The following is a 54,717-nucleotide window of genomic DNA, read 5'->3' on the forward strand; positions in this document are numbered from 1 at the left end:
GGCCTGCGCGATGTGATCGAAGGCGAGCTGCTCACGATCGGCCAGCATCTGGTCACCGGGGCCGATGCCAGCGTCACCCTGGTCTTTGCCGATGATTCGCGGCTGCAGCTGCGCGAAAACTCGCGGCTGCGCCTGGACCAGCTCAGCCGCTACGGGCACACCGGCATGGTCGACACCCGCGTGCGCCTGCAACAGGGCCGCACCAGCAACCGGGTAACGCCGGCAACTGGTCCGGCATCGCGCTACATCATCGATGCGCCAACGGCGACCAGCAGCGTACGCGGCACCGTGTTCCGGGTCAGCGCCGGCGGTGACGGGCGCAGCGCGGCCACCGAAGTGCTGCAGGGCAAGGTGCAGGTCGGCAACCCACGCGGCCAACGCCTGGTCACCCGCGGCCAGGCCACCCGCAGCACATCGCAGGACACGCGCCCGGGCGCACTGGAGCCGTTGCTGCCGGCGCCACTGCTGGACCCGGCGCAGCTGCGCCTGGACCCGCTGCCCGCGCAACTGGCGTGGACGGCGGTGGACGGTGCCGCGCACTACCGGGTGGACGTGGTCCGTGCCGACCAACCCGAGATCCTGCTGTTCGCGCAGGACACCACGGCCACTACCCTGACGGTGCCGGACCTGGCGCCCGGCACGCTGCGCGTACTGGTCCGCGCGGTCAGCGCCGACGATGTGGAAGGTCTCGACGCCGAACACGATTTCGAGGTGCGCGATCAACCGCCGCCCCCGTTGACGGTGCGCCCGGTCAACCAGGAAACCGTCAACAGCGCGCGGCCGCGGTTCCAGTGGAGCCAGGTCGACGGCGCCGCGACGAGCGTGCTGCAGATCGCGCGTGACGCCCAGTTCCTTGAGCCCGTGCTGGAGCAGCAGAGCACCAGCCCGCATGCACGCGCGGCCGCGGACCTGGCCCCGGGCGCGTACTTCTGGCGGGTTGCCTCACGCGATGGCAACGGCCACCGCGGTCGCTTCGGCCACCCGGTCGCGCTTACCCTCACCGATGCCCCCGTCGATCCCGCCCTGCAGCCACCGCAGGCTGCCAAGGGCCAGTTGACGCTGCGCTGGCAGGCCGGTGAAGCCGGTCAACGCTACCGCGTGCAGATCGACCGCAAAGGCGATTTCGCCAACCCGTTACTGGACCGCGAGGTCGACCAGCCGGAGGTATCGCTGAAGCGTCCCTGGCACGGCACCCTGCACGTGCGCGTGCAGTACATCGATGACGATGGCTATGCCGGCCCGTTCTCGCCGGCACAGCAGCTCACGCTGCCCTGCCGCACCTGCTACGGCGCTGGCGGCGGCGCACTGCTGCTGTGGCTGCTGCTGTGAAACCACTGGCACTGTCGTGGCCGCAGCGGCTGGCGCTGTCGGCACTGGTGGGCGGCCTGGCCGCCATCGCCAGCCACTGGCAGTGGTTCTGGCAGCAGGACGAGGCGGTTTACGATGCGTATGTCGGGGCGTGGGACTACCCGCCCGACCCGCGCCTGCTGATCGTGGCGATCGACGACAACAGTCTGCAACAGATCGGGCAGTGGCCCTGGCCGCGCTCGACCCACGCACGCCTGCTTGACCGCCTCACCGAGGCCGGCAGCGCGCGGGTCGTGCTGGACCTGATGCTGTCCGAACCGGACCGCCAGGATGCAGCGCAGGATGCGGAGCTGGCGGCGGCGATCCGTCGCAACGGCCGCGTGGTGCTGCCGGTGCTGGCCGCGCCGGCCAGTGGCCCGAACATGGCCGAGGAACTGCTGCCCATCCCGCTGATCGCCGCCAACGCGGCCACGCTCGGGCACAGCGATGTCGAAGTGGACGCCGACGGAGTGGCACGCGGCCTGTACCTCACCGCCGGGATCGGCTCACCGCACTGGCCCGCCCTCGGGCTGGCGCTGGCCGACGCGCGCGGCCCACTGCCCGGCCTGCGCGATCCGGACCCGGGACAGTCCTCGCCGTATCAGTGGCGACGCGATCACTACGTACGGGTGCGCTACGCAGGCCCACCCGAACGGTTTCCGCAGGTGTCCTACGTCGACCTGCTCAACGGCGACGTCGACCCGGCGCTGCTGCGCGGGCGGCTGGTCCTGGTTGGCATGACCGCCAGCGGCATCGCTCCGCGCCTGCTCACCCCGACCACGCGCGAGCGCTGGATGAGCGGCAGCGAGTACCAGGCCAACGTCGCCTCCATGCTGCTCACCGACAAGGTCATCACCCTGCCACCCACGCTGTGGCGGGACCTGCTCAGCGGCCTGCTGGTGGCGCTGTGCTGCCTGGGCCTGTCGCTGCCCCGGGCATCGGCCAGCGCGCTGCTGGCCTTGCCGTCCACCCTTCTGCTCAGCTTCGTATTGCTGCGCGCCGGCAACCTCTGGTTTGCCCCGGCTGCGGCGCTCACCGGCATGCTGGCCGTCATCTGCGCGTGGGTGTTGTGGCGGATCAGCGCGTGGCGCCGCCAGGCCAACAGCGATGCACTGACCGGGCTGGGCAACCGCCTGCGTTTCGAGCAGACCCTGCAGCAGGAACACGACGCCGGCCGCCGCAGTGGCCGCCCGCTGAGCCTGGTGCTGATCGACGTGGACCACTTCAAACACCATAACGATGTGTACGGCCACCAGGCCGGCGACAACGTGCTGCGCCTGATCGCCAGCGAGATCGGCGCGCACGCCCGGCGGCCGCGCGACATGGCCGCGCGCTTCGGCGGCGACGAGTTCGCGCTGATCCTACCCGACACCGCGGCCGACGGCGCGGTGCAGGTGATCGAGGACCTGCTGGCACGGGTACGCCTGCTGGAGGTACCCGGTGCAAACGGGCAACGCGTCCACATCACCCTGACCGTGGGCGTGTACACGCGGGTACCCGCCATCCGCAGCGAACCGCGGCACTTCTTCGAAGGCGCCGATGCGGCGCTGTACAAGGCCAAGGCCGCGGGTCGTGACGGCTACATGGCCGACGACGGCGACTGATTGCCACACCATACGCCTGCGAATGGTAAGATTCATCCCTCGTTCGCAACCTGGGTCGACCCGATGAAAGCCAGCGTGTTCCGCCACGGCATGAACCTGTGGCCGCCGTTCCTGTTCACCGGCATCCATGTCACCGAAGTCAGCCCCGACTACCGCCACGTGCAGGTCGAGCTGCGCATGCGCCCCTGGAACCGCAACTACGTGGGCACCCATTTCGGGGGTAGCCTGTTTGCGATGACCGATCCGTTCTGGATGCTCACCGTGATGCATAACCTGGGCCGCGACTATTACGTGTGGGACCGGGCCGGCGAAATCGAATTCCTCAAACCGGGTCGCGGCACCGTGCGTGCGGAATTCCATCTGGACGACGCGCTGCTGGACCAGCTGCGTGCCGCCACGGCCGGTGGCGAAAAGTACCTGCACTGGTTCAGCAACGACATTCGCGACGCACAGGGCGAGGTGGTCGCGCGGGTACGCAAGCAGGTGTACCTGCGGCTGAAGCCGGACGCGCGCAACGGCGGCGCCCGCAAGGGCTGAGCACGCGGCGTGCTTGCTATGCTCGGCGCCCCCAACGTCGGCCCCTGCATCATGCGTACCCTGCTTATCGCCCTGCCCCTGCTGTGCCTGCCGGTGCTTGCGCACGCACTGGACATACCGCCGGTGGATTATCCGACGCTGCCGGCCACCGCCGCGGATGCGAACGGTTTTGTGCCGCGCGGCTGGCGCATCGAACAGCGGCTGGACGGCGACCTCAACGCCGACCGGCGTGCCGACCTGGTGCTGGTGCTGCGCCAGCAGGATCCCCGCAACGTGCTTGAACACGACGGCATCGGCATCAGCCCGCTGGACAGCAACCCGCGCCTGCTCGCCATCGCCTGGGCGCGGCCGGATGGCAGCTATGCGCTGGCCGCGCAGAACCACCAGCTGATTCCGCGCCACGAGTACCCGAACCTGTCGGACGTGTTCGAGGACGGCGCGGGCGGCGTGTCGATCGTGCGCGGCACGCTGCAGGTGGGCCTGTACGCCTTCTCCAACGCCGGCAGCTGGGCCACCGGGTCCACCCGCTTCACCTTCCGCTGGCAGCACGACGCGTTCGCGCTGATCGGCTATGACAGTGACACGATGATGCGCAATTCGGGCCAGACCGGATCGGTGAGCATCAACTACTCCACCGCGAAGATACGCCGCGCAAGCGGCAGCATCGAAACGGACGGCGAACAGGTGGGCTGGGAGAAACTGGCCTCGACGCAGCGCTGGACGCTGGACAGCATCGGCGACGGCGCGGCGTTCAATCCGCTGCCGTAACTGCGCCGCTCAATGCGGGCGCCACGCCTGCGGCAGCGGTGCGCTGATCCACGCCGGCCCGCCGTCGCCCGCGCGACCGTAGCGCGGCACCTGCACCCGCTGCCCATCGGCGCTCAGCTGCGGCGGGCGCTGCGTGCTGCGCAGCGCCTGCGGCATCGCGGCCAGGCGGGCCAGCGCGTCGGTGTGGCCACGCGGCTGCCCATGCAGCCACAGCATCGCCCCCGCCAGCCGCAGCTGGGCGCCGGCATCCTGCATGCGAAGGGAATAGCCGTCGTATGCCGGCTCGCTGATGGCCAGCGTCATGCAACCGGCCGCGTTGGCCACGCAGGCCAATGACCAGATCGACGGCGCCGCGGGCAGCTGCACGGGGCGATCGTCGCGGATCTGCGCCTGCACCTCGGTGCTGCAGGTACGCGACATCTGCCAGGCATTGCGGGCCTGGGTCTTGCCTTCGTCGTGCAACCAGCCTTGCGCCTGCTCCAGCGCCGGCTGGTTGGCCATCGCCGCCCGCACGAACGCAAACTCGCCGCGCATCGGCAGGCACAGGTCCAGCTCGGCCACCGTGGGGGCGACAAGCGCCTGTCGGCACGTCGCCGGGACAGCGGTGCCCGTCGGCAGCTCGGCCAGGATCTCGGTGAACAGACCCGCGTTGCGCTCGGCCATCGCCGAACCCACCATCGCCACCAGCAGGCTGTCGCTGTGCGCCATCAGCATGCGCCCGGTGCGGATATCCTCGCAGGTGCCCTGCAATGCCTGGGCGCTGTTGCCGCGCACATGCGCCAGCGCGTGCCACGAGGTGCGCTCCATCAGTACCTGGAACGACGGGAAGGGCATCGCCACGTCGGGCACGAACAGCGAGCGGTAGTGATCGTCCTCGCCCAGCGCGGCAATGCGGGCGTGCAACCCGTCATGGCCGGCATGGGCCTGCGCCACCGCATCGGCGTCGGCACGTACCGCGGCCAGACAGGCGCTGACACTGCGCCGGCACCAGCCGGTGGCCGGCATGACCTTGGCAAACCGCGTGTCGCCCGCCACGGCATCGCCGGCCGGGTCCGCGCCGCTGGCCGGCCCCGGCGCCCAACGGCGCGCATCCTCGGCGGTCTGCGCCTGCACCTGCGCCGGTGTCATGCCGTCATGGTCCAGCAGCCAGATCGCCGGGAACGCATTGCGTTCGGGTGCCATCGTGGGCAACCCCGCCTCCATGGCCTGCAGCGCCCGGCGTTCCTCGGCCGGCACCGGCAGCAACCACGACACCAGCAGCACCAGCCCTACCAGCGCGCCCAACCCCAGCACGGTCACCCCCACCCACTTCAGTCCCTTCAACACAGCATTCCCTCCCTGCGCCGCTCCCTGCAGCGGCAGGCAGGGTAATCCGGGCGGCCGCACCGCTACAATGCGCCGATGTCGCCCGAAGCCCCCCAACTCGTTCCGCGCCCCTCCCTGCAGCGCCTGTTCCTGACCGGCCTGCTGACCCTGCTGCCGATCTGGCTGACCTGGGTGGTGGTCAAATTCGTGTTCGTGCTGTTGTCGGGCATTTCCAGCCCGGTGGTGGTGCCCCTGTCCGAGCAGATCGCCGCCTCGTTCCCGCATTACCTGGGCTGGGTCAAGGTCGAGTGGATGCAGAACGTGATCGGCCTGGCTGCCACCCTGCTGGTGATCCTCAGCGTGGGCGTGCTCAGCCGCCGGGTGATCGGCCAGCGCCTGCTGCGCTGGTTCGGCGCGGTCATCAAGCGCATTCCGCTGGCCAGCATCATCTACGACAGCGCCAAGAAGCTGCTGGACATGCTGCAGACCGAACCGGGCAGCACCCAGCGCGTGGTGCTGATCGACTTCCCGCACCGTGACATGAAGTCGGTGGGCCTGGTCACGCGGGTGATCCGCGAACAGGGCACCGACCGCGAGCTGGCCGCCGTGTACGTACCGACCACGCCCAACCCCACCTCCGGCTACCTGGAAATCGTGCCGGTGGAACTGCTGACCCCCACCGACTGGACCGTCGACCAGGCGATGAGCTTCATCATCTCCGGCGGTGCCGTCGCGCCGGAAAGCGTACCGTTCACCCGCGCCGGCGACCGCTGAGGTGAGCGCGCGGCCGCTGCAGGACCGCGCGGTGCTGTTGTTCATCGCGTTGTCGGCGTTCTTCTGCGCCAACGCGGTGCTGGCCGAACTGATCGGGGTGAAGATCTTCGCGCTCGAAGACACCCTCGGGGTGGCGCCGTTCAACTGGAACCTGTTCGGCCAGACCGGCTCGCTCAGCTTCACCGCCGGCACGTTGTTGTGGCCGGTGGTGTTCATCATGACCGACACCATCAACGAGTTCTTTGGCCGCCGCGGGGTGAAGTTCATCTCGTGGATGGCGGTGGTGTTGATCAGCTACGGCTTCCTGTTCGCCTTCGCCGCGATCTCGCTGGTGCCGGCCAGCTGGTGGGTCACCTCGATGAGCGCCCACGGCGTGCCCGATTACCAGGCCGCATTCGCCGCGGTGTTCGGCCAGGGCATGTGGACCATCGCCGGGTCGCTGGTGGCGTTCCTGGTCGGGCAGCTGATCGATGTCTCCATTTTCCATCGCATCCGCCGGGCCACCGGCGAACGCCACGTCTGGTTGCGCGCCACCGGCTCCACGGCGGTGTCGCAGCTGGTGGACAGCTTCGTGGTGATCTGGATCGCGTTCGTGCTGGGCCCGCAGCAGTGGCCCACCTCGCTGTTCCTGGCGGTCAGCAGCGTCAACTACGTCTACAAGATGGGCTTTGCCATCGCCCTGATTCCCTTGCTGTACCTGATGCGGCGCGCCATCACCCGCTACCTGGGGGCCGAGCGCGCCGCGCAGCTGCGGGCCGATGCCGCAGCTGACTGAGGCCCGTACCGCACGAAACTGACCAGGGGCCGGCGCTGGCCGTATGCGCACGGATCGGGCAAGCTCCCCGGTCTGTGTGTTTTACGGATACCGCCGATGCCCCATCCCGCCCGCGCCCTGGCGCTCGCCATCGCCGCCCTGCTGCTGTTCGGCAGCGCCGCACCGGCTGAAGCTGCCAAGAAGAAGGCCAACCGGCCGGCTGCCGCGCAGACCCGCGCTGCCGCCAAACCCAAGGCCAAGCCGCGCGCACGTCCGGCCGCCGCGCCCACGCGCCAGCCGCTGGTCCGCCAGCAGAGCAAAGCCGCCCAGCTCAACCGCATCTACGATGAATACTGGGATGCCTCGATGCGGCTCAACCCGCTGCAGGCCACCTTCCAGGGCGATGCCCGCCACAACGACCAGCTGCCCAACATCCTGTCGGCCGCCTACCGCCAGCAGTCGCATGATTTCACCGTGGAATGGCTGGGCAAGGTCGAAAAGATCGGCACCGATGGCCTGACCGGCCAGGACCTGCTCAGCTACGAAATCTTCGTGCGCGATGCGCGCATGTCGCTGGCCGCCGAGAAGTACCCCAGCTGGATGCTGCCGGTCAGCCAGTACTACAACCTGGGCAGCATCATGGCCATCCTGGGCTCCGGTTCGGGCGCGCAGCCGTTCAACACCGTGGCCGACTACGACAGCTGGTCCAAGCGCTCGCTGGGCATCGCACCGCTGTTTGACCAGGCCGTGGCCAACATGCGCGACGGCATGAAGGCCGGCGTGGTGCAGCCGCGCGACCTGATGGAAAAGGTGCTGCCGCAGCTGGACGCCGTGATCAAGCCGACCGCCGAGGAGAGCATCTTCTGGGCGCCGGTACGCAACATGCCCGAGGATTTCCCCGAGGCGGACAAGGCGCGCATCACCGCCGAATACAAGCGCATGATCGAGTACCGCATCATGCCGGCCTACCGCGCCCTGCGCGGTTTCATCGCCACCGAATACCTGCCGGCCACGCGCACCAGCGATGGCCTGGGCGCGCTGCCCAACGGCCAGGCCTGGTACACCCAGAACATCGTGCAGAGCACCGCCGCCACCCTGGACGCCAAGCAGATCCACGCCGTGGCCGAACAGCGCGTGGCCAGCCTGCAGGCGCAGATCACCGCGACCCTCAAGGACAACAAGATCCGCGGGTCGCAGCAGAAAGTGCTGCGCAACATGCGCACCGACCGCAGTTTCCAGTACGCCAACAGCGAGGCCTTGCTGACCCGCTACAAGCAGTTGCAGGCCCAGGTGGGCAGCCGCCTGCCGGCCCTGCTGGGCACCCTGCCGAAGGCGCCACTGGAGGTGCGTGCGGTGGAACCCGAACGCGCGGCCAGTGCGGCGGCGGTGGCCTACCAGCCGCCCCTGCCCGATGGCATGCGCCCGGGCATCCTGTACGTCAACACCGCCAACCTGCCTACCCGCCGCCGCTGGTCGGCGCCGATGCAGTTCCTGCACGAAGGTGTGCCCGGCCACCATGTGCAGCTGGGCCTGCAGCAGGAGCTGGACAAGCTGCCGCGCTTCCGCCGCCTCGGCGGTGATATCGCCTTCATCGAGGGCTGGGGCCTGTATGCCGAATCGCTGGGTGAGCAACTGGGCGTGTACCAGGACCCGTACGAGCGCATCGGCTACCTGCAGGCCGCGTTGACCCGCGCCGCCCGCATGGCCGCTGATACCGGCGTGCATGCGCACGGCTGGAGCAAGCGCCAGGCCGTGGACTATCTGGTCAAGACCGCCGACATGCCCACCGAAGATGCCACTGCCGAAGTCGAGCGTTTCATGGCCCTGCCCGGGCAGACCTTGCCCAATGGCCTGGGCGAACTGAAGATGGTGGAGCTGCGCGAGCGCGCCAAGGCCGCGCTGGGCCCGCGCTTCGACCTGCGCCGTTTCCATGAGGAAGTCCTGCGCGACGGCTCGATGCCGCTGGATATCCTGGACGCCAAGGTCACCCGCTGGATCGCAGCCGAGACGGCTGGCACAGCGGCGCCCGCCGCGACCCCCTGACCCATGCACGGAGCCGGCCATGCAGCCTCGTGATCGCCGGCGTTACCGCAGCAGGCTGATGGCGGGCGGTCTGGTCTGGCTGGGCCTGCTGACGGCGGGCGGCACGCCGGCAGCGCCGGTACTGTCGCCGCCCGACCCTGGCATCGACGCGCTGCTGCAGCGCTACGACGGCCAGGTGCCGGGCGCGGCGGTGCTGGTCCTGCACGATGGCCAGCCGGTGTTCCAGCGCGGCTACGGGCTGGCGGTGGTCGAAGACCACACGGCGGTGACCGCCCGGACCAACTTCCGCCTGGCCTCGGTCAGCAAGCAGTTCACCGCCGCGGCGATCCTGCTGCTGGCCGAAGACGGCGCGCTGCGCCTGGATGACCCGCTCAAACGCTGGCTCCCGTCGCTGCCGGCCGCCGCCGACGCGATCACCCTGCGCCACCTGCTCAGCCATACCGGTGGCCTGCTCGACTACGAAGACCTGATGCCCGCCGCGGCCACCGCGCAGGTGCACGACATCGACGTGCTGCACCTGCTGGAGGCCCAGGACCGCACCCTGTTCGCCCCGGGCAGCCAGTACCGGTACAGCAACAGCGGTTACGCGCTGCTGGCGCTGGTGGTGGCCAAGGCATCGGGCCAGGATTTCGCCACGTTCCTGCGCGCACGGATCTTCCAGCCGCTGGGCATGCGCGACACCGTGGCCCACCAGGATGGCGTGGACGACGTGGCCCGGCGCGCCTATGGCTACAGCGCGCTCGACGGGCGCTGGCAGCGCACCGACCAGAGCCCGACCAGCGCGGTGCTGGGCGACGGCGGCATCTATTCCTCGCTCGACGACCTGGCCCGGTGGGACGCGGCGCTGTACGACCAGCGCCTGCTCACGACCGCCTCCCTGCGCCAGGCCTTCGCCCCGGCCACGCGCACCAACGAGCCGGACGTGCCGTTCTACGGCTTCGGCTGGCGGCTCAATGGCGACGCGCAATGGCACAGCGGGGAAAGCATCGGCTTCCGCAACGTGATCCTGCGTTATCCCCGCCAGCACCTGACGGTGATCATCCTGACCAACCGCGACGGCCCCGAACCCTATCCGCTGGCGCTGCAGATCGCCCAGCGCTGGCTGGACACCCTGCAATGACGCCTCCAACCGACACCCCGCTGCTCGGCATCCACCACGTGGCCGTGATCGGCGCGGACTACGCCCGTTCCAAGGCCTTCTACACCCAGGTACTGGGCTTGCGGGTACTGGACGAAAACTACCGCGCCGAACGCGATTCATGGAAGCTGGACCTGGCCCTGCCCGACGGCAGCCAGCTCGAACTGTTCTCCTTCCCCGGCGCCCCGCCCCGGCCCAGCCGCCCCGAGGCCCAGGGCCTGCGCCACCTGGCCTTCCGGGTAGCGGCCCTGGAACCGATGATCGCGCGCCTGGCCGCCGCCGGCGTGGTGTGCGAACCGATCCGCACCGATGAGTACACCGGCCGCCGCTTCACCTTCTTCGCCGATCCGGACGACCTGCCGCTGGAGCTGTACGAAATCGGCTGACCCCCGTTGCCCATACCCCGGCGAATGGGTATACAGTCGGCCTGTACCGGCACTGCGCCGGCCTTCACCGACATCCCTGGGAGGGGAACATGCGCAAGACTTTCAAGACCCTGTTGCTGGCGCTGCCGCTGATGCTGGCCGCGATGTCGGCCAGCGCCGCCGACGGTGCGGTTGGCCGCTGGAAGACCATCGACGACAAGACCGGCAAGGTGAAGTCGATCGTGGAGATCACCCAGGCCGCCAACGGCGCGCTGACCGGCAAGGTCGTGGACATCCTGCATTCGGACAAGGGTCCCAACCCGGTCTGCGACGGCTGCGAAGGCGCCAACAAGAACAAGCCGGTCAAGGGCATGACCATCCTGTGGAACCTGAAGGCCGACGGCGCCAACGCCTGGTCCGGCGGCACCATCCTGGACCCGGCCAACGGCAAGACCTACAAGTCCAAGGTCAAGCTCCAGACCGGCGGCGCCAAGCTCGACGTCTCCGGCTGCATCGCCTTCATCTGCCGCTCCCAGACATGGGTGCGGGAGTAATTTTTCGGCGTTGGTTTAGCTAGTCATTGCTGCGGTGTGGTCGAGGCGGGTTCAACCCCACCGGGACACGCCGTGAACCCATCCCTGGGGGCTCGTCCACGGCATCCATGCCGTGGACGGTCCCGGTGGGGTTGAACCCGCCTCGCCCTCCAGGCATGTGCATCGCCGGTTGGGAGGAAGAAGAAGGCCGAAGCGGCTGCGCCGCTTCGGCCTTTTGCATTTCTACTCTCCCCCACACCCCGAACCAAACCGCTCTGGCTCCGGCTTCGGTACGCAGAAGCGCAGCCCATTTCGGTTCGATTCGATCCGTTTCGGCCCGGCCCGCTCCGCTCAGCTTCGGCCCCACCCGCCTTTCCCATGCACACCAGCCAACTGTGGAAGGGCTGGGGTGGGTGAGGTTGCGGGGCCCTCCACCGCATGGATGCGGTGGCGGAGCTTACACGGACGTACTTGCAGCGTGCCCCGCAGCCTCACCCACCCCAGCCCTCCCCCAGCAGACCGGTCAACAGGCTTCGGCTGCGGCTGTGGCTCCGGCTCTGGCCCTGGCTCCAGCTTCGAAAAAAAAGCCCGCCGCAGGCGCCCACCCCCTCCATGCGATAATCCCCGGTCCCCAAGGCAACAACGCAGACCATGACCCGCACCGCTCTAGTCACCACCGCACTGCCCTACGCCAACGGCCCCCTGCACCTGGGCCACCTGGTCGGCTACATCCAGGCGGACATCTGGGTGCGTGCGCGTCGAATGAGCGGCGGCAAAACCTGGTTCGTCTGCGCCGATGACACCCATGGCACCCCGATCATGCTCGCCGCCGAAAAGGCCGGCGTCACCCCGGAAGCCTTCATCGCCAACATCCAGGCCAGCCACGAGCGCGACTTCGCCGCGTTCGGCGTGGCGTTCGATCATTACGACTCGACCAACTCGGCCGCCAACAAAGCGCTCACCGAAGCCTTCTACCTCAAGCTTGAGGCCGAAGGCCACATCGCGCGCCGCTCCGTGGCCCAGTTCTACGATCCTGCCAAGGGCATGTTCCTGCCCGACCGCTACATCAAGGGCATCTGCCCGGTCTGCAGCAGCCCGGACCAGTACGGCGACAACTGCGAAGTGTGCGGCGCCACCTACGCCCCCACCGAACTGAAAGACCCGCGCTCGGTCATCTCCGGGGCCACCCCGGAAATGCGCGACTCCGAACACTTCTTCTTCGAAGTGGGCCACTTCGACGCCTTCCTGCGCGAGTGGCTCGCCGGCGACGTCGCCCTGCCCGGCGTCAAGGCCAAGCTCGGCGAATGGCTCAATGCCGACGGCGGCCTGCGCGCCTGGGACATCTCCCGCGATGCCCCCTACTTCGGCTTTGAAATCCCCGGCCAGCCCGGCAAGTATTTCTACGTCTGGCTGGATGCCCCGATCGGCTACCTGTCCAGCTTCAAGACCCTGTGCGACAAGAACGGCGAAGACTTCGACGCCCACCTGCGCGCCGGCACCAGCACCGAACTGCACCATTTCATCGGCAAGGACATCGTCAACTTCCACGGCCTGTTCTGGCCGGCCGTCCTGCACGGCACCGGCCACCGCGCGCCCACCCGCCTGCACGTCAACGGCTACCTGATGGTCGACGGCGCCAAAATGTCCAAGTCGCGCGGCACCTTCGTCATGGCCCGCACCTACCTCGACGTCGGCCTGGAAGCCGAGGCCCTGCGCTACTACTTCGCCGCCAAGTCCGGCGGCGGCGTCGAAGACCTCGATCTGAACCTGAGCGACTTCACCGCGCGCGTCAACGCCGACCTGGTGGGCAAGTTCGTCAACCTGGCCAGCCGCTGCGCCGGCTTCATCAGCAAGCGCTTCGACGGCCGCCTCGCCGACAGCCTGCCCGATGCCGCCCAGTACGACCGCTTCGTCGCCGCCCTCGCCCCCATCCGCGAGGCGTACGAGCGCAACGACCCGGCCGCCGCCGTGCGCCTGACCATGACCCTGGCCGACGAAGCCAACCGCTACATCGACGACCAGAAACCGTGGGTGATCGCCAAGCAGGAGGGCGCCGACGCCCAGCTGCAGGCCGTCTGCACCCAGGGCCTGAACCTGTTCCGCGTGCTGGTCACCGCGCTCAAGCCGATTCTGCCGGCCACCGCCGCCCAGGCCGACGCGTTCCTGGCCGCCCCCGTGCAGGACTGGACCGACGTCGCCCGCCCGCTCACCGCGCACACCATTGCCGTGTATGCCCCGCTGTTCACCCGGATTGACCCGAAAATGATCGACGCCATGACCGACGCCTCCAAGGACACCCTCGCCGCTGCCGCACCGGCTGCCCCGGCCAAGCCCGCCAAGCCTGCTGCCGCACCGGCACCGGCGGTGCCCGCCGCACCTGCCGACGGCCCGGCCTACATCGGCATCGACGACTTCGCCAAGCTCGACCTGCGCATCGGCAAGGTGCTGGTCTGCGAATTCGTGGACGGCTCGGACAAGCTGCTGCGCTTCGAACTGGATGCCGGCGACCTCGGCAAGCGCCAGATCTTCTCCGGTATCCGCGCCAGCTACGGCGAGCCGGAGAAGCTCGTCGGCCGCAGCGTGGTCTTCATTGCCAACCTGGCCCCGCGCAAGATGCGTTTCGGCCTGAGCGAAGGCATGATCCTGTCGGCCGGTTTCGACGGCGGCGACCTGGCCCTGCTCGACGCCGACAGCAGCGCCCAGCCCGGCATGCCGGTACGCTGATCGCATCCGGGGGCGGCGCTGCCGCCGTCCCCGCCTGCTGGCCTGCACGGACGGAGGTGCGGTTTGGAACTGGCGTTGTTCGATTTCGACCACACGGTCACCACCTGCGACACCTACGGCCGCTTCCTGCGCCGCGTGGCCACCCCGGAGCAACTGGCCCAGGCCTGGTGGAAAGTGGGTCCGTGGCTGCTGGCCTATCGGCTCAAGCTGATCTCGGCCGCACGGATCCGCGCCCGCGTTACCCGGCTGACCTTCAGCAACCGCCACAGCGAGGACATCGCCACCCAGGCCGCCGGCTATGCCCGCGACGTGCTGCCCGGCGTGGTGCGCCCGCAGATGCTCGAACAGATCCGCTGGCACCTGCAACAACGACACACCGTGGTGATCGTGTCCGGCTCGCTGGACCTGTACCTGCGGCCGTGGTGCGAATCGCTGGGGCTGGGCCTGATCTGCAACCGGCTGGAAAGCCACGACGGCCGCCTGACCGGGCGCTATACCGACGGCGACTGTGGCCCACGCAAGGTTGAACACATCCGCCAACGCTACGACCTGTCACGCTTCCAGCGCATCCACGCCTACGGCGACAGCCGCGAAGACCGGCCCATGCTGGCGCTCGCCCACGACCGCTGGTATCGCGGCAAACCCCTTACATAACGCCCCGCGCAGCCGACGCCACGCATGCCCAGCACCACCGCCAGTTTGACCGAACGCCTCGACCGCCTGTTGCCGCAGACCCAATGCGGCCAGTGCGGCTATGACGGCTGCTACCCGTATGCGCAGGCCATGGCCCGTGGCGAGGCCGGCGTCGACCACTGCCCACCGGGCGGTGACGACGGCGCCCGTGCGCTGGCCCATGTGCTGGGCGTGCCGGCGCTTCCGTTTGATCGCAGCCGCGGCGCGCACAAACCCGCGCAGGTCGCGCTGATCATCGAAGCCGACTGCATCGGCTGCACCAAATGCATCCAGGCCTGTCCGGTGGACGCCATCGTGGGCGGTGCCAAGTACATGCACACCGTCCTGCCCGACCTGTGCACCGGCTGCGAGCTGTGCATACCACCGTGCCCGGTGGACTGCATCGCATTGATCGCAGCGCCCGTCCGGTAACGCCGGACGTTGATCGCAGCGCCTGTCCCGTAGCGCCGGGCGTTGATCGCGGCCCTCGCCCCGTAACCCCGGACGTTGATCGCGGCACACGCCCGTAGCGCCGGGCTCTGCCCGGCTGCCGTTGAATTTCCATGTCTGGCGAGCAGCCGGGCAGAGCCCGGCTCTACTGGCTGCTGTTGAATCTGCATGGCCGGCGAGCAGCCGGGCAGAGCCCGGCTCTACATGCTGCTGTTTACGGCAACGCAGCGGTAATCACGATCTCCACCTTCCAGCTCGGGTCGGCCAGCTTGGCTTCCACCGTCGCGCGCGCCGGCGTCATGCCCGCCACCACCCACTCGTCCCACGCGGCGTTCATGCCGGCGAAGTCGTTGATGTCGGCCAGGAACACTTCCGCGCGCAGCACGTGCTGCTTGTCGCTGGCCACCAGGGCCAGCAGCTTGTCGATCTCTTCCAGTACCTGCCGGGTCTGGCCGGTGATGTCCTGGCTGGTGTCTTCCGGGATCTGCCCGGACAGATAGGCAACCTTGTTGTGCACGGTCATTTCAGACATGCGCGGACCGACGTCGAAACGTTCCAACATGGCGATGGCTCCTCTGGGTGATGGGCCATTGTCACCGATGCGGTGTGAGCCTGTCCTTGCCCTGGATCATTGCCGCCACGGCAGGCACAGCGCACACCCTTGGCAAGCGTGCGCATCAGGCGCACGATGCGCGCGCACCACCGTGCCGCCTGTCTTGACTCTTTCATCGCCCGCCCCGGAGCACGCTTCACCGATGACCGAAACAACCCCTGCTCCCGCACCGGCCCGCCTCGCCTGGCGCCGTGCCGCCACCGTCATCTTCAGCCTGGCGATCCTGGCGCTGGCCCTGCGCGGGCTGGCCAGCGAATTCGACGAACATGGCTACCGTGCCATCCGCGAAGCCTTCCGCCATCTCGGCGCGGGGCAGATTGCACTGACCGTGGTGCTGGGCCTGGCCAGCTACGCCTGCCTGATCGGTTTTGATGCCATCGGCCTGCGCCGCAGCGGCAAGCGCCTGCATCCGGCGCGCGTGGGCATCACCGCGTTCCTGGCGCACACGCTGGGCCAGACCCTGGGCTTTGCCGCCCTCACCGGCGGTGCGGTACGGCTGCGCGGCTACGGCGGCGCCGGGTTGAGCCTGGGCGAGATTGGCCAGGTGGTGCTGATGAGCACGCTCGGCTTCGTGTTCGGTGCCTGGCTGCTGCTCGCCCTGGCCTTCGTGCTGGAACCCGGCGCGGCCGCGCTGGCCTTACCGGTATCGGTGCAGGCGGTGCGCGTGGCCGGCATCGTCGGCCTGCTCGGCTATGCCGCCACGCTGCTGCTGGTCGGCCGCGACGGGCGCAGTTTCAGCATCCGCGGCCACGCCCTATGGCTGCCCGACCGCCGCACCATGCTCTGGGTCACCGCGCTGAGCGTGGTCGAACTGGTGCTGGCCAGCGCCGCGTTCTACGTGCTGCTGCCGATGGACACCCCGACCGGTCTGCCCGGCTTTGTCGGCCTGTACCTGGTGGCGGTGCTGGCCGGGCTGATCTCCAGCGTGCCGGCGGGTCTGGGCGTGTTTGAGTGGAGCCTGCTCAAGCTGTTGCCGCAGGTGGCACCGGCCGCCGTGCTGGCCGCGGCGCTGATCTACCGTGTCACCTACTACGTGCTGCCGCTGCTGCTGGCCACGCTGCTGGCGCTGGGCCCGGCCCTGCGCAAGCCGCTGCGGGTCGGCGCCGGGGCCACCCGCGCCGGCTGGACCGCGCTGCGCCCGTGGCTGCCGCAGATCATCGCGCTGGCGGTGTTCAGCGTAGGCGCGGCGCTGGTGATCGACGGCACCCTGCCCACGCCGCGCCGGCACCTGCTCAATGCCTCGCTGCCGATCCTGGAAACCTCGCACCTGCTCGGCAGCCTCGCCGGCGTGGCGCTGCTGCTGATCGGCCAGGGCCTGCAGCGGCGCAGCCACGCCGCGTGGATGCTGGCGCTGGGCATCTGCGTGATCGCGCCGCTGCCGATCTGGCTGCGCGGCGGCCAGGTGCTGATCGCGCTGTCTGCGCTGCTGGTGGCCATGGCGCTGTGGGCTTCGCGCCGCGAGTTCTACCGCCAGGGCGCGCTGCTGGACGAAGCCTGGTCATGGCCGTGGATCCGCAACCTTGGCCTGGTGCTGGTGGCGGTGATCTGGCTGTTGTTCTTCGTCTACAGCCACGTGGAATACCAGAACGAGCTGTGGTGGCAGTTCGCGCTGCAGGGCAATGCGCCGCGCGCCCTGCGTGCGCTGCTGGTGGTGGCCATCGCGCTCACCATCTTCGGCCTGGCGCGGCTGCTGCACAGCACCCGCAGCCCGCTGCCGCCGGCCGATACGCCCACGCTGGATGCGCTTGCGCCGATCCTGCTCGCCGCCGAAGACACCCAGGCCTGCCTGGTGCTGACCGCCGACAAGGCGGTGCTGCGTGATGCCGACCAGCGCGGCTTTGTGATGATGCAGCGCTACGGCGGTTCGCTGATTGCCATGGGCGACCCGGTGGGACCGCCGGACGTGGCGCGTGGGCTGATCTGGCGCTTCCGCGAGGAAGCCGACCGGCTCGGCCTGCGCCCGGTGTTCTACCAGGTTGGCGAGGCCTACTGGCAGACCTACCTCGACCTGGGGCTGACCCTGGTCAAACTGGGTGAGGAGGCGATGGTGCCGCTGCAGGATTTCGGCCTGGAAGGACGCGAGCGCGCCGACCTGCGCCAGGCCTGGAACCGCGGCAAGCGCGGCGGCCTGAGCTTCCGCGTGGCTGCACCGGCAGAGGTGCCGGCGTTGCTGCCGGCACTGGCCGCCATTTCACAACAGTGGCTGGACGACAAGGCCGGCGACGAAAAGGGCTTCTCGCTGGGCAGCTTCGATCCGGACTACCTGGTGCGCTTCCCGGTCGCGCTGGTGGAGGCTGAAGGCCGCATCGTGGCGTTCGCCAATCTGTGGCAGGCGCCGGCCGGGCATGAACTGTCGGTGGACCTGATGCGGCATGTCGACGACGCGCCCAAGGGCACCATGGATTTCCTGTTCATCGAGTTGTTCCTGTGGGGCCGCGAAAACGGCTTCCACCGCTTCTCGCTGGGCATGGCGCCGCTGTCCGGCCTGGCCCAGCACCGGCTGGCCGGCCGCTGGAACCGCTTTGCCAACATCGTGGCCCGCCACGGGGAACGCTTCTATGGGTTCAGCGGGCTGCGCCGCTTCAAGTCCAAGTTCGCCCCGCAATGGCGCGCGCGTTACCTGGCCGCACCGGGCGGCGTGCATTTGCCTGCGGCGCTGCTCGATGCCACCCGGCTGATCTCGCTGGACCCGCGCCGGTAGAGCCGACCGTTGGTCGGGTGCTTGGATGCGCGGCGCTACAGCAGCCGACCAACGGTCGGCTCTACCTGTGCGGCGTTACGGCAGCCGACCAACGGTCGGCTCTACCTGTGCGGTGTTACGGCAGCCGACCAACGGTCGGCTCTACCTGTGCGGTGTTACGGCAGCCGACCAACGGTCGGCTCTACCCGCGCGGCGTTACGGTAGCCGACCAACGGTCGGCTCTACCCGCGCGGCGTTTCGGCAGCCGACCAACGGTCGGCTCTACCTGTACGGCGTTACGGCAGCCGACCAACGGTCGGCTCTACCGGGCGGGGAGGTGGTCCAGCAGCGTCTGCGCGAGGCGATCGTAATCGCCCTTGAAATGGTGGTCGCCCGGCAGCTTGATCACCTGCGCGTTGCCCGCCGGCAGCGACGGGCATAGTGCGTCGTCGTCATCTTCGCCATACAGGCACAGCGTCTTGCCCGCCGGCAGCTTGGCGATCTCCGGCGCAATCGGGATGCCGCCGCCGCCACCGCCCAGCCAGTTGCTGACGTGGAACTCGTAGTCGGCGTTCTTGCCGACCGACATCAAGCCGATCATCGCCACGTTGGCGCGCGTGGCCGGGGACAGCTGGTTGATCGCCGCGGGGAGCACGTCGGCGCCCTGCGAGAACCCGACCAGCACCACCCGCTTGCGCTGCCATTGCTGGCTGTAGTGGCTGGCAATGCGCTCCAGGTCGCGCGCGAAGCCTTCCGGGGTGCGTGCCGTCCAGAAGTAGCGCAGCGAATCCACGCCGACCACCGGCACCCCCGCCTCGCCCAGCGCCGCCGCCACTTCCTTGTCCAGTCCGGCCCAGCCACCGTCGCCGGACACGAAGATGGCGAACGTGTCGCCAGGCTTGCTGGCAGGCACCTCGACCACGGGCAGGCCCTTGAGCGCATCCGGCGGCGGCGCCAGGCTCACGCCCTTCTGCGCCCCGACTACCTGCGCGGCCGCCAACAGCCCCGGCAGCTCGTCACCGTCGGCGGTGCGCTGGAAATCACGCCCCATCGCCACCTTGCGCACGAATGCGGCCGCGTTGCCGGCGGTGCAATGGCGCTCGCCCGCCGCGTTCAACCACGGAAAATTCAGCTCGGCCGGTTGCAGCCGGCCATGGCTGCTGCCCGCACCGCAGACCTTGCGCTCGCGCGCGTGGTCGGGGCAGAAGCCGGTGGTCAGCAGGCCGGCGAATACCTGCGTATCGGCCTGCGCGGCCACCGCGTAGGCCAGCTCGGCCCCTTCGCCATCACCGCCGATCAGCGGCAGGTGGTAGCCGGGTACGTGCAGGTAGGCCTGGAACCAGCGCGAGAAATTCTCCACGTCACCGGCGCCGAATGCGCAGGTGCCACTGCCTTCCTTGGCCAGTACCTGGCGCAGCCGGGCCACGTCCACTTGGGCCACCAGCGCGCCCTGTGCGCGCAGGGCGTCGATGCGCCCGCGGCTGCGCTCACGCTCGTGGCCGCCGTCGAACCACACCACCACCCGCTGCGGGTGGCCGTCGGGCAGGTACACCGGCACCTGCTGGAACCGCCCATGGCTGACCTGTTGCGGGGTCGCGGCTGCTGCCATCGACACCCAGCCCCCGATCACCAGACCCAGAACATTCCCCCACCCGGCTCGCCGCATCGTTACGCATCCCAAAAGAGTCCTCGCCACGATACGCCGGTCCCCCGGCAACGGCATGTACACAGACTGGCTGCAACTTCGCGCCGCTCAACCGGCCCGGCGGCGCGCGTGCCGCCACTGGCGCAGCGCCACCGCCAGCAGCCACATCACCACGGCGGCAATCACCAGCTTCTGCCCCGCCCCGCGCGGCGGCCCCCGCCACAGCACGTGCAGCCACAGCAGCACGAAGCAGCCCCAGGCCCACCACCAGGCCGGGGCCGCCCAGCGCGACCACTGCGGGTCGGCGCGCAGGTACCAGCTCTGCAGCAGCATGGCCACGCTCACGCACAGGAACGCGGTGTTGGCCGCCACCGCGTGCACCAGCGGCGCCAGCAGCGGGGCGAGCGCCGGCAACCAGCTGTCGCCGATCGCCACGCCCATCAGGCCCAGACCGGCCACGCAGAACAGCAGCGGTGCGGCGCTGCTGCGCCGGGGCGAACGGCTGCCGGCATACAGCGACCAGGCCAGCAGCATGATCGCGACCGCCAGCGCGCAGTACGCGCTGCGCAACGCCAGCCCGCCCGGGCCGTGCAGGTAGAGGCTGAGCGTGGCCTGCACCCAGTCCAGATCCTGGCGTGCCCATTGGAGCCACAGCGCGGTGGCGGCAAACACACTCAGCGCCGCCACCGCCGCCAGCGCGGCATGGCCGTGCCGGGGCGATACACCGTGTGCAGCAGGCGCAATGGTCATCCGGCCGCCCGCTCAGTCGGTGGCGTCGGGGTGGCGCACCCGCCACGCCGCCAGCGCGGCCCGGTAGCGCTGCAGCTCGTCGCTGTACAGATCCAGCACGCACAGCGGGCAGCCACTGCCACAGCACTCGTTGGGGCCGGGCTCTTCGGGCGGCTGCGGACGCGGGTCGGGATCAGGGAAAACGGCAGGCAGGGACATGGGCAGGCGGGACGTGGTGGAGGGAGACCGGGGCGCCAGACGGCGCCCCCGCCATTATCCGATGCGGCGGCGCAGGTTGGCGCGCGCGGCGGCATCCAGCCGCGCATGGAAGAACGCACTCAGGAAAATGCGCGGCTTGAGCAGCAGCTGCTTGAGGAAGCGGCGCCGGTTGAGTCGGAACAGGAATCCCGGCACGTGGCCGGCGTACTCCTCGGCGATGCCCTTGTCATAGGCGTCGAACACCGCCGCCGGCGCCCCCAGGATGGCCATGTCGCAGTCCAGGAACAGGGCCGCCTCCGCATCGATGTCGGCTGCCCCCAACGCGCCGTGGCGGGCCGTCAGTTCGATCAGCTGCACCACCCGGGCCACGTCGATGCCGGCGTCAGGCAGCCAGCGCTGGATCGCCTCGCGCGCCATCACCGCCGAGCGCGCCTCGTTGTCACTGCGCCCGGCGTCGTAGATCGCGTCGTGGTACAGCGCGGCCAACTGCACTTCGCGCGGGTGCTCCCAGCCCGGCCCGTCGGCCACCGCGCGGCAGTGCTGCAGCACCGCCTGCACGTGCGAGAAATTGTGATACGCCCGCGCCGGCATCGCGTAGGCGGCTTCAAGGTCGGCCTGCATGGCCGCTGGCAAGGTCATCGGTTCAAAGCGCATGGGCCAACAGTGGCGTTCCTGCCAGCGGCTGGCAAGCAGGCGCCGCTGGCAGTTTTTTGACCACCCATCGCGAAGGCCCGCCGCACGGCGCGTGCACCGGCTTATCCACAGGTTTGCCCATGGCTGGTCCACACCGCCTGTGGATGGCGATCGCGCCGACGGACGGCACCCCGGCCGCCTCGCGCAGGCCTAGACTGAAGTCGGCAACGACCGTCCCCGCGAGGTGAGCGACATGTCCGCCTGGAGAATGCTGTGTGTGCTGGCCCTGCTGTCGGCGCTGCCCGCGCTGCCGGCCGCCGCCGCTGCGCCGGTCGCTACGCCCGCGCCGTGGACCGCCGCCCCCCCGCCTACGCCCGAACAGATCCTGGCGATACCGCCCGAGCTGCAGGCACTGCTGAAACAGCGGGTGATCGCCCCGGTCTACTCACGCGAGCAGCGCGTACAGCGGCTGGTGCACATGATCTTCGACGAAGACGCCATGCACCTGTCCTACGACCCGTATGCCACCCAGACCCTGACCGAAACCTGGCAGAACCGGCGTGCCAACTGCCTGTCCTTCACCTTGATGTTCGTGACGCTGGCGCGCGCGGCCGGCATCGATGCGCGCGTGCAGGAGGTGGCCCAGGTGGTCACCTGGTATGAAGACCAGGGCGCCATCTACAACATCGGGCACGTCAACGCCGGGGTGAACCTGGACGGCCGCATCGCCCTGGTGGACCTGGACCGCAACGTGCTCTACGACCGCTACGGCCCGCAGCAGATCGACCAGCCGCGTGCCTTGGCGCACTTCTACAACAACCGCGGCGCCATGCGCATGAGCGAGGGCGACCTGGTGCAGGCACGCGCCTACTTCCAGGCCGCGCTGGCGCAGGACCCGGCATTCGTGGCGGGCTGGAACAACCTTGGCGTGCTGGATGCGCGCAGCGGCAACCTGGCCGAAGCCGAGCGCGATTACCGCACCGCGCTGCGGCTCAAGCCGCGCAATGCCGCCAGCCTGACCAACGCCAGCGCGCTGTACCGCCGCATGGGTGACACCCGCCAGGCCGGCCTGCTCGCCCGACGCCTGCAGCAGGTGCAGCGCAGCGATCCGTTCGTGCAGTTCCGCCTCGGCAACGAGGCCGAGCAGCGCCGCGACTATGCCGACGCGATCCGTGCCTACCGGCGCGCGATCAGCCTGTACGGCACCGCGCACCAGTTCCATTTCGGGCTGGCCCGCGCCTACTTCCTGGCCGGCGACAACCGTCGCGCCTCGGTGGAAATGTCCAAGGCGCGCGACCTGGCTGGTACCAACGCCGATTTTCTCAAGGCGCAGTACCAGGCCAAACTGGACACCCTGCACCGCCTGCGGCAAGGCACCGCGGCGGTCAACTGAGCCCGGCTCAGGCCTTCTTGAGGAAGCAGGTCTTCAACACCAGGCCCTTGATCTTGTCCGAGTTGCCTTCGATATGCTCGGCGTCGTCTTCGACCAGGCGGATGTTGCGGATCACCGTGCCCTGCTTGAGCGGGATGGAGGAGCCTTTCACCTTCAGGTCCTTGATCACGGTGACGGTGTCGCCCCCGGCCAGCACGTTGCCGTTGCTGTCGCGCACCACCACGCCCCCGGCGCTGGCTTCGGCGGCGGTCCACTCATGCCCGCAGTCGGCGCAGATCCACAGCGCGCCATCGGCGTAGGTGTTTTCCAGGGTGCATTGCGGGCAGGCGGGAGCGGTAGACATGGTGAAGCCTTCGAAAACTGAACAACCCCTATTGTAACCGCCCGCCTTCCGGCCCTTGCACCGCTGGCCCGCTTGCCGCACAGTGCGCGCCCCCTGACCTCCGGCCCGGCCCCGCATGAAAATCGGCATCGACTTTGGTACCAGCAACTCCGCCGCCGCCGCGGTGGTGGACGGGAGGGTCGTGCCGATCCAGTTCGGCCAGGCCGAGCAGTTCCGCACGACGGTGTATTTCCCGGAAGTCATGCGCGACCCGAACGACTTCGAGCTGACCCCGGCGCTGGAACACGAGCTGGCCCGGCTGATCGACGCCGCCGCGCGCGATGCACGTGCCGCCGGCCAGGAACGCGCCCACGACGCCCTGCGCCGCGAAGCGCTGCGCGTGGTGCGCCGGCAGTGGATGGAAGAGCAGATGCGCGCGCCGCTGACCTCGACCAAGCTGCTGCAGAACGCGGTGTATGGCGATGAGGCGCTGGAAGCCTATTTCGAGGAGAACGAGGGCAACCTGGTGCAGAGCCCGAAGTCGATGCTGGGCTACAACCTGCATCCACGCGCGCGCCAGACCATCACCGGCATTGCCACCCACATCCTGGAACACATTCGCCTGACCGCTTCGCGCCAGCTGGACCGCCCGGTGCGCACGGCCACGCTGGGGCGCCCGGTGCAGTTCCGCAGTTCGATCGGCGCGGCGGGCAACGATCAGGCGCTGGAGATTCTGCACAGTGCGGCGATCGCGGCGGGCTTTGACGATGTGGATTTCCTCGAGGAGCCGGCCGCGGCGGCGATGCATTACCACGCCGAAAGTGCCCAGGAGCACGAGGCCATCGTGGTGGACATCGGCGGCGGTACGACCGATATCGCGCACGCGCGGGTGGGTGGGCAGCACGCCCCGAAGATCCACCGCGCGTGGGGTATCGCGCGCGGCGGTACGGATATCGATCTGGCGTTGAGCCTGGGCGCGTACATGCCATTGTTCGGCCGCGGCGTGAGCCGGGTGCCGGCGCACCACTATGTGGAAGCGGCGATGGTGCAGGACATGACCCGCCAGCGCGATTTCCGCCAGCACACCTATCGCGATGCGGAAGCGCCGTGGGGCAAGCGGTTGCAGGCGCTGCAGGACACGGGCAACACGGCGCGGCTGTACCGCGAGGTGGAGCAGTGCAAAATCGCGCTGAGCAGCGCGGTGGCGCATGAGAGCGCGCTGGATTTCATCGAGCGCGGGATGGCGGTGCAGGTGGAGCGCGCGCGGCTGGAAGCGGCGGCGGGCAACTACCTGGCCGAGCTGACGACGCTGCTGGAGCAGGTGCGCGCGGACATCGGCCACGACCCGGCCGCGGTGTTCCTGACCGGCGGGATGTCGCGCGCGGGGTATCTGCAGGAGGCCGTGGCAGCGGCGTTCCCCGGCGCAACGCTGATCCGCGGCAACCCCTCCTTCGGCGTAGTCCACGGGTTGGCATGGGCGGCTGCTTCGTAAAGCGTGGGTTTAAAGCGGGGCTCACGACTTTCTAATGTGGGTCGGGGTGGGTGAGGTCACGGGGCACGCTGCAAGTCCCGCTCCGCGGCCCGGCCCAGCCGCTGGCGGCTGTGCGTTCGGACGCATGCGAGGCAGTGCCTCGCAAGCAATGCGCCCTCACCCTTGTAAGCTCCGCCACCGCATCCATGCGGTGGAGGGCCCCGCAACCTCACCCACCCCGCCCCTCGACAGTTGGCCGGTGCGCATGCAAAAAGCACCGCAGCTTTTTTTTGGGGAGGAGGATGCCGAGCGTAGCTCGGCACTTTCGAAGCAACTGCAACTGCAACGGCAACGGCCACCGCAAAAGCCACTGCAAAAGCCAAGGCAACAGCTACAGGCGCGCCCACTCCCGCTGCCCTTGCCACTCCCGCTGCCCTTGCCACGCCCACACCCGAACCCACACCTAGACCGCAGCCGCAGCCGCAGCCACGCTACAGATCGATTTGCGTGCCCAGCCCGCCAGCCAAACCGGCTTCTCTGCCGTTGCTCCGGCTATTCCCTTGCGCCCCGACCCTGTGTGCAGGTGCGTCGTGTGTGGGTTGGCAGGGCCCTCCACCGCATGGATGCGGTGGCGGAGCTTACAGGGACGTACTTGCAGCGTGCCCTGCCAACCCACACACGACGCGCCCCACCCAGGACCACGGAGCCCAAGGCTTTCGGCTTCGGCTTCGGCCTCGGCTTCGGCTCTGGCTTTGGACCTGGACCTGGCTCTGGACGTTGCCCTTCGCTCTTGAATCCCACCCCTCCCACCCCCATCAAAGGGAAGGCAAGGAAGGCTGAAAGCCCGGCCCCGCAAGGGTTTCGCCCCAGCACCCGCGAGCATTAACAAAACGTTACGCCAAAAGCGCTATCATCTTTCGGCGTCAATGCGCAATGCGCACGTCGTCCCGGGCCTAGTACAGGCCACCGTCCTTCTCGATGCTGCCGCCTTGGATATGTCCCGGGCGCCGGGATCGCTTTTACGCTGTGATCCGGCTCGTTCCCAGCATGTAGCGCCCTGAGCCGCCAAGAGATATCCGATTGGGCGAACGCCTGGTTGTACCAGCCCCAGTTACCGCTGCCGAACCCGACCCCATCGACTGCCGCCGTTGTGACGCGGTCTGTTGCCGGATGTCGGTGACCGTCATGCCCGACGACAACGTACCCAGCTACCTGCTGGATACCGATGAAGCCGGCCGCACCGTCATGGCGCGCAACGACGAAGGCTGGTGCGCCGCCATCGACCCCTATCACCTGCGCTGCACCATCTACTCGCAGCGTCCCGCCATCTGCCGCCAGTTTGACATGGGCGGCGATGACTGCCGCCTTGTGCGGCAGGACTACCGTCGACAACAGCACGATCTGTCGACGCTTTTTCCCTCGTTCCAACCATGACAGGAGCATCCATGGCTCGTACGCCAAAGACCTCCCCCAAGGCAGGCAACACCGTTCGCGTCGACCGTAAGCAGGGTTCCAGCACGGCCGTCAACAGCACCAGCATCGCAGCCGACCTGGCCGCGTTCCGCAAGGGCGGTGGCAAGATCGAAGTGCTTGGCAACACCTTGGCACTGAAGAAAACCGGCTGACCTGCAGCCGTCCGCACCGGCCCCGTGCCGGTGCGGGGGCCGCATTCAACGCCCGCCCAGCCCCACCCGCACGCTGCCCGAATGGGCGTTGATCGCGATGTCACCGTCGCCGCCCCCCAGTTTTGCATCCAGACTCCGGCCCGGCCCGTACCGCGGCCGCTCCACCGTGCCCGAATCGGACTGGATGTCGCCACTGAACGTCTTCACGCTCAGCTGCGCCGACACCGACCGCGGCAACTGCAGCCCGATCGACCCGCTCACCGTCTGCAACGTCACCTTGCCGCCCGGCGCCAACCCGGCCGCCGCCACCGTCACGCTGCCCGACACCGCTTCAGCCGACAGCCGCTGCACCCGGCCCGCGTCCACCTTGATGCTGCCCGACACCGTCTCCAGCGCCACCTCGCCCGACGCACCGCCGCCGGCCTGGATCCCGCCGCTGACCGCCCGCAGGTCCAGCCGCGGCGTCTGCACCTGTGAACGGATCCCACCGCTGACCGTGGTCAACGCCGTCTCGCCGCTGCGCCCGGCGGCCGAAATGCCGCCGCTCACCGCATTGGCCTGCAACCGCCGCACGTCCACGTCGGCCACATCGATGTCCGCGCTGACCGTCCCCAGTTGTACTTCCACCGCACGCGGCACCCGCAGTTCCAGCGTTGCGCCGCCGTTGCTCCGACCGCGCGGATAGACCACCTCCCATCGCACCCGGTTGGCGCTGCGGTCCTGCTTGAGCGTCAGCCCATCGGCCATCGAACCGGTCAGCGCGACCTCGTTGCGGTCCCAGCCGCGCACACTGACCTTGCCGGCGATGTTGCTCACTTCCACGCGCCCGCCCGCTCCCAGCGGGGCGCGCTCATCGACACGGGTGGCCGCCTGCGCCGCCAACGGCAGCAGCAGGGCCAGGGCTGCGATCAGACGCAATGAATGGTGCATGGTGGTGTCTCCTTCAGGATGGCAGGCCAGCGGCCATCACGGCCTGCTGGGTAAGTTCAAGGCGCAGCGCGTAGGTGCGCTGCAGTTGCCCGAGCAGAACGCGCGAGCGGGGGTTTTCACTGAGGGCGGCGCGGATATGGTCGGCACTGCTGTCCAGCTCGCGCAGCGCCGGCTGCCATTCGCCCCCCACCTGGGCGGTGGGCAGGGTCGCCATCGCCTGCTGGTACTCGGCCACCATCGCCTCGGCCTGGCGCTGCACGAGCGTCGGCGGCGGGGTCTGCGGCACCGGTGTCGGCACCACCATCAGCAGGCCCAGTGCGGCGGCCATGCCCAGGCCAACCCGCAGCGGCCAGCGTCGGCGCCGGGCCAACACGGTCACGGCGGCCGGTGCCGGCGCGGGCATCGGCATGGCCGGCAACTGCGCGGCAATGCCCTGCCATACCCGTGCCGGCGGCAGCCGCTCGGCCGGCAGCGCGCGCAACCGCGCCTGCAGGTCATCGGAATTGTCGATGTGGTTCATGTCGTTCATGCGGTTTCTCCCAGGCGTGCGCGCAACAGTCCGCGTGCACGGTGCAACTGCGCCTTCGAACTGCCCACAGCCATCTGCAGCTGCTCGGCGATCTCGTGGTGTTTCCAGCCTTCTATGTCATGCAGCACCAGCACCGCACGGGCGCGCGGCGGCAGGGTTTCCAGCGCGCGCTCCAGGTCCAGCGTGGTGCCCGCGCAGCGGTCCACCGCCACCAGCGTGGCCAGGCTGTCGTGCCCTTCCTCGCCGGCATCGGTCAGCTGCCAGTGCGCACTGGCGCGCAGTTCCATCAGCGCCGCGTTCACCCCCAGCCGGTGCAGCCAGGTGGCCAGGCTGCTGTCGAAACGGAACCCCGGCAACGCCTTCCATGCCTGCAGGAATGCGTCCTGCAGGGCATCCTCGGCGCGTGCGGCGTGGCCGCCACACAACCGCCACAGCACGGCGTAGATGCGCGGCGAATGGCGTCGGTAGATCTGCTCGTAGGCGGCCATGTTGCCCGCGACCGCGGCACGGACCAGGGCGTGGTCGTCGGCGGGATCGGCCTCGGTCGGGGCACGGGATGCGGGCATGGTGGCGTTGAGCATATCCGTTGGATGCGGGGTCCAGCGAAAAGGTTTAAACCGGTTGCCGCGATGTTCGCCGGTGCCGGTTCTAAACCTTTTGGCCGCCGCCCGCATCCAAGCCTGCGTACCCCCACGGGCCATCGCCAAGGAATCGCCATGTCCACCAGTTGCCTCGTCCTGCTGTTGTCGCTGGCCAGCAGCTGCACCCTTCCCTGGAGCCCGGTGACTGTCCGCCTGTCGGTGTCGCCGCAACCGGACCTGTGCGTGCAATATGCCGCGCATGACCCCGTCTGCGCCTCGGTACTGATCGCACGCCTGGCATCGCAGCCCGTGGTTTGAACGACGGGGGCGGCCCTCGGCGCGCAGCCGCATTAAGATAGGGGCTCGACGCACTATCGCTGCAAGGATCCACGCTGCACATGAAAGACCATCTGCCTACCTGGACCCACGAATGGCTGCATTACGGGGTTCCTGCCCTGCAGATCCTGCTGACCCTGCTGGCCGCCTGGCTGCTGCGCCTGGTCGCGCGGCGGCTGATGCGCCGCGTCGGCGAGCACTACACGCTGCCTCCGGAAATGATCATGGGCGTGCGCCGCGCCTTCAGTTTCGTGGTCTATACCACCGCCCTGCTGGTGATCCTGAGCATCGTCGGGGTCAAGGCGAGCGTGCTGTGGACCGCCTTCACCGGCTTTGCCGCCGTGGGTGCGGTGGCGTTCTTCGCCGCCTGGAGCGTGTTGTCCAACATCTTCTGCACGCTGCTGATCTTCACCACGCGCCCGTTCCGCCTGCACGACTACATCGAGCTGCTGGAGAACGGCGAGAAGCCGGGGTTGAAGGGCCGCGTCATCGACGTGAACCTGATCTACACCACGCTGCAGGAAACCGACGGTCACCACGAGGGGACCGTGCTGCAGATTCCCAACAACATGTTCTTCCAGCGCACCGTGCGCCGCTGGCGTGATCCGTCGCAGGCACCGGGCGGGATTCAGGGGGACGGTTGAGGGCGTCGCACTTTCGTGGGCATCCAACAGGGCCCAGCCGCCGCCTCCATGAGCGATGGAGGCATACGCCGGGTCGAGCTGCCCCGCTGCGCGACGTCACTCAGTGCTTTGCTGCATCGGCTTTTGCCAGCAGGCTGTAGAACTCAGGCTCGATCTCATCCAGCGGGGTGGATGCGATAAGCGCCCGAATCAGAGGCCCATGGTCGCTTTCCATGGCTACTTCGGCCCAGTCCAGTTCGTATACCGCCTCTATCCTCACGTTTCGATGCTGCGAATGAACGAGCAGCAGCTTCATGATACCGATGGCGCGCTCCGTCCTGTCTTGCCCCAGCGCTACTGCGCAACGGTGCTGCCAGTACTCAGGCTGATTCAATATCTCACTCTGCAACTGGTCCCATTGCCGGTCCCTGAAATCCACCAGCACTGTCTTTGCGACTAGTTCGCTGCTGTAGTGGGTCCAGTTCGAGTCCTCGGTTCCAATCCATGACGACAATCGATGGAGAGGCTCGTCTTCATGCCCGGTGGTCATCCGCCTGCGCCTGGTAGAGGGTGCTATCTCGCACCAGTATGGCGCGTCGCGGTGATCACAACCACGCATAGGGCTGCCGTCCATCGAGGTCGGCGCAGCACCGTTCACGCCTCCCGCGACGCACGACAGGAGAACGACCCGCACGCGTCAACGCAGCTGGCTGTCCTTGCTGCCGCGGCGGTTGTAGCCGCCGTTTTCGTGCTGGGCCGCGTCGTCTTCTTCCTGGCAGCGCACACACAGCCGCACGCCGGGCACGGCCTTGCGCCGCGCCTCGGGAATGGGCGCGTCACAGTGTTCGCAGTGGGTCAGCCCGGGGCCCTGTTTGAGCTGCGCGCGGGCGCGCTGGATGGCGTCGTCAACGGTGGCGTCGATCTGGTCCTGCACCGCGCCGTCGCCTGCCCAACCTGTCGCCATGATGTGTCTCCCATGCCGGTGTCAGGCCACCAGCATAGACCCGGCCCGGCGCGGCCAGCCGACGTGGGGCTGAACGCGCACGGCGCCGGGTGAATGCTTCAGGCAGCGCTTACCAGACCAGGTCGTCGGGCACCTGGAACTGGGCGTAGTACGCATCATCCTCGGCATTGCCGGTGCTCGGCTCGCTGCCGGGCTGGCTGTTGTCGAGCACGATCACGCTCGCGTCGCGCTCGCGGACCTTCTCGGCCGCCGCACGCGGCAGCAGTTCGAAGCCCTCGCCGTGGCGGGCAATCACCAGGCTGCCCGAGGCCAGCTGCCGGCGCAGCACGTTGTTGACCAGCAGGGTGCGGATCACGGTGCCGTCGTTGAAGCGGTATTCGCTCTCGCCCTCACGCTTGACCTTGTGCGCCTCGATGATCTGGCGGACCTGGGCCTGCAGCTCCTGCGCGTGGGCCTTGGCCTTGCGCTCGGCTTCCAGCGCGCGATCACGCTCGGCTTTTTCCGCACGCAGGCGCTCGGCCTCGCGCTGGCTTTCGCTGGGCGCGACCGGGGCCTTGCCGTGGCGGGCTTTCACCTGTTCACGGGCGGCCTGGGAGACCTGGGATTTCTTGACCAGCCCGGCCTTGAGCAGCTGCTCCTGCAGGGGATTTGCCTTCGCCATACGCTTGCATCTGTTGTTGCGGGATTCCGGAGGCCATCATACTGGTCTGCCCGCCCAGCCCCAACCGTCGTCCATGACCGCCCTGAAGTACCTAGCCGGTTACCCCGAGGCCCTGCAGCAGCAGGTGCGCGAGCTGATCGCGGGCGACCGCCTGGGGCCGTGGCTGGAAAAGCGCTACGCGGACCTGCACACGGTGCGCAACGATCGGCAGTTGTACGACTACACGCAGGGGCTGAAGGAGCGCTATCTGCGGCAGTCGGCGCCGTTGTCCAAGGTGGTCTACGACAGCCGGCTGCAGGTGCTGAAACATGCGCTGGGCACGCACACGACGGTGTCACGGATTCAGGGGAGCCGATTGAAGGCGAGCCGCGAGATCCGGATCGCGACGGTATTCCGCGAGGCACCGGCGCCGTTCCTGAAAATGATCGTGGTGCACGAGCTGGCCCACCTGAAGGAATCGGACCACAACAAGGCGTTCTACCAGCTGTGCACGCACATGGAAGCGGATTACCACCAGCTGGAATTCGATCTGCGCCTGTACCTGACCCACCTGGAACGCCCCACCCGCTGACCACCCGACGCGCTGCTGCGGGCCGCTGGCCGCGTGGCGGTGTCGGCCGCCCGCCGGCCGGCTGTCAGGTAGTGCCGGCCGCTGGCCGGCTCCTCGTAAAGCCAGAGCGAAGCCAAAGCAACTGCAACGGCTTCTGGCGCAACGATCGCTGGATTGGGCAGGGGTGTGTGGGCCCGCGGGACACGCTGCAAGTCCCGCTCCGCGGCCCGGCCCAGCCGCTGGCGGCTGTGCGTTCGGACGCATGCGAGGCAGTGCCTCGCAAGCAATGCGCCCTCACCCCTGTAAGCTCCGTCGCCGCATCCATGCGGCTCAGGGTCCCGCGAACCCACACACCCCCACCCCAGACAGACTGCCGGTGGCCTATGAAGAGCTAGAGGAAGGAGCCAGGGCAGGCGAAGCCAAAGCCAAAGCCAAAGCCAAAGCCAAAGCCAAAATCAAAACCAAAGCCCAAGATTCGATTTTTATCTGAATTCTATTTTCAATTTCAATTTGAATTCATATTAATAATTCAATTTGAAAAGTTAGATTCAAATCAAACTTCAGCTTCGGCCTTCCAGTCGAGCACCCAGCCACCAACTCACCCGCCGGCCCCAAAGCCCGCCATTCGCCATCCGCCGTTGCCTCCCCCAAAAGGCCACCAGCCAACTGTCGGGGCTGGGGGTGGGTGGGTTGGCGGGACCGTTGGGCGCCATGGATGGCGCCCACGAGCCTCCAGGGATGGATTCACGGCGTGTCCCGCCAACCCACCCACCCCCGGCCAACCCAAGCCGCCCGGCCAACCGGCTGTGGCTGTGGCTTTGGCTGTTAGCTCCGGCTCCGGCTCCGGCCCAGGCCCAACCGGGCCCACCCACCCACCCACCCACACCCAGTACACTCCCCGCCCGTATCCCGCTTTTCGTTGCCAGCCCCATGACCGACCCGATCCGACTCGACAAACGCCTGACCAGCCTCATCGGCTGCTCCCGTGGCGACGCCCAGCGCTACATCGAAGGCGGCTGGGTCACCGTGGACGGCACGGTCGTCGAACAACCGCAGACCCTGGTCACCGACGAAACCATCGTCCTGCGCGACAACGCCGAAGCCACCCGCACCGAAACCGTCAGCATGCTCCTGCACAAACCCGCCGGCATGCGCGCCGACGAACTGTGCGCCCTGGTCACCCCCGACAGCCGCAGCGAACTGGACGCCACCGGCGTCACCCTCCTCCAGCGCCATTTCCACGCCCTGCAACTGGTCATGCCCCTTGCCGACGAAGACAGCGGCCTGGTCGTCGTCAGCCAGGACGGCCGCGTCGTGTCCCACCTCAAGGATCGCGGCGCCACCCTCGAACAGGAATATCTGGTCGAAGTCAGTGGCGAACTGGCGCCCTATGGCATGAAGCGCCTCGCCCATGGCCTCAGCTTCCGCAACTGGCCCCTGCCCCCGTGCAAGGTCAGCTGGCAGAACGAAACCCGCCTGCGCTTTGCCATCAAACCCGTACAGCCCGGCCAGCTGCGCGACATGTGCCGCCAGGTCGGGCTCGACGTCGTCAGCGTCCGCCGCCTGCGCATCGGCCGCGTCGCCATGGGCAAGCTGGTGCCCGGCCAGTGGCGCTACCTCGCGCCCGACGAACGCTTCTGATGCGGCCGTGCGCGCCCGGCACTCGCCGTGCACGCACGCCCGGCTTAGCATCGGCACATGACTGAACGAAAGCCGCTCTGGCGCCGGATGCTGCGCTGGCTGGGAATCGTGCTCGCGGTGCTGGTGCTGTTGGTGCTCAGCGGCCTGCTGCTGGCCGACCACCTGACCCCGAAGGCGATGGGCGCCCCCAGCAGCGTACTGCCGGTCCAGCCGGCGCAGACTGTCATCGACCGCGAACTGACCCGCCTGCAGGCCAGCCACCCCGGCCAGAGCGGCGTCGCCTTCCTGGCCGACGGGCTGGATGCCTACGCCGCGCGCGCCGTCATCACCGCCCATGCCGGTCGCAGCCTGGACCTGCAGTACTACATCTGGCACGACGACCTGATCGGCCACCTGATGGCGCAGTCCCTGTACCAGGCCGCCGAACGCGGCGTGCGGGTGCGCCTGCTGCTCGATGACATGAATGCCCAGGACAAGGATGCGCTGCTGATGGCGCTCGATGAACATCCCAACATCGAGATCCGCCTCTACAACCCCTTCCGCAACCGCACCGGGCTGTGGCGGCTGGTGGAAATGGTGCAGCGATTTTTCAGCGTCAACCATCGCATGCACAACAAGGCGTGGATCGCCGATGGGCGCGTGGCCATCGTCGGCGGCCGCAACATCGGCGAAGAATATTTCAGCGCACGGTCGGACGTGAACTTCCGCGATCTGGACCTGCTGGTTGCCGGTCATGCGGTAGACCAGGCCAACCGTATTTTTGACGAATACTGGAACAGCGAAACCGCCGTTCCAATCGCCGCGCTGGCCTTCCACACCCCGGCCCAGCTGCGCCTGCTGGTGCGCGAATCCGAGAACGAAGCCAGGCGCGATGTCGCCCAGCCGTACCTGCGCCGTGTCCAGCAATCGCAGTCGGCGCGCTCGTACTACCGCGACGCGGTCGAGCTGCACTGGTCACCGAACGTGGAGATCGTCTCCGACCCGGCCATGAAGCACCGCCGCGATGACACGTCGAACTGGCTGGTCACCCGGCTGGTCAGCGAGATGCAGGCCACCCGCCACAAGGCGCTGCTCATCTCGCCGTACTTCGTGCCCGGCGAGGAAGGCACCGACGGCATGGGCGCCATGGTCAAGCGCGGCGCCCTGGTCGGGGTGGTGACCAACTCGCTGGCGGCCAACGACGTCGCCGCCGTGCACGGGGGCTACATGCACTACCGGGCACCCCTGCTGCGCAGTGGCGTGCACCTTTACGAACTGAAGGCGCACGGCTATGGCGACCGCAGCGGCCTGTTCGGCAGCAGCGGGGCCAGCCTGCACACCAAGGCCTTCCTGCTGGATGACCGGCGCGGTTTCGTCGGCTCGTTCAACCTCGACCCACGCTCGGCCTACCTCAACACCGAGATGGGCGTGCTGTTCGACGATGCGGTGCTGGGCGCGCAACTGCGTGCCGAGTACCTGCGCCTGGCCGACCCGGCGCAGAGCTACTGGGTGACGCTGGACGCACAGGACCGGGTGCGCTGGCTGGATCGGGCCGCCCAGCCACCGGTACTGCTCGATCGGGAACCGGACACCTCGTTCTGGCTGCGGGCCAGCGCACGCGCCATCAGCTGGCTGCCGCTGGAATCACAGCTGTAACCCGGCGCTGGCGGCAGACGCCGTCTGCGCCCGCCCTGCCCTCAGGCCTCCGCCTCGTCGGCGTCCAGGGTTTCCACCGCGCGCCCATGCAGGCGCCGCCAGATCCACTGCAGCGCGTGCGGCGGGGTGCCGTGCTGCTGTTCCAGGATAGCCAGCGCCTGCGCCTGGCCGATCCGGCCATGCCGGCACAGCAGGCTGGCGGCGGCCGCCGCCCGCGCGAAGCGCAGGCTGGCCGACAGTCCTCCCTCGGCCCTGCCGGCGTCGCGCAGCAGCGCTTCGTGCACCGCACCCGGCAGTTCCCAGGCCGCCGCGATGCGCCCGGCCACGGGCAAGGTCCAGGCATCCAGCAACTGCATGGCCAGCGCGCGCGATGGCAGCGCCCCGTCCTGCGCGGCGCAGGCGTCCAGCAGCTGCCGCATCACCAACGCCGCGCCCAGGCCCTGGGTCAGCCCCAGCCACTGCGCGGCGAAGGCGTCTTCATGGGTCACCAGCCGCGCATGATCGGCCGCCGCGCGCGAGGCCAGCAGCGCGTGCTCCCAGATCACCGTGCCGAACTGCGGGAAGGCCTCGCAGTGCACCTGCATCACCGGCTGCACCAGCACCGCGCTGATGATCTGGCGGATACCCTCGGTACCCACCAGCGTCACCGCCCGCTGCAGGCTGTCCACTGGCTTGGACTGCAGGCGGTACACCGGGCTGTTGGCAATGCGCAGCAGGTTGCCGGTCAACACCGGGTCCTGGCCGATGATGGCGGCCATCGCGCGGGCCGAGGCGTCGCTGTCGTTGACCGTCTGGATCAACTGCGGCAGCAGTTGCGGGCGCCGGGGCAGCTGCCGGGCCGACCAGTCGCGCTGCTCCAGTGCCGCCACCACCGCCACGTGCAGCGCGCCATCGTGGTGCCGGTCGTCGGCGGCGGTGTCGCCACTGCGCCGCACCAGCGCCAATGCGTGCAGGCCCGCCTGCAGCGCCTCGGCGGGGGCAGTAGCGGTGACAGTGCCGGGCTGCGCAGTCGGTAGCGTCACGGGCGCACGCGCACGCGCGGCCCCCGCCGGCGCGGAGGCGCGCCACCTGCGCTGCCAGGTCACCGCCACGCCCAACGCGACCGCTCCCGCCAGCCCCGCCGCCACGATCACGTTCATGTCCATCCGCGCGGCCGCCTTGGGCGGCACTGCTTCTGTGTTGTCACTGCACCCACGTCGTCCGTCCTGGCATTGCTGGTACTGCGCACCGTTGCCACGGCATCGGCGCCATCTTCAGCAACTTTAATGGCCCGTGCCGTCGCAACCGGGGCCGATGCCTGTCGCGGGGTCGGGGCAAGCCCTGACAACACCCTCCGGCGGAATGCACTAGAATGGCGCCGCGCGACCCGTCCCCCGATCCGACGAAGTCGCTTTTTTTGTTTTACAACCCACCTTTTGCTGGTGCGTTCGACGCTGTTCCCAGCCGTTCGCCCCATCGGAGCCACCATGTTATTTGAAACCCTCGAAACTTCCGGTCACGAACAAGTGGTGTTCTGCCACAACCGCGATGCCGGCCTGAGGGCGATCATCGCCATCCACAACACCACCCTGGGCCCTGCCCTGGGTGGCGTGCGCATGCGCCCGTACGCCAGCACCGATGATGCGCTGGCCGACGCGCTGCGCCTGAGCCGCACCATGACCTACAAGAACGCCCTGGCCGGGCTGAACGTGGGTGGCGGCAAGGCGGTGATCATCGGCGACCCGCGCCAGGACAAGAGCGAGGTGCTGTTCCGCGCGTTCGGCCGCTACGTCGACTCGCTCGGCGGGCGCTACATCACCGCCGAGGACGTGGGCACCGATGTCAACGACATGGAAAACATCTACCTGGAAAGCGAGTACGTCACCGGCGTGCACCAGGTCCATGGCGGCTCCGGCGACCCGGCCCCGTTCACCGCCTATGGCGCGCTGCAGGCGCTGATGGCCTCGATGCAGCACAAGCTGGGCCATGAAGAAGTGGGCAAGACCAGCATCGCGGTGCAGGGCCTGGGCCACATCGGCATGGAGTTGGTGAAGCTGCTGCGCGACCGGGGCGCCAAGCTGTTCGTCACCGACCTGGACAGCGCGCGGGTCGAACGTGCGGTCACCGAATACGGCGCCGAGGCCGTGAAGCCGGACGACATCTACGACGTCAACGCCGATGTGTTCGCCCCGTGCGCGCTGGAAGGGGCGATCAACCCGCAGACCCTGGCCCGGTTGAAGTGCAAGATCGTCTGCGGCACCGCCAACAACCAGCTCTCCAGCCTGGAGGTCGGCGATGAACTGCATGCGCGCGGCATCCTGTATGCCCCGGACTATGCGGTCAACGCGGGCGGGGTGATGAATGTCTCGCTGGAAATCGACGGCTACAACCGCGAACGCGCGATGCGTCTGATCCGCAGCATTTACCACAACCTCGGCCGGATCTTCGCCCTGTCCCAGCAGGAGGGCATCGCGCCCCAGCGGGCGGCCGACAAGATCGCCGAAACGCGCATCCATTCCATCGGCAAGCTGAAGATGCCGCTGGGCCGGGCCACGCCGCGACTGGGCACGCTGCGCGGCAACTGAGCCGCTCTGCCGCACCATGAAGAAGGGCGCGATTGCATCGCGCCCTTCTGCGTTTCAGACCGTTACGTTGGTCGCCCCGACAGCGGCCGGGTGCTCAGAAGGCAGCCGAGTAGCGCAGCGCCACCTGGCTCAGGTCACCGCGCGGCCCGAAGCGCTGGTCGTAACCGAACGCCACCCGCGTGTTGCGGGTCAGCCACGATTCCACCGACAGGCCGAACAGCCCACCCGACCGCGCCGGCTGCAGGCCCGCCATCGGCGCCCAGGCATCCACGCCGACAAAGCTGGCGTCCTGCACCAGCCCATCACTGGACAGCAGCTGCTGCCATTCGGCATAGCCGCGCAGCGCCCAGCTGCCCCACTGGCGTTCGGCGCGCACGCCGGCCAGTGCCTGGCTGCGCGTGCTCACCCCGCCCTGGGTGCGCAGGCCGAAGCCCAGCCCGCCCTGTTCGCTGAAGCGGTCGCTGTCCACGCGGGCGTAGTCGGCCCCCAGGTACGGGGTCAACGAGGCGCGGCCATCGCCGAGGCGATAGCCGGTTTCCACGCTGGCCGCCGTGAACTGGCCGCCGTAACGGGCATTGACCCCGTACTGGCCGGCACCGAGCAGCAGCTGGCGATCGATTTCCCGCGTGAACTGGCCGGCGCCCAGCTGGCCAAGCGCATAGGCTCGCCCCGTGCCCCAGCCGGCATACACCTGCGCCTGCGATTGGCGGTCACGGCCACGGTCACTGCCCCAGTCGCGGCTGTTGTGCGTGCGGGTCTCGCCAAAGGCGAAGCCAAGCACACCGTTGCTGCCAAAGGCCATGTCCTGGCCCATCATCCAGCCGCGGGTGTCGGCGCCGCTGGCAGAGAAGCTGCCCTGCCCGACCTCGCCGAGCTGGTTCTGCCAGGCACCGCGCAGACGGGGTGCGCCCTGCACCTGGCCAAATCGCGCCGACAGCGCGCGGCGGTTGAGGTCGACGCTGTCGAAGGTGGCCGCGGTGGCCAGCGCGTGGGCCTTGCCCGACAGGCTGTCCAGGCTGGCCTGCAGTGCCTGGTTGCCCTGCACCTGCTGCAGTTGACCTGCACCATTGGCGAAGGCACTACCGGCCATGCTGCCGCCATCGAGCACTTCAAATGCGGTTTCCACCCGCGCCGCCGACGCCAGCGCAGCCCCGCCCACGCCGGCACTGAGGCTGGCGCTGGTGATGTTGATCTGGTCGGTAGTCAGCGTGACGGTGGTGGCGCTCTGTTGCAGCGACATCTGCAGCAATGTGGCCTGGGCCAGACTGTGGGTGACCCCATCGAACTGCCCGCTGATGCCCTGGCCAACCTGCAGCACCGTCTGGGTGCGGCCGTTGGCAGGCACGTAGCCGCTGACGATGCTGCTCACATGCACATTGCCGGCCAGGGCCGCGCTGCCGGTGACATTGAGCGGGCCGGCTCCCAGCGCGATCATCAGCTGCGCGCCGGCGCGCTGGGTGTAGTTGCCCTCGATGGTGGCCGAGCTGTTGGCATCGCGCACGATGACGCTGGCGCCGTTGTCGACATCGCCCTTCACCCGGCTGGTTCCGGTCATGAACTGCAGCGCCGCGTTGTTCGGGCTGCCGCCCTGGGCCACCACCAGCACGTTGGAGGTGATTGACCCGCCATCGCGCAGCGCCAGCGTGCCCTGCTCGATCCGCGTGGCACCGGTGTAGGTGTTGGTACCGGACAGGCCCAGCGCACCGACACCCTGTTTGATCAGCCCGCCGCTGCCGGTGATGTTGTTGCTCCAGACCGAGTTCAGCCCCGCCTGGTTGACGTTGACCGTGGTGTTGCCCCAGTCCAGGCGGCCCGGCCCATTGATTGCCTTGGCAATGTTGAGCAGGCCGTAGCCGAAGGTACTGTCCACGCCGGACGCGCCAAGATCGGTGGCCGTACCCAGCAGGGTCTGGCGCACCAGATCGTTGCTGAAATACGGGTACTTCTGCCACACCAGCGCCGCTGCGCCGGATACCAGCGGGGCGGCGAAGGAGGTGCCGTAGTTCCACAGGTAGTTCGGCGTTGCACTGGTGGACGCCGGGTCGACGTACACCGCCGCGCCGGGGGCGGCCAGGCAATACCGCGCGGCGACACCGCAGGCATTGGCGTAGGACGCCAGCTTGCTGGGATCGGTGGAATCCACCGCGGTCACGCTGAGCCAGCCGCGCTCCAGGTCGGCCGCCGGCAGCGTGCCGCCCGGACCGGCCTGGCTGGGCAGCGCCGCCATGCTGGAGGGATTGGGCTTGCTCTCGTTTCCGGTGGCGAACACCACCAACCCGCCATTGGCGATGATGAAGGGGCGGTACTCCTGGGCGATGGGCGCGGTGGCCGCCGGGTTGGTCCAGTACAGACCGCCCCACGAGTTGTTCATGACCTTCACGCCCTGGCTGATCAGGTCCTGGTGGACCTGGTCCAGGCCCAGTGCGCCGTTTACTTCATTGCCGCTGCCCGAGCCGTCGTCGGTGGGGCGCTGGTCGGCGATGATGCGCGCCGACACGATCTGTGCACCCGGCGCGATGCCACCGGGCCAGCTGCCGAGCGCCTTGCCGGCCGCCAGTTCGGCCACTGCCGTGCCATGGCCGACCACGTCGTCGACATTGAGGTTGTTGGTGCGCGGATCGATGTAGGTGTAGTTGGCCAACACCCGGCCCGCCAGCGTGGGATGGTTGCGCATCACGCCGGAATCGACCACGCCGATGCGCACGCCGGTGCCATCCAGGCCCGCGGTGCGCGCCGCACCGGCCTGGGTGATGGCAAGGTGCGCGTCGAACGCGGGCTGCTGGGGCGTGGGCGGGGTGACCGGGGGCGTGGTCGGCGGCGTAGTGGGCGGGGGCGACACCGGTGGCGGATCCACGCGCACATTGTTACCGCCGCCCCCACCCCCACAGGCGCCCAGTACCGCTGCCATGGCCGTGACCAGCACCGACCGCCCCACTGCTGCCTTGTTCATCCCTGCATCCCCGTTGACGTGGTGGTATCGCCGCCGATCGGTCCTCCTGGACCTGACCCGGCGGCCAGTGCCAAGCCTCTATACTTGGCCGGTAGTCCGCAGTCTGCCGGGAAAACCCGCTGCCGCCAATGGCACGCGGTCCCACTCTTGAAACCTGCTCACGCACCAACGAGATTGCCCATGTCCAACATCGTCATCGCCGCTGCCAAACGCACCGCCATCGGTTCCTTCCTGGGCCAGTTCACCGGCGTGCCCACCCCGACCCTGGGCGCCAGCGCCATCGCGGCGGCACTGCAGCAGTCCGGTATCGCAGCGGGCGATGTGTCCGAAGTCATCATGGGCTGCGTGCTGCCGGCCAACCTGGGCCAGGCACCGGCGCGCCAGGCCGCGATCGCGGCGGGCATTCCGGTCTCCACCGGCGCCACCACGCTCAACAAGGTGTGTGGTTCGGGCATGAAGGCCATCATGCTGGGGCACGACCTGATCAAGGCCGGGTCGGCCAGCATCGTGGTGGCCGGGGGCATGGAGTCGATGTCCAATGCGCCGCACCTGCTGCCCAACTCGCGCACCGGCAACCGCTTCGGCAACTTCCAGGCGGTCGACCACATGGCCCACGACGGCCTGGTCAATGCCTACGACGGCAAGGCGATGGGTGAATTCGCCGAATGCACGGTGGACAAGTACCAGTTCAGCCGCGAGGAACAGGATGCGTTCGCCATCGAATCGGTGCGTCGCGCCCAGGCCGCGCAGGCCGCCGGTGCCTTCGACGACGAAATCGTTGCGGTGAAGGTGGCCGGCCGCAAGGGCGAGGTTGAATTCAGCCAGGACGAACAGCCGGGCCGCTCGGACATCGCCAAGATCCCGACCCTGCGCCCGGCCTTCAAGAAGGACGGCACGGTCACTGCGGCCAGCTCTTCGAGCATTTCCGACGGCGCCGCCGCGCTGGTGCTGCTGGGCGAAGAAGACGCCGCTGCACGCGGGGTGACGCCGCTGGCGCGGATCGTGGCCCACGCCACGCATTCCCAGGAACCGGAATGGTTCACCACCGCCCCCATCGGCGCCCTGCACAAGGTGCTGGAAAAAGCCGGCTGGAGTCTGGACCAGGTCGATCTGTTCGAAATCAACGAGGCGTTTGCGGTGGTGGCCATGGCGCCGATCCGTGAATTGGGCATCCCGCACGAGAAGGTCAACGTCAACGGCGGTGCCTGCGCATTGGGCCATCCGATCGGCGCTTCCGGCGCGCGCCTGGTGGTGACGCTGGTCAACGCATTGCGCACGCGCGGCGGAAAGCGCGGCATCGCTACCCTGTGCATCGGCGGCGGCGAAGCCACGGCCATTGCCATCGAATTGATTTGATTGAACTTAACGCGCATTTCGCAAAAATGAATGCGCGATCGCTTGACAGCCAAACGTGGCTTGTCATCATGTTGCCGGGCGCGCAATAGCGCGTTGCCTAATCTAACGACGAGGATTCACACAAATGAGCATCAACAAGCTGCTGATCGCGATGGCCCTGGGCCTGGCTCTGACCGCCTGCTCGAAGCAGGAACAGGCTGCTGACGCCGCTGCTTCGGCCAACGAAGCTGCCGCTGACGCCCAGGTCGCCGCCGACCAGGCCGCTGCTGCTGGCGCCCAGACCGCCGACGCTGCCCAGGCTGCTGCCGACACCGCTGCCACCGCTGCCAACACCTCGGCTGACGCCGCTGCTCAGGCTGGCGCTGCTGCCACCGACGCTGCTGCCGACACCGCTGCAGACGCTGCCAAGGCCGGTGAAGCCACCGCCGAGCAGGCCAAGGACGCTGCTGAAGAAGCCAAGAAGTAATAACTTCTTTCTTCACGCAAGTCTGAAGAAGCCGCTGGTTCGCCAGCGGCTTTTTCTTTGGGCGCGATCCGGCCGGGGGCATGGCCGGTGCGCACCGACCCTGTCTTCACGCAGGCATGAATAGGCTGGCCTCCCCTACGATCACCGTACTGGAGACCGCCATGAAGATTCGTCCGTTCACCACGTCCCTGCTGGCCGCCTCCCTGCTGCTCGGCCTGGCCGCATGCAAAGGCCCGGAAGCGGAGAAGGCGCGCGACGACGCCGCGCAGGCCGCTGACAGCGCCAATGCCGCCGCACGCGAAGCGGTGGACAAGGCCGCCGCCTCCACGCGCAACGCCGCCGACGATGCCGCTGCCGCCTCCGAGCGCGCCGCCGCCGAAACCCAGCAGGCGCTCGACCGCGCTGCGGCAGCCACCTCCGAAGCCGCGGGCGAAGCCAAGACGGCCGCCAAGGATGCAGGCGTGCACGCCAGCGACGCCACCGCCGATGCCGCGCAGAAGGTGGCCGACAAGGCACGCGACGTGGCCGATGAAGCAAAGAAGAACGCCGACGAAGCCAAGCGCTGAGTCTGCCGTTTCCGCAGCACCCGAGACGCCCCTTCGCAGGAAGGGGCGTTTTTTTATGGTTCTTCTCCCATCGAAGGGGGGGCGTCTTGTTGCAAGGGCCGTCGTAAAGTGAGCACGACAGCCCGCGGGTGGTCGGGCGTGCAGGCACCGCGGCTGGCGTCTCCGATCGGGCTGGTCGCGCGCGTGAGGGCCCCGTAGCAGCCGGTAGGCCCCTGGCGCAAATGTCCCCCGGCCGCGGGGCGGCCTCCTCCTTTATTTTGCCCAGGAGCCTACCGGCTGCTACGGGGCTCGGCTTGCGGTTAGCAGGTAGACGCCACGCCTTTTGGGCGGTGATCGGTGGGTCGGGCGCTGGCTCCCCATGCCCTTGGAGGCGAAATAAAGGAGGAGGGGGCGGCCGCAGGCCGACGCCGGGGGACATTCGCCGGAAAGGGTCTGGGGAGCCAGCGCCCGACCCGCCGATCAACCGTTCGCACCAAGAGCGTCACCACCAAGCGCGTCACCACCAACGGTGGTGACCTACGGCAGCGCCCGCGCCAGCACCGCCGCTGTGTCCAGGTCCGCCGGCAGCGTCCCGAATGCCATGCCATGCTCGCCGCCCAGTCGCGAGCGCACGAACGCGCTGGCGATCGGACTGTTGGCACGCAGCAGCACCGCCGCCTGCAGCAGCAGCGCCAACTGCTCGGTGATGCGTCGCGCCTGCGCCTCGCCCGGCGACGCCGCCAGCGCACTGCGCAATGCCTGCAACGCCGCGTCGAACATGCCATCGCGGCCCGCCACACCATCCAGCTCGGCATCCAGCACCGGCACCACCTGCGGCTCGCGCGACAACGCGCGCAGCACGTCCAGGCACTGGATGTTGCCGCTGCCCTCCCAGATCGAATTCAACGGCGCCTGCCGGTACAACCGCGGCAGCATCGACTCCTCCACGTATCCCGCGCCGCCCAGGCACTCCTGCGCCTCGTTGACGAACACCGCCGCACGCTTGCACACCCAGTACTTGCCCACCGCCGTGGCAATGCGCGCGAACGCCGCCTCCGCGCTGCTGTGGCCCGCACGATCGACCGCACCGGCCACGCGAATCGCGAACGCGGTTGCCGCTTCGGATTCGATCGCAAGATCGGCCAGCACGTTGGCCATCAACGCGTGGTCGCACAACCGCTTGCCGAAGCTGGTCCGGTGCCGCGTGTGGTGCAACGCCTGCGCCAACGCCATGCGCATTTCCGCCGCCGCCCCCAGCATGCAGTCGAGCCGAGTCATCATCACCATGCCGATGATCGTCGCCACCCCGCGCCCCTCCTCGCCCACCCGGCGTGCCCACGCGCCACACAGCTCCACCTCGCTGGACGCGTTGGACCAGTCGCCCAGCTTGTCCTTCAACCGCATCAACCGGAACGCATTGCGGTTGCCATCGGCAAGACGGCGCGGCATCAGGAAACAGCTCAACCCCGCCGGTGCCTGCGCCAGCACCAGGAAACCGTCGGACATCGGCGCCGAGAAAAACCATTTGTGCCCCACCAGGCGATAGCTGCCATCGGCCTGCGGTTCGGCCCGCGTGGTGTTGCTGCGCACATCCGAACCGCCCTGCTTCTCGGTCATGCCCATGCCCAGCGTGATGCCGCCCTTGTCGGCGATCGGCACATCGCGCGGATCGTACTGCGGCGCCGCCGCCTTGTCGGCCCACTCGGCCAGCGCCGGGTCCTGGCGCAACACCGCCACCGCCGCATGGGTCATCGTCAGCGGGCAACTGGTGCCTGCATCGGCCTGGTGATGCAGGTAACTCAATGCCGCGCGCGCGACATGCGCACCTGCAGTGCCATCGTGCCAGGACAGTCCCGCCACGCCATGCGCCTTGGCCGCGTCCATCAACTGGTGATACGCCGGATGAAACTCCACCGTGTCGATGCGATGCCCCTGCGCGTCGTGCGTGCGCAGCCGCGGCTTATCGCGGTTGGCGTCAAACCCCAGCCGGTACAGTGCGTCGCCGGCCAACCCGCCATAGCCCGCCAGCGCCGCCGCAAACCCCTCGCCGCCTTCGCGCTGCACCGCCTCGGCCAGGGCCACATCATCGGCCCACAGGTTGCGGCCACCGAACGGCGGCGGCTGGTTGAATACCTCATGGGTGTCGAATGCGGGCAGTGCAGAGGACATCGCAGCGGCCTCCTGGCCAAGGGTTCACCCGATTCTGCCGCATCCGGTTGTCGTGCGCCGTTCAGGTGGATTCTCACCTCCTGCACGAGCGCGACGGCACAGTGCAGCCATGAGCCCTGGCAGCACGAATGACGATCTGGTGGTACTTCGCCCGGAAGGGCTGTATTGCCCGGCCGGCGATTTCCATATCGACCCGTGGCGGCCCGTGCCGCGTGCGGTGATCACCCATGGCCACGGCGACCATGCGCGCAGCGGCATGGGCCAGTATTACTGCGCCACCGACAGCGTGCCGATCCTGCGCTGGCGGCTGGGCGATGTGCCGCTGCAGGCGCACGATTACGGCCGCCCGTTCCGCGTGGGAAATGTCGAGGTGTCGCTGCATTCGGCCGGGCATGTGCTGGGCTCGGCGCAGGTGCGCATCGACGATGGCCAGCAGGTCTGGGTCGCCTCGGGCGACTACAAGCGCCAGCCCGACCCCACCTGCGCGCCGTTCGAGGTGGTGCCCTGCGATGTATTCATCACCGAGGCCACCTTCGCCCTGCCGATCTATCGCTGGCAGGACACCGCCGAGGTCGCCGCCGAGATCGTGGCCTGGCGGCACGAGTGCGCCGCACGCGGCGAAGCCGCCATCCTGCTCTGCTATGCCTTGGGCAAGGCGCAGCGGGTGCTGGCCGAACTGCTGCCGCTGGATGACCAGCCGGCCTGGCTGCACGGCGCCATTGCCAACGGCGTGGCGGTGTACCGGCAGGCCGGCATTGCCATGCTCGACACCCACACCGTGGCCGAACAGGGCCGCCAACCCGATGCTGCCGGGAAGCTGATCCTGGCACCGCCGTGGGCCGCCAGCACGCCGTGGCTGCGCCGCTTCGGCAAGCATCAACTGGGCTTCGCGTCGGGCTGGATGCAGCTGCGCGGCAATCGGCGCCGACGCAACTACGACCGGGGGTTCGTGGTGTCCGACCATGCCGATTGGCCGGCGCTGCTGCAGACCATCACCGAGACCGGCGCGCGCCGGGTGATCGCCACCCACGGCAACACCGATGCCCTGATTCCCTTCCTGCGCGAACGTGGCATCGCCGCCGAAGCGTTCCGCACCGATTTCGGGAGCGAGGAATGAAGGCCTTCGCCGCGCTGTACCAGCGCCTGGACCGCAGCACCGCCACGCTGGACAAACGCGCGGCCCTGGTCGCCTATTTCCGCGATGCGCGCCCGCACGATGCCGCGTGGGCGCTGTACCTGCTCAGTGGCGGCAAGGTCGGCGGGGCGCGCCGCAAGATTGCCGCCAGCGGTGAACTGCGCGCGTGGATCAGCGAGGCCTCCGGGTTGCCACCCTGGCTGGTGGAAGACAGTTACACGCAGGTGGGCGACCTCGCCGAAACCCTGACCCTGCTGCTGGATGATCCGCCCGACCGCAGCCCGGACCGGCCCCTGGCCGAATGGATTGAAACGCATCTGCTGGCGGTGGCCAACCAGCCCGAACCGGTGCGCCACGCCGCGGTGCTCGACGGCTGGCGGCAGCTGCCGGCCAACGAACGCCTGGTGTTCAACAAACTGCTGACCGGCGCACTCCGCGTGGGTGTGTCGCAGCGACTGGTGCAGCAGGCACTGGCTGAGCTGTCGGGTATCGACATCGCGCGCATTGCCCAGCGCATGCTCGGCGAGTGGGTGCCCTCCCCGGGCTGCTCGCGGCGTTGCTGTCGCCGCAGGAGCGCCCGGAAGACCGCCAGCAGCCCTACCCCTTTTTCCTGGCCTCGCCACTTGAAGCCGACGTCGAGAGCCTCGGACCGATCACCGACTGGGTGCTGGAATGGAAGTGGGATGGCATCCGCCTGCAGCTGCTGCGCCGCAAGGGCGAGGCCGCACTGTGGTCGCGTGGCGAAGAACGCCTGGACGGGCGCTTCCCGGAAATCGAGGCGGCGGCCATGGCGCTGCCCGACGGCTGCGTGATCGATGGCGAGCTGCTGGCGTGGCGCGACGGCGAGGCGCAGCCGCTGCCGTTCACCGCGCTGCAGACGCGCATCCAGCGTCGCAAGCCGGGGCCGAAGACACTGCGCGATACGCCGGTGCGTGTGCTCGCCTATGACCTGCTGGAGATCGACGACGAGGACCTGCGCACGCAGCCGCTGCATGCGCGTCGCGCGCGCCTGGCCACCCTGCTGCAGGCACTGGACGATCCGCGCATCGTGCTCTCACCCACGCTGCTGGCCAGCGACTGGCCGGCGGCAGCCGCACAACGTGCGCTGGCACGCGAACGCGGCGTGGAAGGGCTGATGCTCAAGCGCCACGATTCGCTTTACCAAAGTGGGCGTCGCCGCGGCGACTGGTGGAAGTGGAAGATCGATCCGCTGACCATCGATGCGGTGATGATCTACGCGCAGGCCGGCCATGGCCGGCGCAGCACGCTGTACACCGACTACACCTTCGGCGTGTGGAACGGCGACACGCTGGTGCCGGTCGCCAAGGCGTACTCGGGGTTGGACGACACGGAAATCCTCGCACTCGATCGCTGGATACGGGCCAACACCGTGGAGCGTTTCGGACCGGTGCGCAGCGTGCGCGGCGAACAGGTATTCGAACTGGGCTTTGAAGCGGTCAACCGCAGCACCCGGCACAAATCCGGTATCGCGGTGCGCTTTCCGCGCATCCTGCGCTGGCGTCGCGACAAGCCGGCCAGCGAGGCCGATACGCTGGCCCAGTTGCAGGCTCTGGCGCGGTGACGCGTCGCGAAGCGATGGCGCGGCTGGTGGCGTGGTTTGCCAGCCGCGGCTGGGCACCGCTGCCCTTCCAGAAGACCGTGTGGCGCCATTACCTGTCGGGCGCGTCCGGGCTGTTGCACACGCCTACCGGCAGCGGCAAGACCCTGGCCGTGTTCGGTGGCCCGCTGCTGCAGGCGTTGAGCGCTACGCGACCGGCGCCAACAGGTGGACGCGCGCGCAAGCCGGTGCCGGCCCTGCAGGTGCTGTGGATCACCCCGTTGCGCGCGCTCGCCGCCGATACCGCCCGCGCCCTGCGCGAACCGCTGGCCGCGCTGGGGCTGGACTGGCAGGTGGGGCTGCGGACCGGCGATGCCAGCGCGCGTGACAAGCGGCTGGCGCGCGAGGGCCGCGTGGACGTGCTGGTCACCACACCCGAATCGCTGGCGCTGCTGCTCAGCTATCCCGACGGCCTGGCGAAGATGCGCCAGCTCCGCTGCGTGGTGGTCGACGAGTGGCACGAACTGCTGGGCAACAAGCGCGGCGTGCTGCTGCAGTTGAACCTGCGGCGGCTACGCGATGCGCTGCCTGCGCTGCAGGTGTGGGGCCTGTCGGCGACGCTGGGCAACCTGGAGCAGGCGCGCGAGGTGCTGCTGCCCGATGTTCCCGATGCCCCGTTGGTGGCCGGCGCCCGCCCGCGCCCGGTGCACTTGGACACGCTGCTGCCCGCCCACGGCGAACGCTTCCCGTGGGCCGGCCACCTGGGTTTGTCGCAGTTGCAGCGCGTGCTCGAAAAGCTGCTGTCGGTGCGCACCAGCCTGCTATTCACCAATACCCGCGCCCAGGCCGAGCTCTGGCACCAGGCGCTGGCGGCGGTGTGGCCGGAAGATCCGTCCACGCTGGCGCTGCACCACGGCTCGCTGGATCCGGCCGTGCGCCGCCACGCCGAACAGGGCTTGCGCGAGGGCCAACTGCGCTGCGTGGTGGCCACCTCCAGCCTGGACCTGGGCGTGGACTTCCCGGCGGTGGACCAGGTGCTGCAGATCGGCAGCCCGAAGGGCATCGCGCGACTGCTGCAACGCGCCGGGCGTGCGCGGCATCGGCCGGGCGAATCGGGCACGCTGGTGTGCGTGCCCTCGCACGCGCTGGAGCTGGTCGAATATGCCGCGGCACGGCATGCACTGGCTGCCGGCGTGATCGAAGCGCGCCCCCCGCCCACGCTGTCGCTGGACGTGCTGGCCCAGCATTGCGTGAGCTGCGCGCTGGGCGGTGGCTTCGATGCCGAGGCCTTGTTCGCGCAGGTTCGCCGCACCCACGCGTTCGCGGCACTGGATGCCGCACAGTGGCAGGGCGTGCTGGAGTTCATCGTGCAGGGCGGCCGCGCGTTGTCGCAGTATCCGGACTTCCACAAGGTGGTGCGCGACGAGGACGGCGTGTACCGGGTCCATGACCGGCGCGTGGCACTGCGCCACCGGCTGTCGATCGGCACCATCACCAGCGATGGCAGCGTAAGCGTGCAGTTCCTGCGCGGTGGCCGGCTGGGTTCGGTGGAAGAGCAGTTCCTGGGGCGGCTGCGCCCGGGTGACCGCTTCCAGTTCGCCGGGCGCCTGCTGGAACTGGTGCGGCTGGAAAACCTCACCGCCTACGTGCGCCTGGCCAAGGGCGGCGATGGGCTGGTGCCGCGCTGGCAGGGCGGCCGCCTGCCGCTGTCCGAAGCACTGGGGCAGGAAATGGAAGCGGTCTTCGCCGCGCCGCCGACATCACCGGAGATGCGCTGGCTGGCTCCCCTGCTCACCCTGCAATCGCGCATCTCGATGCTGCCGGGCCCGTCGTCGCTGCTGGTGGAAGTCGTGCGCCGTCGCGAGGGACAGTTCGTGTTCGTGTATCCGTTCGCCGGGCGCCAGATCAACGAAGGCGTGGCCGCACTGATGGCGCTGCGCCTGGCCCGCCTGCAGCCCAACACCCTGGGCTACGCCGCCAACGACTACGGCTTCGTGCTGGCGCCGGCACGCGCGGTCGAGCTGGACGTGGCCGGCATGCGCGCCCTGCTGCAGCCTGCGGGGCTGCTGGACGACCTGCGCGACAGCCTCAACCTGGCCGAACTGGCCCGCCGCCAGTTCCGCGATATTGCACGGGTGTCGGGCATGCTGGTACCGGCATTGCCCGGACGCACCCCGCGCAGCCTGCGCCAACTGCAGGCGTCCAGCGGCCTGCTGTACGACGTGCTGCGCCAGCATGATCCGGACCACATCCTGCTGGGGCTGGCCGAACGCGAGGTGCTGCACGGCCCACTCGACCTGGACAGCCTGGCGGCCACGCTGCACCGCCTGCAGGGGCGTACGCTGTGCCTGCAGTCACCGCGCACGCTGGGTCCGCTGTCATTTCCGCTGTGGGCCGAACGCCTGCGCGGCCAGCTCAGCAATGAAGACTGGAAAACCCGCGTCAAACGCGCTGCCGCGCAATTGGAGAGCCGCCATGGCACCTGAGTTGCCCACCACGCTCGCCGGCGAGCAGGTCCTGCTGCTGGGCGCCCGCGCGCTGTACTGGCCTGCGCGCAAGGCGCTGCTGATCGCCGACCTGCACCTGGGCAAGGCCGACGTGTTCCGGCGCGCCGGCATCGGCCTGCCCAGTGGCGGTACCGGCGACGATCTGGAGCGCCTGTCGGCGCTGCTGCACCAGCACGCCGTGGATACCCTGTGGATTCTCGGCGACGTGCTGCACGGCCCAGCGCATCGCGCGGCGTGGTATCGGCAATGGCAGGGCTGGCGCGAGCAGCACGCCGCGTTGGAGATCGGCGCCTTGGCCGGCAATCACGACCGGGCGTTGCCCAAGGCCGATCTCGGCCTCACGCTGCTCGGCGAGCAACTGCAGGTGGGGCCGTTTCTGCTGCGCCACGATCCGCACCCGCACCCGTCATTGCATGTGCTGTGCGGGCATGTGCATCCGCTGGCCCGCCTGCCCGGCATGCAGCGGCGTTGGCCGGCGTTCTGGCTGCGTGAGCGGCTCACGGTGCTGCCGGCCTACTCGCGGTTTACCGCGGGCATCGCGCCGGTGCTTGCCACCGGCGAACAGCTGGTGGCCTGCGTGGAAGACGAGGCCATTGCATTGCCGGCGCGTTGACGCGCCAGCATCAGGCTGCAGGCCTTACGCGGCCGCCAGCACCTGCGGCATCAACTGGATCTCCGACCGCGGTGGATCGGGTCGAACCGGCCGCCGTTGAATGTCGGTCAGCATCGCGTGTGCGGCATCGCGGATGCGGCGGTGGTGCTCTGGTGCGGTATGCGTGATCAGGCTGGTGACATGGAACTCGAAAATGTCGTGCATCACGTCGGGCTGATCCTCGTGCAGCATCTGCAGCAGTCCGCGCAATTTGCAGATTTCAGCATCCAGGATTTCGGCCGGGAACAGCATGTCCATCTCCTTCAGGTAGCGGTTGGCAGGTGCACGGGTGTGCGGGGCCAACCAATTACTTCTGACAGGTCGTGGGTGAGTTCATCGTCAATCCAGGTTAATTCTGCCTTCACTCCCCCGCAGAAGCCCGCCACGCGGGGTTATCAGCTGATGACGGGTGGGCCGCATGGGCTTGCATCGCCGCGATGAAGCCGGGATTCAGCGCCAGTTTGCCCATCCAGCCGCGCTGGGTGCCGCTGAGCACGCGCAGCATGTGGCCGTTGCCACCGGGCATGCGCCCCATCGGCTTGAACAGCACGTCGCGCGCACGCGCCAAGGTGTCGCGCTCGGATTGGAACAGCGGCGTCAGCCAGCGGCTCCAGAAGTGGTAGACGGCCACGTGTGCGCGCCGCTGCGCCGCATAGGCCTGCAGCGCTGCGTCGCGGTCGGCATGCGCGCGCAACGCATCGCGCAGCGCCAGGGCATCCATCAGCGCCATGTTCACGCCCTGCCCCAGCTGCGGGCTCATCGCGTGTGCCGCATCGCCGGCCAGCACCAGCCGCTCGCGGCTCCAGCGCGACATCACCGCATCGCGATACCCCGCACGCGCCAGCTGCGCACTGTCGCGCACACTGTCCAGACGCGCATGCGCTTCGGGCCACAGCGCGGCAATCTCATCGAGCCAGCGCTGCAGACCGTCGCGTTCCCATTGCGCGAACTGCTCGCGCGGCAGGCTCCAGAAGAAGCTCAGCCGCGGCTGCGCATCGCCCGGTCGCGTACCGACCGGCAGCAACCCGATCATCTTGCGCGCGGCCACGTAACGCTGGCGCAGCTCATCGGGATACGCCCAGTCGCCGCGCGGCAGCAGGCACCACAGGGCGCCCCACGGGTATTCGCGATCCAGCTGCGTGGCCTGCACCTGGGTGCGCAACGTCGAGGCGGAACCGTCGGCGGCGATCACCAGATCGTACGGCCCATGCCACTGGCCACGCGCATCACGCACGCGCCCCTGCACGGCGTCCACCTCCACGATAGTGGTGTCGGCCTGCAGGTTGCCCGGATGCGCCCATGCCTGCGCCAACAGGGTGAACAACGCGCCGCGCTGCATGCCGACACCGTGCAGGCGTGCATCCAGACCCGCATAGCCCATTTCCATCACGGTGCGCCCGCAGGGCGTGTCGCCATACAACCGGCGTACCGCTGCGCCGTGCGCAAGCACGTCCGGCAGCAGGTCCATCTGCCACAACACGTCCAGGCCAGTGGGCTGCAGCAGGAAACCGGCGCCCACCGGACCGGGCGCAGCGGCCCGTTCGAAGACGTGCACGTCGTGATGGTCGCGTGAAAGAAGAACGGCCAATGCCTGGCCGGCGGTGCCGTAACCGACAATGGCGATGGTGCGTCGTTGCGGGTGCATGCATGTCCTTATAGCGTGATGGGCATCACGTGGTGCGCGGAACGCGCGAACCTGAGCGCTGACGTGCGCCGCTGGCAAACCGGGTGGTACCCAAAAAAAACCCCGCCGAAGCGGGGTTTTTCAATGCGCAGCGCGAGAGTTACTCAGCCGGCACGATGTTCGAGGCTTGGGCGCCCTTCGGGCCCTGGGTCACGTCATAGGTGACCTTCTGGCCTTCCTGCAGACTGCGGAAGCCCTTGGAGTTGATCGCGGAGAAGTGCGCGAAGACGTCGGCGCTGCCGTCCTCCGGCGAGATAAAGCCAAATCCCTTGGCGTCGTTGAACCACTTGACGGTACCGTTCGGCATGGTGATGCGAGACCTTCTTCTATGAATGGGTGGTGTACGCTCAACCAGCGCACTGGCGGAGTATGCAAAGCTTGCTCCGCAATGACAATCACCCCCGCGCCAATTCGCCGATCAGTTCCGGCAATCCGGCCGATGCGGCATCCACGTTGGCCAGTACTTCGGCCATCGTGATTTCATCGCCATCGCCACAGCCGGCGGCCCAGTTGGCCACGATGGCCAGGCAGGCATAGTCCAGCCCCAGCTCGCGTGCGAGGCTGGCCTCGGGCATGCCGGTCATGCCGACCAGATCGCACCCATCACGGCGCATCCGCGCAATTTCCGCGTTGGTTTCCAGCCGCGGACCCTGCGTGGCGCCGTAGCAGCCGCCGTCGTGCACACGCACGCCGGTGACTTTGGCCGCCGCCAGCACTTTGCTGCGCAGCAGCGTCGTGTAGGGGTGGCCAAAATCCACATGCAGCACCTCGCTGCCGGGTTCTTCACTGAGGGTCGAAATACGGCCCCAGGTGTAGTCGATCAGCTGGTCCGGGCAGGCCAGAACGCGCGGGCCGCACTGTTCAGTGATGCCGCCGACCGTATTGAGCGCCAACACACGCGTCGCCCCGATCTGCTGCAATGCGGCAAGGTTTGCGCGGTAATTGATCTTGTGCGGCGGCAGCGAATGCCCCTCGCCGTGCCGCGCCAGGAAGGCCACGCGCTGGCCCAGCAGCGTGCCGACCCGGATCGGGCCGGATGGCGTGCCGTAGCGCGTTTCCACCTGGTGGCTGCTGACGTCGTCGAGCTGGGCCAGTTTGTAGACGCCGGTGCCGCCAATGACGGCCAGTGCGATGTGTTCCATCATTCCTTCATCGCGTAGATGGCCGGCACGCAGCGCAGCGTTTCATTGACGTCCATGCCGAAGCCGAACACATAGCGGTCGGGCAGATCGATACCGGCGTAGTCGGCCTTGACGTCCGGCAGCGCGCGGTCGTGCTGCTTGACCGTCAGCGCGGCGATGCGCACGTCGGTGGCGCCCTGCTCCAGGCACCAGGTGCGCACGCCCTGCAGGGTGAAGCCTTCATCGAGGATGTCATCGACCAGCAGCACGCGGCGGCCGAACAGCGACGTGGCCGGCTTGTGCTTCCACACCAGCTCGCCGCCGGTGGTTTCGCCGCGGTAGCGGGTGGCATGCAGGTAATCGAACTGCACGTCCTGGCCGCGTGCGCCCAGTTCCAGCGCGAGCTGGCCGGCGAACGGCAGCGCGCCGTGCATGATCGACAGGAACAACGGCACTTCGCCCTTGTAATCGCGCGCGATGGCGTCGGCGATGGTGGCGATGGCCGTGTCGATGGTGGGACGGTCGACCAGCAGGTCGGCCTGGGCCAGGGCCTGGGAAATGGTGAGGTTGGGCATCAGACAGTTCTTCCAAGGGTGTCAAGCAAACGGGATTGGGTAGTGCCATGGCGGGCATCGGCCAGCAGGCCATCCCAGCCAAGCGCGCCGCGGCCGATCAGGCCGAGCAGCGCAGCAGTATTGAGGGTGCGCGGTTCCACCGCACGCAGCGATTCGTCGACCAGCTCGGGGTGGCAGACCAGCACCACGTCGCAGCCGGCATCCAGGTGCGCATCCACGCGCGCCTTGACCCCGCCGGCCGAGAACGACGCGGCCATGCCGATGTCGTCGGAGAACACCACGCCGCGGAAGCCCATCTGTTCGCGCAGGATCTGCTGGATCCAGCGCGGCGAGTAGCCGGCCGGCTCGGGTGCCACCTGCGGGTAGACCACGTGGGCCATCATCACCGCATCGGCACCGGCGTCGATGCCGGCCGCGAACGGAATCAGGTCCAGCGCGCGCAGTTCGTCCAGCGAGCGCGGATCGGAGGCGTCGTTGAAATGGGTGTCCTCACGCACCGTGCCGTGGCCGGGGAAGTGCTTGAGGGTGGCGGCCATGCCCACGCTGTGCATGCCGCGCACGTAGGCCGCGGTGAAGGCCGCCACCACCTGCGGATCGGCGCTGAAGGCACGGTCGCCGATGGCGAGGTTGCCACGGCCCAG

General features: G+C 68.6%; 52 protein-coding genes and 1 pseudogene (2 of these 53 cut by a window edge). 31 read left to right on the plus strand and 22 right to left on the minus strand.

The features are described from left to right. The 4 genes from ACZ0AE_RS14215 to ACZ0AE_RS14230 form a co-directional block, all read left to right on the plus strand. On the plus strand, positions 1-1,329 hold the 3' portion of the coding sequence (locus ACZ0AE_RS14215) for a FecR domain-containing protein (protein ID WP_463601413.1). 336 nt of this gene lie to the left of the window's left edge; the window shows 1,329 of its 1,665 coding nt (coding positions 337-1,665); its start codon lies beyond the left edge, outside the window; its stop codon occupies positions 1,327-1,329. Then, positions 1,326-2,951: a CHASE2 domain-containing protein gene (locus ACZ0AE_RS14220; RefSeq protein ID WP_463601414.1), complete on the plus strand. Its 1,626-nt coding sequence runs from the start codon at positions 1,326-1,328 to the stop codon at positions 2,949-2,951. Before ACZ0AE_RS14215 ends, ACZ0AE_RS14220 begins: the two co-directional genes overlap by 4 nt. Before the next feature lie 63 nt (positions 2,952-3,014). Next, on the plus strand, positions 3,015-3,488 hold the full coding sequence (locus ACZ0AE_RS14225; RefSeq protein ID WP_463601415.1) for a DUF4442 domain-containing protein: 474 nt from the start codon (positions 3,015-3,017) through the stop codon (positions 3,486-3,488). Positions 3,489-3,539: 51 nt separating this feature from the next. Beyond that, positions 3,540-4,256, plus strand: a complete 717-nt coding sequence (locus ACZ0AE_RS14230; RefSeq protein WP_463601416.1) for a hypothetical protein — start codon at positions 3,540-3,542, stop codon at positions 4,254-4,256. Between the two features lie 9 nt (positions 4,257-4,265). Here ACZ0AE_RS14230 and ACZ0AE_RS14235 read toward each other — a convergent pair whose 3' ends face one another. Continuing rightward, on the minus strand, positions 4,266-5,582 hold the full coding sequence (locus tag ACZ0AE_RS14235) for a hypothetical protein (protein ID WP_463601417.1): 1,317 nt from the start codon (positions 5,580-5,582) through the stop codon (positions 4,266-4,268). Between the two features lie 75 nt (positions 5,583-5,657). Here ACZ0AE_RS14235 and ACZ0AE_RS14240 point away from each other — a divergent pair, with 75 nt between their 5' ends. The 9 genes from ACZ0AE_RS14240 to rnfB all read left to right on the plus strand — a co-directional run bounded on the left by ACZ0AE_RS14240 (position 5,658) and on the right by rnfB (position 14,996). Then, positions 5,658-6,335, plus strand: a complete 678-nt coding sequence (locus ACZ0AE_RS14240; RefSeq protein WP_038687085.1) for a DUF502 domain-containing protein — start codon at positions 5,658-5,660, stop codon at positions 6,333-6,335. Position 6,336: 1 nt separating this feature from the next. Continuing rightward, positions 6,337-7,110, plus strand: coding sequence for a queuosine precursor transporter (locus ACZ0AE_RS14245; protein ID WP_463601418.1), 774 nt, complete (start codon positions 6,337-6,339; stop codon positions 7,108-7,110). 96 nt (positions 7,111-7,206) lie between these two features. Continuing rightward, entirely contained in the window at positions 7,207-9,132 is a 1,926-nt protein-coding gene (locus tag ACZ0AE_RS14250) for a DUF885 domain-containing protein (RefSeq protein ID WP_463601419.1), read from the plus strand. A 58-nt stretch (positions 9,133-9,190) separates the two neighbouring features. Continuing rightward, positions 9,191-10,252, plus strand: a complete 1,062-nt coding sequence (locus ACZ0AE_RS14255) for a serine hydrolase domain-containing protein (protein ID WP_463602102.1) — start codon at positions 9,191-9,193, stop codon at positions 10,250-10,252. Then, positions 10,249-10,656: an SMU1112c/YaeR family gloxylase I-like metalloprotein gene (gene gloA2, locus ACZ0AE_RS14260; protein WP_463601420.1), complete on the plus strand. Its 408-nt coding sequence runs from the start codon at positions 10,249-10,251 to the stop codon at positions 10,654-10,656. Before ACZ0AE_RS14255 ends, gloA2 begins: the two co-directional genes overlap by 4 nt. An 89-nt stretch (positions 10,657-10,745) precedes the next feature. After that, positions 10,746-11,189, plus strand: a complete 444-nt coding sequence (locus ACZ0AE_RS14265; RefSeq protein WP_038687075.1) for a DUF2147 domain-containing protein — start codon at positions 10,746-10,748, stop codon at positions 11,187-11,189. Positions 11,190-11,819: 630 nt separating this feature from the next. After that, complete coding sequence (gene metG / locus ACZ0AE_RS14270) at positions 11,820-13,892, plus strand: methionine--tRNA ligase (RefSeq protein ID WP_463601421.1); 2,073 nt, start codon at positions 11,820-11,822, stop codon at positions 13,890-13,892. A 63-nt stretch (positions 13,893-13,955) separates the two neighbouring features. Then, positions 13,956-14,546 carry an HAD family hydrolase gene (locus tag ACZ0AE_RS14275; protein ID WP_463601422.1) on the plus strand — a complete coding sequence of 197 codons (591 nt, stop codon included), beginning with the start codon at positions 13,956-13,958 and terminating at the stop codon, positions 14,544-14,546. A 24-nt stretch (positions 14,547-14,570) separates the two neighbouring features. Next, positions 14,571-14,996 (plus strand): Rnf electron transport complex subunit RnfB, encoded by a 426-nt coding sequence (gene rnfB / locus ACZ0AE_RS14280; RefSeq protein ID WP_463601423.1) that lies wholly within the window; start codon positions 14,571-14,573, stop codon positions 14,994-14,996. Positions 14,997-15,228: 232 nt separating this feature from the next. Here rnfB and ACZ0AE_RS14285 read toward each other — a convergent pair whose 3' ends face one another. After that, positions 15,229-15,576, minus strand: a complete 348-nt coding sequence (locus ACZ0AE_RS14285) for a RidA family protein (RefSeq protein WP_038687069.1) — start codon at positions 15,574-15,576, stop codon at positions 15,229-15,231. 193 nt (positions 15,577-15,769) lie between these two features. Between ACZ0AE_RS14285 and mprF the strand changes: the two genes are divergently transcribed. Then, positions 15,770-18,328, plus strand: a complete 2,559-nt coding sequence (gene mprF / locus ACZ0AE_RS14290; protein ID WP_313246690.1) for a bifunctional lysylphosphatidylglycerol flippase/synthetase MprF — start codon at positions 15,770-15,772, stop codon at positions 18,326-18,328. A gap of 301 nt (positions 18,329-18,629) precedes the next feature. Here mprF and ACZ0AE_RS14295 read toward each other — a convergent pair whose 3' ends face one another. The 4 genes from ACZ0AE_RS14295 to ACZ0AE_RS14310 form a co-directional block, all read right to left on the minus strand. Next, positions 18,630-19,973: a virulence factor family protein gene (locus ACZ0AE_RS14295; protein WP_463601424.1), complete on the minus strand. Its 1,344-nt coding sequence runs from the start codon at positions 19,971-19,973 to the stop codon at positions 18,630-18,632. A gap of 87 nt (positions 19,974-20,060) precedes the next feature. Continuing rightward, a complete protein-coding gene (locus tag ACZ0AE_RS14300) occupies positions 20,061-20,702 on the minus strand; it encodes a DUF998 domain-containing protein (RefSeq protein WP_463601425.1) in 642 nt (213 codons plus the stop codon). A gap of 12 nt (positions 20,703-20,714) precedes the next feature. Beyond that, the gene (locus tag ACZ0AE_RS14305; protein WP_038687064.1) at positions 20,715-20,900 is read right to left on the minus strand and encodes an oxidoreductase-like domain-containing protein; all 186 of its coding nucleotides are present in this window, start codon (positions 20,898-20,900) and stop codon (positions 20,715-20,717) included. A gap of 54 nt (positions 20,901-20,954) precedes the next feature. Next, positions 20,955-21,554, minus strand: coding sequence for an HD domain-containing protein (locus ACZ0AE_RS14310; protein WP_314405001.1), 600 nt, complete (start codon positions 21,552-21,554; stop codon positions 20,955-20,957). Between the two features lie 232 nt (positions 21,555-21,786). On the opposite strand from ACZ0AE_RS14310, the gene ACZ0AE_RS14315 reads away from it, so the two are divergent. Further along, the gene (locus ACZ0AE_RS14315) at positions 21,787-22,926 is read left to right on the plus strand and encodes a tetratricopeptide repeat protein (protein WP_463601426.1); all 1,140 of its coding nucleotides are present in this window, start codon (positions 21,787-21,789) and stop codon (positions 22,924-22,926) included. Positions 22,927-22,933: 7 nt separating this feature from the next. On the opposite strand, the gene ACZ0AE_RS14320 is transcribed toward ACZ0AE_RS14315, so the two are convergent. Next, positions 22,934-23,269: a zinc ribbon domain-containing protein YjdM gene (locus ACZ0AE_RS14320; RefSeq protein ID WP_038687058.1), complete on the minus strand. Its 336-nt coding sequence runs from the start codon at positions 23,267-23,269 to the stop codon at positions 22,934-22,936. A gap of 115 nt (positions 23,270-23,384) precedes the next feature. Between ACZ0AE_RS14320 and ACZ0AE_RS14325 the strand changes: the two genes are divergently transcribed. The 3 genes from ACZ0AE_RS14325 (at position 23,385) to ACZ0AE_RS14335 (ending at position 26,344) form a co-directional block, all read left to right on the plus strand. Beyond that, entirely contained in the window at positions 23,385-24,740 is a 1,356-nt protein-coding gene (locus ACZ0AE_RS14325) for an Hsp70 family protein (RefSeq protein ID WP_447595036.1), read from the plus strand. Positions 24,741-25,853: 1,113 nt separating this feature from the next. Next, the gene (locus tag ACZ0AE_RS14330) at positions 25,854-26,153 is read left to right on the plus strand and encodes a YkgJ family cysteine cluster protein (RefSeq protein WP_081797314.1); all 300 of its coding nucleotides are present in this window, start codon (positions 25,854-25,856) and stop codon (positions 26,151-26,153) included. Between the two features lie 11 nt (positions 26,154-26,164). Beyond that, the gene (locus tag ACZ0AE_RS14335) at positions 26,165-26,344 is read left to right on the plus strand and encodes a hypothetical protein (RefSeq protein WP_038687055.1); all 180 of its coding nucleotides are present in this window, start codon (positions 26,165-26,167) and stop codon (positions 26,342-26,344) included. A gap of 45 nt (positions 26,345-26,389) precedes the next feature. Here ACZ0AE_RS14335 and ACZ0AE_RS14340 read toward each other — a convergent pair whose 3' ends face one another. The 3 genes from ACZ0AE_RS14340 to ACZ0AE_RS14350 are packed head-to-tail and all read right to left on the minus strand — an operon-like array spanning position 26,390 to position 28,384. Then, on the minus strand, positions 26,390-27,274 hold the full coding sequence (locus ACZ0AE_RS14340) for a DUF4097 family beta strand repeat-containing protein (protein WP_038687053.1): 885 nt from the start codon (positions 27,272-27,274) through the stop codon (positions 26,390-26,392). 13 nt (positions 27,275-27,287) lie between these two features. Further along, positions 27,288-27,803 carry a hypothetical protein gene (locus tag ACZ0AE_RS14345; protein WP_463601427.1) on the minus strand — a complete coding sequence of 172 codons (516 nt, stop codon included), beginning with the start codon at positions 27,801-27,803 and terminating at the stop codon, positions 27,288-27,290. Beyond that, a complete protein-coding gene (locus tag ACZ0AE_RS14350; RefSeq protein ID WP_038687049.1) occupies positions 27,800-28,384 on the minus strand; it encodes an RNA polymerase sigma factor in 585 nt (194 codons plus the stop codon). The genes ACZ0AE_RS14345 and ACZ0AE_RS14350 overlap by 4 nt, the downstream gene beginning before the upstream one ends. A gap of 135 nt (positions 28,385-28,519) precedes the next feature. Between ACZ0AE_RS14350 and ACZ0AE_RS14355 the strand changes: the two genes are divergently transcribed. Beyond that, positions 28,520-28,702 (plus strand): hypothetical protein, encoded by a 183-nt coding sequence (locus ACZ0AE_RS14355; RefSeq protein ID WP_038687047.1) that lies wholly within the window; start codon positions 28,520-28,522, stop codon positions 28,700-28,702. A gap of 80 nt (positions 28,703-28,782) precedes the next feature. Next, on the plus strand, positions 28,783-29,364 hold the full coding sequence (locus tag ACZ0AE_RS14360; RefSeq protein WP_038687045.1) for a mechanosensitive ion channel family protein: 582 nt from the start codon (positions 28,783-28,785) through the stop codon (positions 29,362-29,364). 100 nt (positions 29,365-29,464) lie between these two features. Here ACZ0AE_RS14360 and ACZ0AE_RS14365 read toward each other — a convergent pair whose 3' ends face one another. The 3 genes from ACZ0AE_RS14365 to ACZ0AE_RS14375 all read right to left on the minus strand — a co-directional run bounded on the left by ACZ0AE_RS14365 (position 29,465) and on the right by ACZ0AE_RS14375 (position 30,968). Continuing rightward, entirely contained in the window at positions 29,465-29,893 is a 429-nt protein-coding gene (locus ACZ0AE_RS14365) for a hypothetical protein (RefSeq protein ID WP_463601428.1), read from the minus strand. A 147-nt stretch (positions 29,894-30,040) separates the two neighbouring features. After that, positions 30,041-30,307, minus strand: a complete 267-nt coding sequence (locus ACZ0AE_RS14370) for a DksA/TraR family C4-type zinc finger protein (protein WP_038687041.1) — start codon at positions 30,305-30,307, stop codon at positions 30,041-30,043. Between the two features lie 109 nt (positions 30,308-30,416). After that, entirely contained in the window at positions 30,417-30,968 is a 552-nt protein-coding gene (locus tag ACZ0AE_RS14375) for a DUF2058 domain-containing protein (RefSeq protein WP_137191561.1), read from the minus strand. 73 nt (positions 30,969-31,041) lie between these two features. Between ACZ0AE_RS14375 and ACZ0AE_RS14380 the strand changes: the two genes are divergently transcribed. The 3 genes from ACZ0AE_RS14380 (at position 31,042) to ACZ0AE_RS14390 (ending at position 34,794) form a co-directional block, all read left to right on the plus strand. Next, positions 31,042-31,539, plus strand: a complete 498-nt coding sequence (locus tag ACZ0AE_RS14380) for a M48 family metallopeptidase (RefSeq protein ID WP_313246674.1) — start codon at positions 31,042-31,044, stop codon at positions 31,537-31,539. Between the two features lie 909 nt (positions 31,540-32,448). Continuing rightward, positions 32,449-33,159: an rRNA pseudouridine synthase gene (locus tag ACZ0AE_RS14385; protein WP_141059600.1), complete on the plus strand. Its 711-nt coding sequence runs from the start codon at positions 32,449-32,451 to the stop codon at positions 33,157-33,159. A gap of 57 nt (positions 33,160-33,216) precedes the next feature. Continuing rightward, positions 33,217-34,794, plus strand: coding sequence for a phospholipase D family protein (locus ACZ0AE_RS14390; RefSeq protein ID WP_463601429.1), 1,578 nt, complete (start codon positions 33,217-33,219; stop codon positions 34,792-34,794). Positions 34,795-34,835: 41 nt separating this feature from the next. Here the strand turns inward: ACZ0AE_RS14390 and ACZ0AE_RS14395 are convergent, their stop codons facing one another. After that, positions 34,836-35,933 carry an HDOD domain-containing protein gene (locus ACZ0AE_RS14395; protein WP_463602103.1) on the minus strand — a complete coding sequence of 366 codons (1,098 nt, stop codon included), beginning with the start codon at positions 35,931-35,933 and terminating at the stop codon, positions 34,836-34,838. Positions 35,934-36,260: 327 nt separating this feature from the next. Here ACZ0AE_RS14395 and ACZ0AE_RS14400 point away from each other — a divergent pair, with 327 nt between their 5' ends. Further along, on the plus strand, positions 36,261-37,358 hold the full coding sequence (locus ACZ0AE_RS14400) for a Glu/Leu/Phe/Val dehydrogenase dimerization domain-containing protein (RefSeq protein ID WP_038687030.1): 1,098 nt from the start codon (positions 36,261-36,263) through the stop codon (positions 37,356-37,358). Positions 37,359-37,452: 94 nt separating this feature from the next. Here ACZ0AE_RS14400 and ACZ0AE_RS14405 read toward each other — a convergent pair whose 3' ends face one another. Then, a complete protein-coding gene (locus ACZ0AE_RS14405) occupies positions 37,453-40,308 on the minus strand; it encodes a S8 family serine peptidase (protein WP_463601430.1) in 2,856 nt (951 codons plus the stop codon). A 180-nt stretch (positions 40,309-40,488) separates the two neighbouring features. Between ACZ0AE_RS14405 and ACZ0AE_RS14410 the strand changes: the two genes are divergently transcribed. From ACZ0AE_RS14410 to ACZ0AE_RS14420, 3 genes are all read left to right on the plus strand, one after another. Beyond that, a complete protein-coding gene (locus ACZ0AE_RS14410; protein WP_448134160.1) occupies positions 40,489-41,664 on the plus strand; it encodes a thiolase family protein in 1,176 nt (391 codons plus the stop codon). Between the two features lie 124 nt (positions 41,665-41,788). Next, positions 41,789-42,130 (plus strand): hypothetical protein, encoded by a 342-nt coding sequence (locus tag ACZ0AE_RS14415; RefSeq protein ID WP_038687024.1) that lies wholly within the window; start codon positions 41,789-41,791, stop codon positions 42,128-42,130. Positions 42,131-42,291: 161 nt separating this feature from the next. Then, positions 42,292-42,696 carry a hypothetical protein gene (locus ACZ0AE_RS14420; protein ID WP_038687022.1) on the plus strand — a complete coding sequence of 135 codons (405 nt, stop codon included), beginning with the start codon at positions 42,292-42,294 and terminating at the stop codon, positions 42,694-42,696. Between the two features lie 516 nt (positions 42,697-43,212). Here the strand turns inward: ACZ0AE_RS14420 and ACZ0AE_RS14425 are convergent. Further along, positions 43,213-44,844, minus strand: a complete 1,632-nt coding sequence (locus tag ACZ0AE_RS14425) for an isovaleryl-CoA dehydrogenase (protein WP_463601431.1) — start codon at positions 44,842-44,844, stop codon at positions 43,213-43,215. A 109-nt stretch (positions 44,845-44,953) separates the two neighbouring features. On the opposite strand from ACZ0AE_RS14425, the gene ACZ0AE_RS14430 reads away from it, so the two are divergent. The 4 genes and pseudogenes from ACZ0AE_RS14430 (at position 44,954) to pdeM (ending at position 50,657) form a co-directional block, all read left to right on the plus strand. Then, positions 44,954-45,961, plus strand: coding sequence for a ligase-associated DNA damage response exonuclease (locus ACZ0AE_RS14430; RefSeq protein ID WP_463601432.1), 1,008 nt, complete (start codon positions 44,954-44,956; stop codon positions 45,959-45,961). After that, positions 45,958-47,561: pseudogene (locus ACZ0AE_RS14435) on the plus strand (ATP-dependent DNA ligase). Before ACZ0AE_RS14430 ends, ACZ0AE_RS14435 begins: the two are co-directional and overlap by 4 nt. Before the next feature lie 14 nt (positions 47,562-47,575). Beyond that, positions 47,576-50,023: a ligase-associated DNA damage response DEXH box helicase gene (locus ACZ0AE_RS14440; RefSeq protein WP_463602104.1), complete on the plus strand. Its 2,448-nt coding sequence runs from the start codon at positions 47,576-47,578 to the stop codon at positions 50,021-50,023. After that, a complete protein-coding gene (pdeM, locus tag ACZ0AE_RS14445; RefSeq protein WP_463601433.1) occupies positions 50,013-50,657 on the plus strand; it encodes a ligase-associated DNA damage response endonuclease PdeM in 645 nt (214 codons plus the stop codon). The genes ACZ0AE_RS14440 and pdeM overlap by 11 nt, the downstream gene beginning before the upstream one ends. A gap of 24 nt (positions 50,658-50,681) precedes the next feature. Here pdeM and ACZ0AE_RS14450 read toward each other — a convergent pair whose 3' ends face one another. The 6 genes from ACZ0AE_RS14450 to nagZ all read right to left on the minus strand — a co-directional run. Next, positions 50,682-50,954, minus strand: a complete 273-nt coding sequence (locus ACZ0AE_RS14450; RefSeq protein WP_463601434.1) for a hypothetical protein — start codon at positions 50,952-50,954, stop codon at positions 50,682-50,684. A 103-nt stretch (positions 50,955-51,057) separates the two neighbouring features. Further along, positions 51,058-52,341 carry an FAD-dependent oxidoreductase gene (locus tag ACZ0AE_RS14455; protein WP_463601435.1) on the minus strand — a complete coding sequence of 428 codons (1,284 nt, stop codon included), beginning with the start codon at positions 52,339-52,341 and terminating at the stop codon, positions 51,058-51,060. 139 nt (positions 52,342-52,480) lie between these two features. Next, a complete protein-coding gene (gene cspE, locus ACZ0AE_RS14460; protein WP_019183439.1) occupies positions 52,481-52,687 on the minus strand; it encodes a transcription antiterminator/RNA stability regulator CspE in 207 nt (68 codons plus the stop codon). An 88-nt stretch (positions 52,688-52,775) separates the two neighbouring features. Then, the gene (locus ACZ0AE_RS14465) at positions 52,776-53,522 is read right to left on the minus strand and encodes an S-methyl-5'-thioinosine phosphorylase (protein WP_038691933.1); all 747 of its coding nucleotides are present in this window, start codon (positions 53,520-53,522) and stop codon (positions 52,776-52,778) included. Further along, complete coding sequence (locus ACZ0AE_RS14470) at positions 53,522-54,076, minus strand: hypoxanthine-guanine phosphoribosyltransferase (protein ID WP_038687008.1); 555 nt, start codon at positions 54,074-54,076, stop codon at positions 53,522-53,524. The genes ACZ0AE_RS14465 and ACZ0AE_RS14470 overlap by 1 nt, the downstream gene beginning before the upstream one ends. Then, positions 54,076-54,717: the 3' portion of a beta-N-acetylhexosaminidase gene (nagZ, locus tag ACZ0AE_RS14475; RefSeq protein WP_141059591.1), read on the minus strand. It continues 366 nt past the right edge of the window; the window shows 642 of its 1,008 coding nt (coding positions 367-1,008); its start codon lies beyond the right edge, outside the window; it ends in the stop codon at positions 54,076-54,078. Before nagZ ends, ACZ0AE_RS14470 begins: the two co-directional genes overlap by 1 nt.

The sequence above is a fragment of the Stenotrophomonas sp. AC248 genome, assembly GCF_979258185.1.

What these genes read in the sequence shown, in the direction of transcription:
- ACZ0AE_RS14225 (WP_463601415.1), top strand. Translation starts at nt 3,015, where the DNA reads ATGAAAGCCAGCGTGTTCCGCCACGGCATGAACCTGTGGCCGCCGTTC.
- ACZ0AE_RS14230 (WP_463601416.1), top strand. Translation starts at nt 3,540, where the DNA reads ATGCGTACCCTGCTTATCGCCCTGCCCCTGCTGTGCCTGCCGGTGCTT.
- ACZ0AE_RS14240 (WP_038687085.1), top strand. Translation starts at nt 5,658, where the DNA reads ATGTCGCCCGAAGCCCCCCAACTCGTTCCGCGCCCCTCCCTGCAGCGC.
- ACZ0AE_RS14250 (WP_463601419.1), top strand. Translation starts at nt 7,207, where the DNA reads ATGCCCCATCCCGCCCGCGCCCTGGCGCTCGCCATCGCCGCCCTGCTG.
- ACZ0AE_RS14255 (WP_463602102.1), top strand. Translation starts at nt 9,191, where the DNA reads ATGGCGGGCGGTCTGGTCTGGCTGGGCCTGCTGACGGCGGGCGGCACG.
- gloA2 (WP_463601420.1), top strand. Translation starts at nt 10,249, where the DNA reads ATGACGCCTCCAACCGACACCCCGCTGCTCGGCATCCACCACGTGGCC.
- ACZ0AE_RS14265 (WP_038687075.1), top strand. Translation starts at nt 10,746, where the DNA reads ATGCGCAAGACTTTCAAGACCCTGTTGCTGGCGCTGCCGCTGATGCTG.
- metG (WP_463601421.1), top strand. Translation starts at nt 11,820, where the DNA reads ATGACCCGCACCGCTCTAGTCACCACCGCACTGCCCTACGCCAACGGC.
- rnfB (WP_463601423.1), top strand. Translation starts at nt 14,571, where the DNA reads ATGCCCAGCACCACCGCCAGTTTGACCGAACGCCTCGACCGCCTGTTG.
- ACZ0AE_RS14285 (WP_038687069.1), bottom strand. Translation starts at nt 15,576, where the DNA reads ATGTTGGAACGTTTCGACGTCGGTCCGCGCATGTCTGAAATGACCGTG.
- mprF (WP_313246690.1), top strand. Translation starts at nt 15,770, where the DNA reads ATGACCGAAACAACCCCTGCTCCCGCACCGGCCCGCCTCGCCTGGCGC.
- ACZ0AE_RS14295 (WP_463601424.1), bottom strand. Translation starts at nt 19,973, where the DNA reads ATGCGGCGAGCCGGGTGGGGGAATGTTCTGGGTCTGGTGATCGGGGGC.
- ACZ0AE_RS14300 (WP_463601425.1), bottom strand. Translation starts at nt 20,702, where the DNA reads ATGACCATTGCGCCTGCTGCACACGGTGTATCGCCCCGGCACGGCCAT.
- ACZ0AE_RS14305 (WP_038687064.1), bottom strand. Translation starts at nt 20,900, where the DNA reads ATGTCCCTGCCTGCCGTTTTCCCTGATCCCGACCCGCGTCCGCAGCCG.
- ACZ0AE_RS14310 (WP_314405001.1), bottom strand. Translation starts at nt 21,554, where the DNA reads ATGCGCTTTGAACCGATGACCTTGCCAGCGGCCATGCAGGCCGACCTT.
- ACZ0AE_RS14315 (WP_463601426.1), top strand. Translation starts at nt 21,787, where the DNA reads ATGTCCGCCTGGAGAATGCTGTGTGTGCTGGCCCTGCTGTCGGCGCTG.
- ACZ0AE_RS14320 (WP_038687058.1), bottom strand. Translation starts at nt 23,269, where the DNA reads ATGTCTACCGCTCCCGCCTGCCCGCAATGCACCCTGGAAAACACCTAC.
- ACZ0AE_RS14325 (WP_447595036.1), top strand. Translation starts at nt 23,385, where the DNA reads ATGAAAATCGGCATCGACTTTGGTACCAGCAACTCCGCCGCCGCCGCG.
- ACZ0AE_RS14335 (WP_038687055.1), top strand. Translation starts at nt 26,165, where the DNA reads ATGGCTCGTACGCCAAAGACCTCCCCCAAGGCAGGCAACACCGTTCGC.
- ACZ0AE_RS14340 (WP_038687053.1), bottom strand. Translation starts at nt 27,274, where the DNA reads ATGCACCATTCATTGCGTCTGATCGCAGCCCTGGCCCTGCTGCTGCCG.
- ACZ0AE_RS14345 (WP_463601427.1), bottom strand. Translation starts at nt 27,803, where the DNA reads ATGAACGACATGAACCACATCGACAATTCCGATGACCTGCAGGCGCGG.
- ACZ0AE_RS14350 (WP_038687049.1), bottom strand. Translation starts at nt 28,384, where the DNA reads ATGCTCAACGCCACCATGCCCGCATCCCGTGCCCCGACCGAGGCCGAT.
- ACZ0AE_RS14355 (WP_038687047.1), top strand. Translation starts at nt 28,520, where the DNA reads ATGTCCACCAGTTGCCTCGTCCTGCTGTTGTCGCTGGCCAGCAGCTGC.
- ACZ0AE_RS14360 (WP_038687045.1), top strand. Translation starts at nt 28,783, where the DNA reads ATGAAAGACCATCTGCCTACCTGGACCCACGAATGGCTGCATTACGGG.
- ACZ0AE_RS14365 (WP_463601428.1), bottom strand. Translation starts at nt 29,893, where the DNA reads ATGACCACCGGGCATGAAGACGAGCCTCTCCATCGATTGTCGTCATGG.
- ACZ0AE_RS14370 (WP_038687041.1), bottom strand. Translation starts at nt 30,307, where the DNA reads ATGGCGACAGGTTGGGCAGGCGACGGCGCGGTGCAGGACCAGATCGAC.
- ACZ0AE_RS14375 (WP_137191561.1), bottom strand. Translation starts at nt 30,968, where the DNA reads ATGGCGAAGGCAAATCCCCTGCAGGAGCAGCTGCTCAAGGCCGGGCTG.
- ACZ0AE_RS14380 (WP_313246674.1), top strand. Translation starts at nt 31,042, where the DNA reads ATGACCGCCCTGAAGTACCTAGCCGGTTACCCCGAGGCCCTGCAGCAG.
- ACZ0AE_RS14385 (WP_141059600.1), top strand. Translation starts at nt 32,449, where the DNA reads ATGACCGACCCGATCCGACTCGACAAACGCCTGACCAGCCTCATCGGC.
- ACZ0AE_RS14390 (WP_463601429.1), top strand. Translation starts at nt 33,217, where the DNA reads ATGACTGAACGAAAGCCGCTCTGGCGCCGGATGCTGCGCTGGCTGGGA.
- ACZ0AE_RS14395 (WP_463602103.1), bottom strand. Translation starts at nt 35,933, where the DNA reads ATGAACGTGATCGTGGCGGCGGGGCTGGCGGGAGCGGTCGCGTTGGGC.
- ACZ0AE_RS14400 (WP_038687030.1), top strand. Translation starts at nt 36,261, where the DNA reads ATGTTATTTGAAACCCTCGAAACTTCCGGTCACGAACAAGTGGTGTTC.
- ACZ0AE_RS14405 (WP_463601430.1), bottom strand. Translation starts at nt 40,308, where the DNA reads ATGAACAAGGCAGCAGTGGGGCGGTCGGTGCTGGTCACGGCCATGGCA.
- ACZ0AE_RS14410 (WP_448134160.1), top strand. Translation starts at nt 40,489, where the DNA reads ATGTCCAACATCGTCATCGCCGCTGCCAAACGCACCGCCATCGGTTCC.
- ACZ0AE_RS14415 (WP_038687024.1), top strand. Translation starts at nt 41,789, where the DNA reads ATGAGCATCAACAAGCTGCTGATCGCGATGGCCCTGGGCCTGGCTCTG.
- ACZ0AE_RS14420 (WP_038687022.1), top strand. Translation starts at nt 42,292, where the DNA reads ATGAAGATTCGTCCGTTCACCACGTCCCTGCTGGCCGCCTCCCTGCTG.
- ACZ0AE_RS14425 (WP_463601431.1), bottom strand. Translation starts at nt 44,844, where the DNA reads ATGTCCTCTGCACTGCCCGCATTCGACACCCATGAGGTATTCAACCAG.
- ACZ0AE_RS14430 (WP_463601432.1), top strand. Translation starts at nt 44,954, where the DNA reads ATGAGCCCTGGCAGCACGAATGACGATCTGGTGGTACTTCGCCCGGAA.
- ACZ0AE_RS14440 (WP_463602104.1), top strand. Translation starts at nt 47,576, where the DNA reads ATGGCGCGGCTGGTGGCGTGGTTTGCCAGCCGCGGCTGGGCACCGCTG.
- pdeM (WP_463601433.1), top strand. Translation starts at nt 50,013, where the DNA reads ATGGCACCTGAGTTGCCCACCACGCTCGCCGGCGAGCAGGTCCTGCTG.
- ACZ0AE_RS14450 (WP_463601434.1), bottom strand. Translation starts at nt 50,954, where the DNA reads ATGGACATGCTGTTCCCGGCCGAAATCCTGGATGCTGAAATCTGCAAA.
- ACZ0AE_RS14455 (WP_463601435.1), bottom strand. Translation starts at nt 52,341, where the DNA reads ATGCACCCGCAACGACGCACCATCGCCATTGTCGGTTACGGCACCGCC.
- cspE (WP_019183439.1), bottom strand. Translation starts at nt 52,687, where the DNA reads ATGCCGAACGGTACCGTCAAGTGGTTCAACGACGCCAAGGGATTTGGC.
- ACZ0AE_RS14465 (WP_038691933.1), bottom strand. Translation starts at nt 53,522, where the DNA reads ATGGAACACATCGCACTGGCCGTCATTGGCGGCACCGGCGTCTACAAA.
- ACZ0AE_RS14470 (WP_038687008.1), bottom strand. Translation starts at nt 54,076, where the DNA reads ATGCCCAACCTCACCATTTCCCAGGCCCTGGCCCAGGCCGACCTGCTG.